Genomic DNA, 54989 nt, shown 5'->3' on the forward strand with positions numbered 1-54989 from the left:
TTCCTCTGACTGGTTAAGGTCTGGTAACCCCAACCTACTCATGAATCACGATGGCCATCTCATCATTGCTCAAGCCTTAGCGCCGAACTCGGCGCCAGCTTCATACACCACTCCGTGGGACACGATCCCAACATTCATCACGGACGCCGCTGGCGAAACCACGTCCGCGCCGCAGGCACCGTGACAACCACAGGTATTTTTCCCAACCCCCATGCGTGATCGGCGCCGATGCAGCAGCCAGCCGAACACTGCAGCGAAAGCGATCGCGGCAGCCCCAGCGACGTACCCGGGATTGATCACATCGTCGAGGCAGTATGCGCCGGCACCGGCGAAGATCGAAGCGGCGATTGGCGCGATCAAGGGGAGGCAGCAAGCCGTGCAGGCGACAGCGGCCGCAACTGCAACACCAGCCCCGGTCGTCGCGACGCCGCGCCATTTGCTAGTCAATGTCATAGGTAATCCTCTCTGGTGATTGAAATACTGCTTGCCTACACCGTAAGACCTAAAGTAACTTCAGGTGCAAGCACTATTTAAAGAAAGACTGATATGCCCGACCTGAATCTCACGATTGGCACGATGTCGACGCAAACGCGCTGCAGCGTGCCAACCATCCGCTACTACGAAAAAATCGGGTTGTTGCCCAGCCCGCAACGTGCGGCGAACGGTCACCGCTACTACCGCGAGGTCGACCTCAAGCGCCTGACTTTCATCAAGCGCTGCAGGGATTTTGGTTTTCCGATCGAGCAAGTGCGCGAACTCACCGATCTGTTCGAGGATGGCGATCGCGCCTGCGTCGAGGTGCGCGAACTGGCGCAGGCGCATCTCGACGAGGTTCGGGCCAGGCTGGCCGAAATGCGCGCGCTGGAAGCGAGCCTGGCGGCCTTCGTCTGCAGTTGCGATACTGCCTGCAGCGGCGGGCTGACCAAGGATTGCGTGATCATCGACGACCTGTCGATGCCTGTGGCTGGCGGCGCCCCCGCTGACGTATCATGCTGCGTCGTCCCAGTTGAAGCCGCTTCGGCATTCACCACCACAGAATTGAAACGCAAATGACTATGGATTCGATCGCGTTAGCGCGCACTTTTGGCTTGTTCTTCGCCACGGCCATTGCCGAGCTGCTGGGCTGCTACCTTCCGCTGTTGTGGCTGACCGGGCGCGGCCCGGCGTGGCTCGCGCTGCCAGCGGCGTTAAGTTTGATGGTGTTCGTTTGGATGTTGACGCTGCACCCGGACGCGAGTGGCCGTGTGTACGCGACCTATGGCGCCGTCTACATTGCGACGGCAATAGGATGGCTGTACTTTGTTGATGGTGTCGTCCCAACTTGGAACGACTACCTCGGCGTCGGCCTGGCACTAGCAGGCGCGGGCGTCATTGCGCTGGGCCACCGGTCGGTGTGATGTCGCCGCTGAGAACAGCGACAATCGGATGATGCCGCATGAGGCAAGCTACGGCCTCGTGTCATTCGTTTTTGTCGTGTGGTAATTAAGAAACCCTCCCCAACTCCGGCGATCGAACGCCTTGCCGCGCACCAGGGCGTTGTATGCACATTGACGGCTGCCGCGCTGTTCGGCGCGAGCGCGCCTTTCAGATATTCATCAAAGGCGCCCGCATCGAGCTCGATGCCTAACATGTTATACCTGTCCCGTGGGCGCTAATCGAGTATGCAATAGCAGTATAGAAATTGCTGTGTCGTTCCGAACGGCGTCTCATGAAATTCGGTGCTGCTCTCGACCAACTTGAAGCGTGTTCCAAATTGGTCGTGCAGTCCCGAGGAGTCGTATCGCACGACATCGAGACCGCTGCATTGCTCGGGACCATCAAGGCCGAACGTGGCGATAATCACGTGACCACCCGGCTTGACAGCTTGCGCCACCCGTTTGACATAGGCGATGCGCTGCGCTTCCTCCGTCAGAAAATGAAAGACCGCGCGATCATGCCATACATCAAAACAAGCGTTGGGCAATGTTGCCTTGGTAATGTCCGCCACCAGCCAATTGACTTGGTCGGACTTTGGGCCGAGACGCTTCTTTGCGACCTCTACGGCGGCTTGTGAAATATCAAGGACACTTACGTGCCGGTATCCCTCCGCAAGCAGATCATCGACCAATGTCGCTTCGCCACCGCCGACATCGATAATTTGAGCGGAGCGATCTGTTGTCGCTCTGGCGATCAATGCAAGGGAGGTTTCGAGATGCTGTCGGTACCAACTGACAGCATCGGAAGCTTTGGTCCGATATACATGGTCCCAATGTTGTTGTTCATTCATGTTCGCCTCAGTTTGTCATGTGTCAGCTCAATGCCAAGTATGCCCCAAACTCTTCGGCAGCAGCGATAGTGATCGTTTTCGCTTTGCGGTCAGTACTCATTGTTGCATTGTATCTAGTCACAGCGTTGATCAAGTCAGGTCGGATTCGGATTTGGAGCAGAATCGCGACCTGCTTGGCGACCGGGGCACCAGGCTCTGGCGTGCCCGGAGTTCTAATTGCCTCCTTCAATCCGTCCGTCGCGCCATGATGGACCTGCGTCGTATCAGCAGATACACGGCCGGCACCACGAACATCGACAGTAGGGGCGCGGTGATCATGCCGCCGACCATCGGCGCCGCGATGCGCTGCATGACCTCAGAGCCGGTGCCCGAACCGATCATGACCGGCACCAGGCCGGCGATGATCACGGCCACCGTCATCGCCTTCGGCCGGACACGTAGCACGGCGCCTTCCCGGATGGCGTCCAGCAGCTCGGCCTCGCCTGGCGTGCCTTGCGCCAGCCGCGCCTCCCACGCGTGCTTCAGGTACAGCAGCATGATCACGCCGAATTCGGCCGACACGCCGGCCAGCGCGATGAAGCCGACGCCGCTCGCGACCGACAGGTTGTGTCCCAGCGCCCACAGCAGCCAGATGCCGCCGGCCAGCGCGAACGGCAGCGTCGCCATGATCAGCGCCGCCTCGTCGACGCGCTTGAAGGTCAGGTACAGCAGCACGAAGATGATCAGCAAGGTCATCGGCACGACCACCTTGAGCTTGGCGGTCGCGCGTTCCAGGTATTCGAACTGCCCGGACCAGGACACCGAGTAGCCTGCCGGCAGCGTGACCTCCTTGGCGACCAGTTGCTGCATCTCGCGCACCGCGGAGCTCAGATCCCGGCCCCGGATGTCGACATACACCCAGCCCGACAGGCGCGCGTTCTCGCTCTTGAGCATGGGCGGCCCGTCGTCGATCCGGATCGTGGCCACGTCGCCAAGGCGGATCTGGGCGCCGCGCTCGGTCAGCATCGGCAGCTCGCGCAATTTCTCGATGGAGTCGCGCACTTCGCGTGGATAGCGCACATTGATCGGAAAGCGCTGCAATCCCTCGACCGTCTCGCCGATGTTGTCGCCGCCGATGGCGCTCGAGACGACGCTCTGCACGCCGGCGATGTTCAGGCCGTAGCGCGCCGCCGCGTCGCGGTCGATATGGATGTCGACGTAGCGGCCGCCGTTGAGCCGCTCGGCCAGCGCGGACGACACGCCAGGCACGCCCTTGACGACCCGCTCGATCTCGCCGGTGATGCGGTCGATCTCCTGCAGGCTCGCGCCGGCCACCTTGACGCCGACCGGGCTCTTGATGCCGGTGGCCAGCATGTCGATGCGGTTGCGGATCGGCGGCACCCAGATGTTGGACAGGCCCGGCACCTTGACGATGCGGTCCAGCTCGGCAACCAGCTTGTCGGTGGTCATGCCGGGCCGCCACTGGTCGCGCGGCTTGAACTGGATGGTCGTCTCGAACATCTCCAGCGGTGCCGGATCGGTGGCCGACTCGGCCCGGCCGGCCTTGCCGAACACGGTCTGCACCTCCGGCACGGTCTTGATCAGACGGTCGGTCTGCTGCAGCAGCTGCGCGACCTTGCCGGCGCCGATGCCGGGCAGGGCGGATGGCATGTACAACAAGTCGCCCTCATCGAGCGGCGGCATGAACTCTCCGCCCAGGCGCGCCATCGGCCAGGCCGTCAGGAGCGCGATCAGTCCGGCCGCGACCAGCGTGGCCTTCGGATGGCGCAGCACGATTTCCAGCAACGGCCGGTACAGCGCGATCAGCCACCGGTTCAGCGGGTTTTTCTGCTCGTCCGGGATGCGCCCGCGAATCAGGTAGCCCATCAGCACGGGGATCAATGTCACCGCCAGGCCGGCGGCCGCCGCCATCGCGTACGTCTTGGTGAAGGCCAGCGGCGCGAACAATCGCCCCTCCTGCGCCTCCAGCGTGAACACCGGAATGAAGGACAGCACGATGATCAGCAGCGAAAAGAACAGCGCCGGACCGACTTCCGCCGCCGCGTCGCCGATCACCGTCCACTGGGCCTCGCCGGCCAGCTTCTGGCCGGGGTGGGCGTGATTCCACGCCTCGATGTGTTTGTGGGCGTTCTCGATCATCACGACGGCCGCGTCGACCATGGCGCCGATGGCGATCGCGATGCCGCCCAGCGACATGATGTTGGCGTTCACGCCCTGGTAGGACATGACGATGTAGGCGATCAGGATGCCCAGCGGCAGGGACACGATGGCCACCAGCGCCGAGCGGATGTGAAACAGGAATACCGCGCACACGAGGGCGACGACGATGAACTCCTCGATCAGCTTGTGCTGGAGATTGTCGACCGCGCGTTTGATCAGGTTGGACCGGTCGTACACGGGGATGATTTCGACGCCGGCCGGCAGGCCTGCCTTGAGCTTGGCGAGTTTGGCTTTGACCGCTTCGATGGTTTCTAGAGCGTTCTTCCCCGAGCGCATGACGATCACGCCGCCGGCGACTTCGCCCTGGCCGTCCAGGTCGGCGATGCCGCGCCGCATCTCCGGCCCCAACTGCACCCGCGCCACGTCGCCCAGGCGTACCGAGACGCCGGCATCGGTCGTCATCAGCGGAATGCTCCGGAAGTCGTCGAGCGTCCGCAAGTAACCCGACGCGCGCACCATGTACTCCGCCTCGCCCAACTCCATGACGGAACCGCCGGTCTCCTGATTGGCCCGCTGCACCGCCTCGATCACCTTGCCATGCGGGATGGCATAGGCGCGCAGCTTGTCGGGGTCCAGCACGATCTGGTACTGGCGCACCATGCCGCCGACGCTGGCCACCTCGGACACGTTCGGCACCGCCTTCAGCTCGAACTTCAGGAACCAGTCCTGGTAGGCGCGCAGCTGTGACAGGTCAAGCTTGCCGCTGCGGTCGACCAGCGCGTATTCATAGATCCAGCCGACGCCGGTCGCGTCCGGGCCGAGCGCCGCCTTGGCCTGGGGCGGCAGGCGCGCTTGCACCTGGTTCAGGTATTCGAGCACGCGCGACCTGGCCCAGTAGGGATCGGTGCCGTCCTCGAACAGGATGTAGACGAAGGAGTCGCCGAAGAAGGAATAGCCGCGCACGGTTTTCGCGCCGGGCACCGACAGCATGGTGGTGGTCAGCGGGTAGGTCACCTGGTTCTCGACGATCTGCGGCGCCTGGCCCGGGTAACTGGTGCGGATGATCACCTGGACATCCGACAGGTCGGGAATCGCGTCGAGCGGCGTGCGCGACAGCGACCAGACGCCCCACGCGGCGATGAACACGGTCGCCAGCAGGACCAGGAACCGGTTGGTGATCGACCAACGTATCAGTTTCGCGATCATTTCCTGACTCCCGTGGGAGCCTGGGGCAGCTTCATGTCGTCCATCGCCTTGCCGCTCGGCGCGTCCGCGACCGGGGACATCGCGACGATCTCGAAGGCGCCGTCCTGGCGCTCCCGGATGTCGAAGGCGACGCGGTCGCCCACACCGACATTGCGCGGCAGGCCCGCTGGCGGCGCCTTGAACCCCATGGTCATCGCGCCCCATCGCAGCGTGGCGATAGGGCCGTGGGAAATGGTGACCTCGCCGTCGCCGATGCGCTCCACCTTGCCTTCGCCGTGGTGGAGCGGGGCGGTGGGAGCGGACGACTGGGCGTTGCCCATCCGGGTCGCCGTCCCCTTCAGACTGGCCTCGGAATCGAGCAGGAACTGGCCCGACAGGACGATCTTCTGCCCGGCGGCAAGGCCCTTGCGGATTTCTGTCATGCCATTGCCTTCGCCTCCGGGCTCCACGTCGACGGGCCGGAACTTTCCACCATCCTGCGCCAGTATCACGACGCTGCGCGCGCCGGTCTGGATCACCGCCTCCGACGGCACCAGCAACACTTCGGCGCCGCGATTGGAGGCGAAGGTGATCGTGGCGAACATGCCGGGCACCAGTTGTCCGCCCGTGTTCGCCAGTTCGATCCGCGCCTTGAGCGTGCGCGTGGCCGCGTTCACCTCCGGCAAGACCGCGCCGACCTTGCCCTTGAAGACGCTTGCCGGCAGCGCTGGGGTTCGCGCCTCGACCGCGTCGCCCGGCCGCACCCTGGCCGCCAGGTTCTCGGGCACGTCCGCGTTTACCCACACCGTGGATAGGCCGTTGATGCGGAACAGCAGCGTCCCCGGTGCCACCGTCATGCCTTCGCGGGCGCCCAGTTCGCCGACCACGCCGCCGACAGGCGCGGAGATGGTAATGCGAGGGTGCATCTTGCCGCTCGATTCGACCAGCCGGATCTGCGCGTCGGACATGCCGGCCAGCCGCATGCGCTGGCGGGCGCCGTCGACCAGCGATGTGGTGTCGCCTCCCTGCATGCGGCGGGCGGCCAGGTAGTCTTCCTGCGCCGCGATCCAGTCGGGGACGTACAGCTCGGCCAGCGGCTGTCCCTGTTTGACCGGGTCGAGCGGCGCGCGCACATACAGGCGCTCGATGTATCCATTGCGGCGGGCCTGGACCACCGCCACATCGCGTTCGTTGTAGGCGACGCTGCCGACCGCGGAGACGCCGGAAGGCAGCCTGCCCGTGGTGACCAGCGCCGTGCGCACGCCCAGGTTCTGCTGCACGCGGGGGCTGATGGAGACGGCACCGTCATCGCCATCTGCACCGGCATAGACCGGCACCAGTTGCATGTCCATGAACGGCGACTTGCCGGGCTTGTCGAACTTTTGGCCCGGCACCATCGGGTCGTGCCAGTAGAGTGGCTTCTTGCCGGTCGCGTCGGCGGACGCCGCCGTTGTACCGGTGTCGGCCGGCATGGTTTTCATGCCCTGTTGCAGGCCGAACCGGTAGGCGGCGTATCCGCCGGCGGCGGCGACGGCGATCGCGATCAGGAGCGCCAGTATTTTCTTGTTCTTCATTGGGATTCCTGTGGATGATTCATGGGGGCATGCTGGACGGCTTCGCCATCTGGAAAGAGGAAGTTCAGTTGCGCCCATAGCCGCGCGGTGTCGAGCTCCAGCTGGAGTGCCTGCATGCGCATTTCCGCCTCGTTGCGCCTGGCCGCCAGCACTTCGACCAGCGTCGCCTTGCCGCCGCGGTAGGCGGCCAGCGTCGCCTGGCTGCGTTCACCGGCCAGCGGCAGCACTTCGCGCTGGTACCGGGAGACTCGCTCCTTTCCACTCTGCCACTCGACGATCAGGGCACGTGTTTCGGCGACGTGCTCGCGCAGCATCTCGTCGCGCTCGGCCTTGGCCTGCTCGACCAGCGCGAGCTTGGCGGCCAGTTCCCGATCCTGCCGGTTCTTCCTGTCCCACTGCAGCGGCACCGAAATCCCGACCGACACCATGTTCGAATAGGCCGAGCCGCGCTGCTGGAACGCGACCTCCACGCTCCAGTCGGTGCGTTGGTTGGCCTGCGCCAGGTTGGCGTCCGCCTGCGCGATCTCCTCCTGCCGGTTCAATACCGCGATCTGCGGGTGGTGGGCGAGGTCGCGGTCGAGCGAGGCGGGATCCAGGCGGATTCTGTCGACGTCGGGCGCTCCGGCCACGGTGCTCTCGCCGCCGGTCCAACGGGCCAGCCTGGTTTGGGCGACGCGCAGCCGGCGGCTTATCTCGCTGCCCCGGTCGTCGAGCGTGAGCAAGGCGGCGCGGGCGGCGAGGATGTCGGCCTGGCCGCCGCGCCCGCCACGGTAGGCCGCCTCGGCCGCTTCGATCTCCTGGCGCGACGTGGCCGCCTGCCGGGCGACGACCTCGGCCATCTGTCCCGTGTAAAACACCTCCAGCCAAGCAAGCGCGGTGTCGCGCTGAATCGCGGCGATGGCAACGTCCTTTTCAGCCTGGGCCTTGTCCGCCTCGCGTTCAAACCGCGCCGAACGCCAGCGCAATTTGTCGGCGCGCGTCAATTCCTGCGACACGCCGACACGGCGCATGGTCATGAAATCATTGCCCAGGCTGAGCCGATCGGAGCCACTGACCGGCAGATTGTCGATGCCGACCTTGAGGACGGGGTCGGGCAGCTGGCCGGCCGCGACCGCCATTTCATGCGACGCAGTCGCCGCCTGATCCCGGGCGCTCAGCTGGCGCGACCGGGCGACTGCTTGTTGTTGGGCCTGACCCAGCGTGAGCGGCTGGGATTGCGCCGGCGCTGCGGGCGCGGCGGCAAGGAAGGCGAGGGCGACACCGATCACCGACCAAGTGCGTGGACGGCCGGTGCGCGCATGAAAATGCACGAATTGCGGGGATGACATGGAACCTCCAGAATGCGATGGACAACATCGCGCTCGCCGGCCTCGGCGACGCGATGACGAACTAGGCGGTCTGGGGGATTAAATGCGGAAACAGCAGTTGCGGATGGCGACAGGCGGGGCGGTCGTGCGCGCCAGGGCGATCGGCCGGTAAGACGGTGTGTGGGAATTCAAGCCAGCATCGATATGCTGCAGCTCCAGTATCAGCGCGCTTGGGACGAATGGCGGCACGTCCGCCGCCGGTGATTTGTCGAGAGGCTGCTTGGCGGGTTCGCCATGCGCGTGCAGATCACAGAGCTGGGGCTGCCCTGGATCCATGCCCTGGCAGTTTTGCATGTCGGCCACGGTGGCCTGGGCCGACACGGCGCCACCCTGGCTTCCCGCCGGCACGCCCGGACACACGTACGACGCCACGGCAAGCTGCACGTACAGCATGCTGAGCAGTGCGATGATGGCCGTCAAAAGGCGCGTGGAACGGGAGGTCTTCATGGGGAAAGCGATGTTGATGGTCCGGTTAGCGTATGTTGGATCAATTGGGGCGTCAAGTGCCTGCGAGCGAGCGTAACACTTGACCTGACATCAGTCGCCCCAAAGTTCGAATCCTTACATCCAATATGGCGGTTGCCACCGTGGGAAGGTCAACCGCTATTTGATAAACCGGCGGGCGCCTGGCGCCGCGCTTTGGTCAAAGGAATAACATTGCCGGCATCGTCGTAATTCACGCTACCCTTGTTCAGCTACCTCGCCGTCATCGGGAAAGCAGCGCGATGTAGGCTTGATAGCCAAAGCTGCGGTTCTTGCGCTGTCCCGTCATCTCGGTCACGATGCCCAGATCGGACAGCGCCTTGACCGCCGCATTGGCGGTGGGGTAGGTTGTGGTTAGCCGCTGTTTGACCTGTTCGACGGTAAAGCGCGGCATCATGGGCAGCGATTCGAACAGGCGGTAGGCGATGGCGCCGGCTTTCGGCGACTCCAGCAGGCGGCGGCGGTCGTTGGCGATGAGAGTGGCCAGGTCGACGATGGTGTGTTCGGCCTGCGCGGCGGCGACCGCGACACCGTCGAGGAAGAAGGCGATCCAGGACTCCCAATCGCCCTCCGTGCGCGTGCCGGACAGCCGGCGGTAGTATTCGACCTGGTGCTGTTTCAGGTAGCCGCTGATGTAGAGCAGCGGTGCCTGCATCAACTGCCAGTGCTCCATCAGCGTGGAAATCAGGAGCCGGCCCATCCTGCCGTTACCGTCGAGGAACGGGTGGATCGTTTCGAATTGGGCGTGAACCAGGGCGACCTTCACCAGCGGTGGTAGATCGCTGTTTTCGGCATGGATAAAGCGTTCCAGATCCGTCAACAACGCTGCCACGCGTTCCGGCGGCGGGGGAACGAAGACAGCGTTGCCAGGGCGCGTGCCGCCGATCCAGTTTTGCGAGCGGCGCAATTCACCTGGCTGCTTGCCAGCGCCGCGCACGCCATCGAGCAGCAGGCGGTGGGCGTCGCAGATGAGGCGCAGGCTCACGGGCAGGCCGCTTTCAGACCGCAGGTTGTCGTGCACAAAGCGGAATGCGCGCAGGTAGTTGGTCACTTCCTCGACGTCGTCCGCATTGCTCACCTCGAGGCCTGCTTCGTTGTCGAACAGGTCGTCGAGCGTCGCCTGCGTGCCCTCGATCTGGGACGTCAGCAGCGCTTCCTTGCGCACTGCGCCATACAGCAGCCAATCCTCGGACGGCACCAGACCGGCCACGCCGTTCAGCCTGGCCAGCGCGAGTTCCGCCGCACGATTGGCCGCGCCATAGGCGTCGGGCTGCAACGGCGGCGTGTCCGGCGGCAGCGGGTGCGGCACAAAAGCCTGAACGCTTTCGCCGAGTGTCGTGGTTGTGATCATGGCGCCAGTCGTACGAGACATTTTTAAAGATTCCTTTAATACGTGCATTCATATTAAAGCATTCTTTAATTCGCGTCCGGGTAAACAAGCGATCCTAGTGATGGAACGCCACGACAGATGTCAATGAAACGTCCCCGGCCGAAACCGGGGGCGTATCGTGCTGCCGCTTCACTCTTCATGGAACGCGCCGTCGGCCCCGTACCAGACCTGGCGATTGCCGGTCAGTTTTACCCTGTCTATCTCAACCTGTTCGAACATGGATTCCGGGACATGGATCCCCAGTTCAATGAGCTTGGTCCTGAAGTCGGCAAGCGTCAGTTCGAACGGGTTGGGTTCGTCCAGGTTCGAGTACAGGAACGGTTCGTCTTCCTCGCTTTCGCCCGCGTCCGTCAACGCTGCCGCGAGGGGATGGGGGCCAAAGTATTCGATCACCATGAAATAGTGCCCGATCGGCCGGTCCCATCCAAGCAGGACCGAGACAGGCTGTCCGGAGTGCATCGTGCGGAAGTGGTGCTGACTCATCATATTCCTCCCTCAATGTAGGTTAAGTGGACGCGCCGCAGGATGGCGTCGATGCCCGCGCGGGGCGAGGCGAAGTCGCTTGCCACGACATGCGCCCCGCGTGCCGCGTCGTCGTGGCCGCAAGTCCATTCGTGTGCCAACGCCGTGTTGTCCGCAATCGACAGCGGCGGGGCATGCTGGTCCAGCCTGTGCGACAGCGCGCCGTCGCGATACGCGCTCATCATCAGATCGGTACGGATGGCTGCAGCCAGATCCGGTTCGCGCTGTTGCACATGCATGGCGAAAATCCAGAGCAGCCGCATGTGCAATGCGCCGAGCGGGTCGCAAGCGTTCATGACGGCCTCCGGTCATTGCTGTCGCACGTCACGATAGCCGGTTTCTTCTGGCTTGCCTGGCGCAGGCGCTTGCATGCCTTGACATGGCCCACCTGGGCACCGCCATGCCTGGCGCAGATATCGCGGGCGGAGCAGAGTTGGCCGGTGGTCAGATCGCAGAAGCCAAAACAGATCAGGTTGGTGCGGATGAAGCGACAACCGTCCCGTGCGGCGAAGCGACGGCCTGGCGGCAACTCCTCCAGACACAGCGCTGGGTCGCCCAGGTCTGCCGCCGGATGGTCTGGCACGGCGGGGGTCTCGTACCCATTGCTCGAAATAGTGCTACGCATGATATTTCCTCCTCGTGCAATCGTTGATCAGGCAAGGTAGGGGCGCGACAGGCAAGCGCGCCCCGGGGACAACAGGGGCCGCTTGCCCCTTTGCTTCAGGCCGATTTGGCGATGTGGTCGGGCGTGACAACCGGTCCGACCTGCGCTGCGCTTGCGCCGGGCGGGCAGGACCGTTTGCTCGCCGAGGAAGCACGTTTCGCTGGTGCCTTGCTCGGTCGCGTGGGAGTGGCGCCGCCATCGCACACATCGAGCGCGACGTCGCCGCTGAACCGCGCCAGAGCGCGTATGCTGCGCATGATCGAAGCCACCGCGCCTGCGGGCATCAGTACCATCAGTACCGCAGACCGCAGGATGACGCGCACGGCGTTCGCGACGCGTTTGGCGCGTGCCTCGCGCTGCCGCTGCCGTCGCATGGACTGCTTGCAACGCAGGTAAAGCCCGGGATATCGCGTGCGGCTGTCGACATCCTTGTCCATGTGGGCAATGAGTTCGGCCGCGAGATCAGGGTCGTTGGCGTTCCGGTAGAACGAGACCCAGACTTTTTCTTCCTCTTCGGCCGCAGGCATGCGCCGGAAATACGGACGTTGTTGCTCCATGATGACCTCCATTGTTAGCGTGAGGCCAAGCGGTCCCGTGGGACTGGCATGGTCCCACAGGGTTACGAAAAATATTAGTCAGCGACCAGTTCCACCTATAGCGGGTCGGCATATGGATCGCTGTCTTCAAACCCACAGTCTGGGCAGTAGACGCTCCAGTGTCGGTTGATACAGCCGCCGTCAAGGGTTTCCCAAAATCGGTATTCGCAGATTGGCGCGCCACATTCCTTGCAGGCGTCGATCAATGTTTCATTGTCGAGCTCCATGCCACCCGGTTCAACGCCAGGGCCGTATACGGTTGTCATCAGTTTTCTCCCAAGGGTTTGTCGTCTTCGTCCTTGAAGCCGCACACCGGACACTGGATACTCCAGTGTTCGAACAGGCTGCCGCGTTGGAGCGATTGCCAAAGCCGGTAGACAGCCTGCTCACAGCTGCACCGGATGCAGTCGGCGATGTACGTCTCGTTCGCCAAGGGTGCAGATGATGCAGGAGTAGATTGCGAATTGCTCTCGTTCATATTGGCTCCCATCGATAAAGTGTCGTTGCCCCATTTCCGCAAAGCCAGTGGAGCCCGGGATGTCCCCATGCGGCTGCTTTCCAAGGTGGGAGCAGAAGCGCGGGCTGTCGGCCGGAGGTATCGTTGGCATTGGCCATGCGGTGGGCCGCCAGGCCGGTTCTGAACGCCGCCAAACTGGGACACGCGTGTCCGTTGATTTCATGTTCGGCCGACGACCTTCCTGTCCCACCGAGCAGCACGCAGCATTCCGCACGTCGAGGGCTTTGATTGATTTCGTTCATGATGTTTTCTCCATCCAGGCTGGGCATGCGCAAAGAACGTTCACTGCGTGACCCATGGGCGTAAAAAAAACAGGCCCGAAGTTCCGAAGAACCTGGGCCTGACCAGTCGCCGGCGATTGAAATGCCGCGACCTCGCCGGAACAACTCCGTTCCGGTGACAGGTGACGTTTGACGCGTCACGGTAGAGATGTCGCCAGAGGCGACTTCGGTCGAGATGCAACCGAGACCAGAGGGCGGGTGACGTCCGCGGCGCCTGACACCTTGGCAGATGTCAGGCCCTGGCTTGTTCGCGATGAGCAAGGACAGGGGCGATGTGAGAGCGATTCCCACGGATAGCAGGATCAGTGTGGCACCTCGGGCACGAAGATTCAAGGCTGCGCGGCGCGATCGGACCAAACATTCAAATTTATTTGTACGAGATAGCTGTGAAGAATCGTCTGGCACTTTCAAAGCGGCGAGGCCTTCCGTTTGCCTCCGAAAGAACATCACTTCCGAGCCGGCGGGGCAGCGGAGCCGTTGTCATTGCTTTGCGGCGGTGGAAGCCGCCGTGAGCAGACCAGTGCCAGAAGGCGATCTCCGCTGATCAGGATGATGCGCCGGTCTTTCAGGTGGTGATGGGCGGCCGAACCCGTGCGGCCACAGTGCACGAAACAGCCCCGATGGTGGCCGCTTCTGGCCAACGCGGCGCCAAACGCGGTGATATGACCGTGGTTGATGTGCGCGCCATACCACTTCGCCTGAAGGGCATGCCAGCCGCCACCCGGTATCCATACGCGGCCGTCGATGCCGCCATCGCCGGAATAGCGCAAGTTGCGGACCACGAATGCGCCCGCCTCCTCAAAGGCACACAGGACAAGCTCCTCGAACACGAGTGGATCGATTTTGCGCAAATAGGCAAACAATCGCGCCTCGGCCGCTACTCCTCGTATCGTCCGAAGCTTCGTCAGCACGCGGCGAGCTTGGCGCACGCGTCGCTGGTGTTCGGGCAGACCGCGTAGCCGAAACCAATTGAATACCCTCGATGCCGCGTGAATCAGATTAATCAGACGCCACATATTACGGCTCTCCGCACGTGCTGATGGCGCAGGGTTCATCGTCGCTACGATGCTCGGTGACGTGCAGGCATGGCGAACCCAGATACGCATTGCTGATCTGCGGCCGGTTGTGTCCAAGTTGACGGGCGACCTCGTGATAGGCCGCGCGCATGGTGTCCGGGTCGACGCACGGATCGTTTCCTCGCACCGGCGGCTGCACGCTGGCGATATCGAAGTACAGGTCTCCCGCGAACTCATGGCGCAGGCCATGCGGCGTGACCCCCAGGGTCTTCTTGGTTAGTCCCGCCGTGCGCACGACGTTGGAGAACAGGTCGAGCGACTGCTTAAGCGTCAAGCCTGGCCGGCCCAAGTCAGAGTGCGGGAAACGGGCGATCTCCTTGGCGCAGGCCAGGGCGTCGCGCTGCGCCTGGGTGCGGATCGCCGCGAAGCGTAGCCTGCCGCCCTTGGTGCCACGCTTGATCCGCAGGAAGCTGACATACCGACTGATCGCCGCGCAACTCGAGGGCAACGCGAAATCAGGCACCTCCGCCACGTGCGGGCGAAACATGACCGCCTCCTTCCTACGGAGGCCGAACGCCATCGCCATGCGCAGTTGCGCCGCGACATATAGGTCGATCTTCGCGACGGCGCGGATCGATGCGTCGACATCAATGCCGTTGCCAGTCCATCCTTTGTCGATCTGCGCGCAGTACGTGCGGCGCACCAGTTGCGGGTGGGACGTGTAGCGTTCGGCGTCCCGGACCAGGCCAGGCTTGCCGATCCAGGATGCGTACACCCGCAGGAAGGAGAGCTGTTGCTGGATGTAGGCGGCGCTGTAAGGGTGGGTACGAAGTTGCAGTTTGGCGGATGCGTCGCCCAGGCATGTCTGCAGCTGCGGATCAGCCGTCCAGTAGCGCATCAAGACATCGATGTGCGCCCCGCTCAGGTTAGCTGGCGCGGGCTGGAAGCCGAGCGCACGCAGGGTGCGAAATGCGCGGAACAAGCCTTTCTTCCGCGCGTCCATGGTGCTATGCGAAACCAGTTTATTCCGCACGGCGTGGCGAGTATTGTGCGCGGCGATCACCGCGTCAAGTTGGATCTTCCAGTCGCTATTGTTTGCCATGATGGCCCTCCCGAACCGCCGGTGCGCGACGGTCTGTCGCATCGATCATGCTGCGCGCGGTGTGCGTCCGTCGAACTAAAGTTTGCTTTTTCATGATGACCTCAATGTCGATCGCCGTGCCGCCGTCCGGAACACGTGCCCGATGGCGAACCCAATCGTCGCGCCGTGCGCTGGTCGCCGGAAGCGCGCGGCATCAGGCTTCACTACGCTACCGATGCAGCCTGGGGCACCGTGATGTGGATAGGGCTATCGCTGCCAACGCGAACGGCAATCGTAAAAATGCTCCAGTGAAGTGCCGACGAAATTTCTTCCGATTGGCAGATCCCCGCTTCGCGAGCGGGCAGTGCGGTCCGTGCCGCAAAGACCCCGGACATGCCGGACCCATACCTGGGATTTGATGTGTGCGACCCTTCCCGCCGTTATCCCCGGCCCTGCCACCAGGCCGCCGTGCGTTCCCAAGACAAGCAGCGTGCTCGAAGCCAATAGGCGACGCGGCACGAAGCCATCGCATGTGCGATGGGCGCGAGGGTGAAGGATGTTTGAATGTAGAACCATGCACGCCGTGAAGACGGCGGGCGCGCGGTCTGGCCGCTGCGCGACAGGGCCCGCCGCAGTCTGGCTGCAACGGGAAAGTTCAGGGTTGAATCCTGAACGAAGTGGGCATCTGCTGCGATCAGACCGCAGCGAGCCGATAGGCGCGGGAACAGGGCGCCACATACGGCACGCATCCCTTGAAGGGTAACGCGTGCCTGACATACCTCGCCGTTGATACGGCGCGTTCGCATAGATTGCGAACCAATTCGGTGGGCAGGTGACGACTGCGACGGCCGGTTGGGGACACGATGTCCCGGGATACGGCACCCAGACAGCGCTTACAGCATAGCCTCAGCGACCGGAAAGATCAAGGTGACAGTTCACGCCTGTTGATGCGGCCGGAACCCGCGTGCAATGCGTGGAAGGGGGCTGCCAGTTTGACGTGTCGAATATTTGTGGTTGATGGCTCGTTTATTTTGTAAACGGCCGAAGGAAGTATTACGCCCTTGACAGCCATGACCTTCGTGATACCTCTGTTTGTAGCGACGTTGATCTTGGCCGTCCCTTCGACGCTACCTGGGATCAGACATCGCGCACTGAGTTGATATGGAGGCGATGCGCAGACGCGTTGGCGTCGACCTTGCACCGACCTCTGTTTTTGAATCGAGCGGAAATGTGGTTGGGCTGCTGTGGACTTGAAGCTGAACGCAAATGGCACCGCTTTTTACACCCGATTTCGTATTTGTCATTGCAGGCTGACGGCGTATCGTGTGTGGAAAAGCTACTCAAGGAGATTGATGTGGAACGAATTGTACGAGCTGTCGACGTGGGGCGTGGCAATGTAAAGTTCATCGCGTCCACGAAGAACGAGGAACTGAAGTGCGAGATGTTTCCGGCCGAGGCCCATCCCACGGAGGTCGCGCACGAACAGGAGGGATGGGGGACCAAAAGGAAGACGGTTGGAATCCCGGTCGGCGAACTGATATACGAGGTCGGACCCGACGCGAACCTGGCCGCCGACGTTTTCAATGCGAACGTCTTGCAGCACGATCGCTATTGTGAAAGCGATGAGTACCTGGCGTTGTTGCTAGGCGCGGTGCACTACATGGACGTACCGTCGATCGATCTCCTTGTCGTCGGCTTGCCTGTGGCGACGTTCAAGTTGCGCAAGGTCGTCACCTCGCTCGAGCGACGTATTGAAGGTGAACATCGGCTTGGTTCCGGCCGCAAGGTCTCCATCGGCAAGGTGAGGGCGGTGCCGCAACCGGTCGGCGCGTTGATGTCGTATGGACTTCAGCACAATCGCCTGGCGGAGGTTCGCAAGGAGCGCAGTCTGATCGTCGATCCTGGGCGCCGGACCTACGACTGGCTGGTGACGCAGGGAATGCAGCAAATCGAAAAGCGAAGCAGTTCCGTCAACCGCGGCATGTTCGATGTGCTGCAAAGTATCGCGGACGGTATCGGGCGTTCAACCAGCTCTCAGTTCCGGGACTATGATGCAATAGACCGTGCGCTGCGCACGCGGAAGAGGCCCGTCGTCTTCCAGCAGGAATATGACATCGAGCAGCATCTGCCACTCGCGCGCAAGATCCCTGAACAGGCGGTTGCCGAAATGATGCGCTACGTCGGCGACGCCGGCGATATCAAAAACATCCTGCTGGTGGGCGGTGGCGCATTCTTCTTCAAGCCTGCCTTGAAGGCCGCGTTCCCGCGTCACACGATCCAGGAGCTTAAAGATCCTGTTTTTGCCAACGTACGTGGATTCCAGCACGCCGGCGCTGACTTGGCCAGGGCCCTCTGGTCAACCGCCGCTGACGGTGGAACGGTGTCCCGGTCAATCTCGACGGAGGCGCCATGAGTAACGGTATGCGTATTAGCCTCGTGCTGGCGCGGGAAGACAACCCACGCCTCTACGACGAACTGGTTCAATTTCCGAAGGGGCCGCGGCGTGTGAACCGACTAAGAATGCTTGCATACGACGGCCTGCTAGCCCAAGGTGCGCCGGTGGTGCGATCTGCGCCACACACGTTTGAGGAAAGCCACCATGCCAGCGTGTCCGGGGTGTCCGAGGACCGGGCCAAGGCGTCATTGGAGTTGTTCTCCGAGCCCTTATCCGAATGAGGTCATCGTGAAAAGAAAAAAATCAACACCGGCGTCGGAGCTTGCCGCGATGGGATATTGCGAGAAGAAGATGCTGTTCGAGCATCGCCTCGGAAGACGAGTATCGCCCACTCGCGCCAAAGCTAGGCGCGATGGCGTCGCCGCGCATGAGGCGTTCCATCTCGAAGCGTCGGTGCTCGCTCCAGGTGTCGGATCTAGCGAGGCCAAGCCCTGGTGCTTCATCGCCACCGAGCTGTTTGGGGAATCTGCGTGGGAGACCATCACGCTTCGCATGTGCCGGGATCGGATCTTGCGCCCCTATCCCGCCGGTCGTGCCTTTATCGGCATGTACTACCGCCACTCCCCAGCGATAGCCCGTTGGCTCTGTGGGCACAGACGCTCGCGCGCTTGTGCGCGCTTACTCCTGCGGCCAGCGGCGGTACTGCTGAAATGGCTATTCGTCCGGTATTCCTCTTTGCCTGGAACTAGGTCATGATTGTCGCTTGTGTGTTCACCTTCGTCGTGTTGATTGTCTTTTGCGCCGTGGTACTACGCATATTCCGTGCGATGCTGCGGGAAGAACAGTGGCTGCCAAAGGAACTTGTGACAGCGAAACTCATGTTTTCGGAGCAGATGTTCTCTGGACCTTCCCACGCACCAGTTGTCGCGCGAGTCGACCGCGCATATTGGGCAGAAGATCAATTGCATTTGGTAGAACTCAAGAGACGAGTCCATGCCAAGATTTACGCGACCGACGTGATCGAGTTGTCCGCACAACGCCTCGCGGTCCACGCGGCAACAGGTATGCATGTCAGCATCGTGGGTGTCGTGGTGGTCGAACACCCGGTCACTGGCCGGCGCACCGCCATGCGCGTAAAACTGCTTGCCGAAGACCGTGTCATCAATCTGATGCGCCGGCGAGATGCGATTCTGGCCGGCGTCGAACGGCCTGAGGAAACGTGCCTGAGGGCGCGCTGCATCGCGTGCGAATACCGCAACGAATGCAAGGGAGAGAGGGGAGCGAAGGTCTATCCGTTGATTCGCTCTACTCCAGATTAGTACGGTCAGCCGCCGACGGGTTTAGGTCCAGCGAGCCGCCGGTTATCAAATATTCGGCAATTTTCGACATGCTACGGAAGGTGTTGCCATGAATGAGATCGAACTGGTTTTGACGATGGATCGGCGCACCGCCAGAGAACTGGCGCAGTTCGCGAAGCGCCTTGGCTTTCAGGCTTGTTACGACTTGACAGAGGCCCATTTGCCCCATGAGGAACGCATCGATAAAGCCTACCTGATGATACACGGCATGGACCTGGTGGCGCGTGCATTGTCCGGTGCAGGGTTTGCGCCGCGTTGATGATGAGACCGGACAACCGTACATGCTGCGGCGTTGGCCGCGCGACTGGACGATATTGCCTTGTTCCGGTCGTGTCGCTTCCATTCAGCTCTCGATCAAAATCCAAAATCCAAGTTGACCGCTGGCGGCACATCGGCTGCTGGTGCGGCCTTCGGTTTCGTCGCGCGCGGCGTCCGGGGCGAAGGCCACGATGTCATCAGCTCGGCCGGGTAGTGACGGAGGAACGTGCGGGCGTAGTCGGGATTCTTGCAGTCCAGCCAGTCGTCCCATTCTGACCGAGGCACGATCACCAGCGATCGTTTCTCATCACCTGGCTTGTGAAAGCGCTTCATCAGAGGGTGGTCATCGGCATTGATGGTCAGTTGGGTGAACGATGTCTCCGGTCCGGCGTCGCCATCCCATTCGCGCCACAGTCCCGCGACGGCAAACATCGCCTTGTCCGCCATGGCGATGCTCCACCATTCCGCCTTGCCGGTTTCGTAGCAGGGCTCGTCGAAGGAGATCACCGGCACCAGGCAAAGCTGTTGCTGTTTCCAGGCGCGGGAGAACGAACGACGTTCGGCCAGGGTTTCGGAGCGTGCGTTCATGGTATCGAACTTCTTGACCCCGTTCGGAATGCGGACCTGGGGCACCATGCCGTAGCTGGCGAGTATTCCTTCACGCGCTCCGTCGGCGCCGCGCCGTACGATAGGCGCGGCATAGTCCTTGAACGTGTTGTCCAGCCAAAACCCGGTATCGTGCAAGTCGATGATGACGCCCATGACGGCTTCGAGCATGTCTGGGTCCGGCGGTCGGAAATTGACGCACATAGTAGGCAACCGGTGACGGGAAATATCAATCATAGCGCTTTTCAAGATCAGATATTATACTGTCTAAACGTACAGTACTATTTTTGGGAAACGAAATGCGCGCATGGGTCGCACGAAGAAGGGTGGAGGGGGCATTGCTTGTCCAGCCCATACAGTTTGGCCACGAATTCAGCCAAGACGCGGCGCCGTACGAATTGCTGGTTGTCGAGGTGACCGATCAGGGCAAGCGTCGGCCCATGAAGGTCGCGCGGCTGGTTCCGGTCGGGGAGCGGCAGGCTGTCGCAGAGTTGCTGTCGCCGAAGTTGGTATGGTTCCGAAACTGGCAGTTTGTGCTCAGCGGAGCGGAGCAGGTCGCGGGTGCGCATGGCATCCGGGCCGTATTGCAGTCCTGGATATGCAAGCTCAGTCCACCAGCTTATGCGATCGGGTTCAAGGTAACCAACACCCACCAAGGTGGTGTGCTTCGGCCACGACGGATCTTGCGCGAGACAGGCAAATCAGGTGGCCAGTTGGCGGTGGCTGAACACTTTGAAACAGTGCTCGGCCGTTACACGCTACGTGCGCAGTTGGACCGTTATCAGGCTTCAGATTGCGGCAATACGGCTCGCCATTTGTTCGACTGCCGGCTTGAGTGGATGGCGGAAGAACGGTTCGAGCTCAGCGGCCTCCGCGTTGTGTCCGCCCATGGCGAGAGACCAGAACAGGTGGAATGCGACGGGTGGCTCTGCGAATTCGATATTGAGTTGCCGGAATTGACCAGGTCGCAGGTGCGTATGCTTGGCCCCTTCCATTAGGGGGTGGCCTGCCCCGGCCGGGCCCCGACGGCGCCCTGACAATGACTCGCAACAGCATCCTTTCGCGCAATTCTGCCATGAGGTCCATACGCTGGCGAAGAGCGCCGACGGCCAAGCGCCGGCCTGCGCCAGCGCGCAGCGCCGGGACGGCAGCTACAGCTACAGCGAAAGTTATCGCGTCAACCTAGCGCAGTTGAAGGGGGCGGCGTTCCGAACTTGCGAAAGAGTATTCGGAAAATGCCTGGGCAAACGCACGGCCCCACAGGCCGCCACTGGAAGCATGGGGACCAAAATTGTATGCCTTCGTGCCCCTTGCCGTTGTCAGGTCGTCGACGGTGCCGACAGCGTCGATCAGCCCAAGTTCTTTGGCTTCGGTGCCGCTCCAGACCTCTCCTGTGGCGTAATCGATGCCTTGCTTGAGCTTGCGGCCTCTCGCTTGCACCAACTCCGCGAGAAAGGCGCCGCCCGCGTGATCGACGAGTTCCTGCGCCTTGCTTTCCGCCTCCGGCGAGACCGGTATGAATGGGTTCAAGAATGCCTTGAGTCTGCCGGAGGCGTAGATCCGCTGACTGACGCCCAGCTTGTCCATCGCCTGGTTGACTTGCCAAGGGGAGATAACGGCGCCGACTGAGCCGACCAGGCTGTATTTTCCTGCCATGATGACGTCGGTGTGCAATGCGATCAAGTAGGCTGCGGAAGCGCCGATGTTGCTGATCGCAGCGACGACCTGCTTGGGGTATCTCTTCTTGAGCGCTGAAATTGCCTGGCTGATCCGTTCCGCCTCGACTGGAGCGCCGCCAGGGCTATCGATTGCCAGGACGACTTGTTTCACATTGGCGCTTTCGAATGCGTCTTTCAGCACAGGAATAATCCGGTCCGCGGAAGCGGCTGATGTCGCGGAGATTTCACCATCAATGTGAACGACGCCAACGACTTCGCCTATCGGGCCAAGCTGCAGGCCAATGGAACTGGCATAAGCTAGCAGAGCGAGGAGAGTAGGCGTGCCAATCAATATTACCCGCCCGGCGATCCGCCATCGACGTTCATGCTTTTCGCGTCGAACTGTGATCGCGAGATGCTGTTCCTGAATCTTGCGCTGTGCTGCAATTTCGTCCACGAGCTTTACCAACAGCGATGCATCTGATTGAACTCGCGCGCCGACTGACGAACGCAGATGTCCAGAATAGTTGCGATTTGTCATAATACCTCCGTGTCATTGCTTTCAGGAATACGGTCTTAGCTAGTTTCGGCATCCTCCGCTGAGGCCAGTTAGCGCACCGAACGTGAGTCCATGCTTGCACTCCTGCCGACGAGCAGCAGGTACCTGGTCGACAGGTACTTGGTCACTCTTTGCGGATGTAGCCACGCCTTTATTGATCATCGCTTCTGTGCTTTCGCTAGTCTCCGCTGCGCGCAGCCAAAGTTCGGCCGTTTTCAATTGAATTATTTGGCATTTGACCCTGAAAGCATGCGGCTGTTCGGCAGTGGGAAAAGGCTCCCGGACGATATTTGCCGCACCACAGAGTCTAGTTGCAACATCCGTAAAATATTGATCCTCAAATCGACTGCCGTCGTCCGAGTGCAAAATAACCGTTTGCCCAAGGTGACACGAGCTGACGATGAAGCGCATTGCAAGCCTTGCGTATATTGCCTCTATGTTGGGAGTTCGCGCCGGAACGAATGTAAGCTGGCCCAGCCGGGAAGTTGTGTACGGCGACAAGTCACATACAGAATCGTCATTCGTTCGTCCGTTCAACGACACGGCAGAAACATTTTGTATAAGTAAAAAAATCGCGCTTATAGCTGCAAAGACGATACGCTTCATGTCGAGCTCCGTAAGTTGAAACTGGGTGTGGCAAGGGGTATCATGAGAGGCAAATACGGGGGAGGCATGGAGCGTACGCGTGCACGTAGAGTGTTGATGGCTATGACCGTAGGGGGAATAGCTGGTGTTGCCTTTGTCTTCAACGATGATTGGTTCACGCAGTTCATCGGTGCTGTACTTGGTTGTGTTTGCATGTTCGTTGCCTATGCCGTATTTGATTTTTGCGCTGCCTGGTATGAACGCAGTACACCATCTAGTCTCCGTCGATATCAGGTATATCGGAATGAGTACGATCAGGACACCTTTCGAATTGAGCGGATTTTCATGGATGACGGTAAGCCTTGGTAGTGCGCGTTACTTTGGTTTTTTTTCAGGTCGGAGTTTTTTAGCCAATGCCCTTATACCGTCGCCGACCGTGTCGGAAATGGGATCTCTTGAGTTTTCCATACTGCTGTACACCTTTCCAATGAGGGAATGCCCTTTTGCCGGATGAGGTTGGCCGTCCTTTCCGATTTCGATCCCGTTCTCTTTCTCGAACCCAAGAATCTTTTGGTTTACTTCGCTATCGATGTTGATACCTGACCTCTCAATGCCGCTCTTATCACCACGAAGTTTCCTTTCGACTGAATTCTGCTTCTCCACATGCTCAGTTCCAAGTTGTGTTTTCTTTGATGGCGTGGCTATCGGATCCGTATGCAAGTGTGATTGGATTGTTTTGCCCACATCGATATCGGAAGGGGTACTTCCAACTTCTGTTGCGTATGCTTGATACCGCGAGCGCACGTTTTCAAACGTCTTCGGCAAGTTTTCTGGAGCAACGCGTATTGGCGGCAGGGCCTCGTTACCTAGATAGCTTTCCAAACGACGAAGCATGGCTCCGCTTCCTAATTTCTGCGTCCGCAGAAGGTCCGCAAAGAACGTCGTGTGATTCGGATCTTTGGCCAAGTCCAGTGAGATGCTTTCGCCTCTAGAAAACATTGATGCGATCCGTTCCGAGTACGCTTCCTCCGAACGCAAATTTGCCTCTGCCCGAGCCATTCTTGTAGCCGTGGCTGTGATCCTTTTACTATGTTCCTCCCCCTCACGGGTTTCCGAGAATACGTTCGAAAGATCGCGTGAGTCTTTGGATATCGACTCGGCGAAGTCCTTGAACTTGCTGCTGTCTTCGCTTGAGAGGTAGGTTTTAATTTTCTGATTTAGCTGGTCCAGTCCCGCAGATGTACCTGTTTGCGTTTTAAGCGCCCCCAGTGCTCCAATTGGCGTGCTTGTATCAGCCTTCAACGAGCCGCCGAGCGCGACCTCTGTGACCTGTCGTACCGATGCCCCCGTCTGTTGGCTCACGTTTGCTGCAATCTGCTTCAACTCGCTGGCGCGTTGCCCGGTTGTACTACGTTCTGATTTAGCCGTCCCCTCAGACTGTGTATCTCCTGTTCCTCGTGCTCGTGCAGAAGAGATCACGTCTGCTACCGCTGAGGCGTATTCGTGTGACGAAGAGAGTACTTCCGCTTTTGCAGCGGCAACCGACCGCTGCGCCTCCGTCACTTCACTCTTCGTCAGGCCGACGACGATTTGTCGTGATGCCGGCCCTTCATTCATCAACGCTTTGATGGCTGTGAGACCGGAACTTGCATTTGTGGTTAGGGTGTTTCCGGTAGAATCGTCCTGGCGGGCGCGGAAATACGGCGAAGAACGGGACGGCGTGAGTATCATTTGATCCATCGTGACATTGCCCATGCCGGTGTTCCCGACGGCGGCCGCGTTCGTGTCAGCTGTCAGCGTCGATTGCAACGTCGACCAACCGGACAGCACTGCGGTGCCGAAGTTTTCCATGCGTTTCATGGCGAACCAGGCGATGAACGGTATGCTCGCGGTGAGATAGCCGACAACCGCTTCCGAAGAGATAGCGTTCGAGTAAATCGAATTGGAGGTACTCAGCGACAGTGCCTTGAGTCCGCCACCGACGTCTGCCGCTGCTGCCAGTTCCTTGGCTGCGTAAATAGTCGCCAGATAATTCAGGATGGCATAAAGTACAGGCCAGAGTTGGATGAAAATCAGGACGGCGGAGTAGTTTTTTATCGACATCATGGTCTCTTTTCCACTCGTAAGCAGGACAAGCAATACCCAAACGGGAAAGAGCGCGTAGACGAGCGCTTCGATGACGTTTCGTATAACCGGAAGTCCTTCCTCGGCGACTTTTCCCGAATTGATCCAAGATGCATTGGTTTGCGCGACCGCTTGTGCCCGGCCCACCGCGAGCATCATGGCGGGGGCATCGTTGATCTTCTGGCCGATCAGCATGCTGGTGTCGTTGATCGCATTGATCATCGCGTTTTGTCTGACGATATCGGCGGCGGTTGCGGCAGCGTCGGCAATCTGGGTCTTGATATATGTCTGCTCGATTTGACCAACCAGTACCGACGCCACCACAGACGGTGGCAGGGTTGGATTCAACTCGAGGGCAAGGCTGTCGTGGATACGCTTGACTTGTGTCGGCATGAGCTTGTCCAATGCTGTATATATTGCCGGACACGGCATGACTTGCGTCTCTCCCGACGCGTCGGTGATTGTGCTAAAGCGTGCAGGGTTGGGGGTTGCCATCAGCGGCCACACATTACCGGAATTGGCGAAGTCAGCCGGGGCAACGGTTCCGTCGGCGAGATCGTACATGGTGCAGTTTGCAATGAAGTTAATCAGGTCGGTACGGAATCGCGGCTCCGTGAAGACAACACGGCTCGTTTTCCGGATCAACCGGTTTCCGAACATAAGGCCGTTTTTTTGGTAGGCGAGTTCAGGCGGAAGCCCTGCCGGGCCGGGAATGGCCTGGAAGGCTGTCTCGAACAGGCTGGCGGTCACGTGGCCGACAGTGCTCGCGGGTGAGGCCAGTACCGCCAATCCCAACGGTACATTGTCGACGAAGCGTTCTGCGCCACCGCCAGTCTTGTCGATGATTCCGACTTGTACACGTGGGACAAAAAGGATCGACAGCACCAGGGTAACCGACGCCAGCCATTGCCAGCCAATCAGCTTTTGCGGGGCGAAAGCATAGGCCGTAAAAGCTGTGACGAAACCGTAGAATGCGACCATCGCGATAGCGCCCTTGAAATCCTGCGCGCCGGCGATCGCCGCAATCGCGTTAAACACCCCCGCCAATGTATCGGCGTCCTGGTATGCATAGATTTCCCACATCGTCGCCTCCGATGCCTTCGGCTAGCGAAGCCAGGCAGTCTTACGTCCCAGCATGTCAAGGACGTGCTGGGGCATGCCTGTACGCAGTTGACGTTCCATTTGCTCAATCTGCGTCGAAATCGCTGTCATGGACGCCACTTTTTGGTAGTAGAGCGACTTTTCTCGGGACAACTGTGCTAGCAAGCTTGTGGTTCGGTCGCGTAGGTCACGCGCCTTCGATTCTTGCTTTTGGTCGAGTAAGAAATCCTTGTCGAGCGCGTTCAATCCTACGCGCAGGTTCTTGTCCAAGAAGACGTAGGCGTAGTCGGCGGCGATCACTTCGCGGTAGCGGCCGATCAGGTCCTCCGCCAGATTCTTTGAGTTGCTGATGGAGGCGACCGACAACATGCGGTAGACCGGTTCGGTGGTCTGATTGACGAAGCCCACTTCTGCGGAGTCGTTCGCGATCGGACTTCTGCTCAGGATCTTGTCGGAGATCGAGCGCATCAGTGTTTCGACGCGGGTGGTGAATGGCGTGTGTTTGTAGCCGTCGTCTACCGTGACGGCATCGCAAGTGTCGTAGTTGTTGCATTTGAGGACTTGCTGCGTGACCTGGCCTCCGCCAGCGTCGGCCTGTCCATACAGCAGATTGGAAATTGAGGTCAGCGTGGGCGGTATCGGATCCGGGTCCCTGCCGTTGGCAAAGATGACGGTGCCGACCATACTCATGATCAGTTCACGCTCGTTGTCATCAAGTTTGGTGCCGGCCAGCTTGAGCGCCTGCCACGTGAGGTTTCCGGTGAAGGGGACCTTGTTCTTGATGCCCGGATCATCGGACTTCCTGCCCGAGTCCAGGATGGACGGCTTGTCTGTCTTGCAGCGCTGCTCGGCATCGGCGTAATCCGATGCGATGCCCAAGCTGACAGCGATGTCCTGGCACGCTTTGTTGGTGCTCAGGTTGGTCGCTTCTGCGGCATTTCGCACGAGGGCGGTCGCGATTGAACAGGAGTTCTTGTTCTGTCCGTTCACCATCTCCGCCAGTTGATGGAAGCGGGAACTGATGCTGCCCAGCAGTGGCGACACCGTGTCGAGCGCCAACTGGAACGCGATACCGGGCAGGGCGGAGGTAATGTTCTTGAGCATGTCCTTGAGCTGGGCCGAGGAAATGTGCGAAAAGGCGCCGCCGAAGGCGTCGATGCCTGCGCAGCCGCCATGCGCTTCGGGCAGGTCAATGGCGATCAACTGATAGGTCTTATTGGGTGCGCGCAGCATGAGATTGCCCCCGCTGTAAGTATTGAACACCTGGCCTCGGAATGCCCCGGGCTTGGTGTAGTTACCTATCATCGAGAGGTCCTTGAACATCTTTTGGGTTTCCGCGTTCAAGTCCCCTGCGCGCAATGGCGAACAGAGCGCCAGTGCGGCAAGGGTCCAAGTGATGGGGATCGGTCTGGGCGACATGTTGGCCTCCTATTTGTTAGCGGCGGTAAGCGCCGAGACAGGCTGCGGCGTGGCGGTGGTGATGACGCGTTCGATCAGCTCGTTTTCCGACATGACGCCGAAGCCAAGCGGAACGATCCGGCCGCTCGATGGATGGGCCAGAAACAGCGCGGGTACCTGCTGGACCTTGAGCGCTAGCGCGATGCCGTTGTCGCCACGCGGGGAAGGGAATTCCGGCAGCGTGCCGCCGTCGGTGCTGATGGCGGACACCTGCAAACCATACCGCTGTTCGAATGCCTTCAGGACCGGGGCGAAGGCATGGCAATATGGGCAGTCGCCACGGAAGAAGAACAGCACGATGTGTTCACGCGCCAGGACAGCGAGCTGTGTGCGCCGTTCCGCCATCTGCTGACGTTCATAGATGTCTACCGCAAAGGTCGCCGAAGGCCTGGCCTGCGCGCTGGGATCGAGCTCCGGCGACATCCATGCCACGCGTTTCGCGACATCCGAGAAACGCGACGCGTCGCTCAGGATGCGCGCCTCAAGTTGCAGATAGGCGTGGACGTTATCGACCGTCGGCGCCATGATGGCGACGATGCGGGCTTCTTCCACGGCCTTCTGCAGCGCCTTGTAGCGGATGATCTCCGGCTGCTCGTCTTTGATGCCGGTGGCCGTTCGCGACGGAGATGGCGCCGGCACGGGCGCGTCGTCATAGAAATGCCAGCCCCGGCGTGGATCGTCCGCCGGAAAATGGGTAAGCTGCTGGCCACTGGCAGGAACAAGACAGACCAGGAGCACGGGCAGGGCAAGGATGCGCTTCATCATTCGGCCTCCGCACGGGAAGATGGAGGACGGCCATCGCGACAATAGTCGATGCCGAAATCGATGCGACGCGGACCGCCGCCCGGCGCGCCCGGCGAGCGCACGTCGTCCTGTGAAAATGCCACATTCAGCCGCCGACAGCCTTCCTGCCGATAGCGCTTCAACGTCGTGACGTCGATGCGCAGGGGAGCGGTTGTGCCGAAGCCGCGTTTGAGCGCCTCGGCCATTTCACCTGTCAGCATGCCGTGGGCGCTACCGTCCGGCGCGTCGATGGCTTCTATCATCAATTCGCGTGGATTGACGACGGCTTTGCGCGGCACGGTGGAATCGTCGGTGGCCTGGAGCAGGGCAGCGAACGCAATGATCAGCATTTTCCGCCTCCGAAATAGCAAGCACCTGCACGCACGCTGTTCGAGGCGCGCAGCGCGGCGAGGTCCGGCAGCGCGGGCACGATAGAGGCGTAGAACTCGGTCAGGTCCATCCTCGAGAAGTCGAGCGCCTGAAGTTGGGCCACGGTGAAGCCTTGGCATTGCGGCCGCTCTGCTCCGCCCCAGCCGATGCCCAGTTGCGCACGGCCCTGTTCATTGACCACGCGCGCCAGCTCCGAATTGAAACAGCATTTGGAGGTGGTGTGCTCGATGCAGGTCACGCATTTCCCAAGGATGCGGATGCAGTTGGAGCACCAGGTGCCTATCGGATGGCACAGCTTTGCGCCTTCCTTCATGGCTAGCTTGCCTTCCTCCGGGCTGCACGACATCATCGACAGGACGACGTAGATGATCACCGCGATCGCGAGTGTGTAGGGATCGACCGCGATGGCGATGCTGTCGCCGCTAAAGAGCGTCACCGAACCGGCCGGCAGCGCCGTGCCGTTGACGGCGACCGTGACGCCATAACTGGTGAAGCTGCCGGAGAAGCCGGCGCTGGTGTACAGGGCACCGAGTCCCTGCTTGATGAAGCTTCTGTTGTCGGCGTTCATGAGGACGTCATATACAAGGCGCGAGCCGGCGCCGAACAGCGACTGGTTGGTAAAGCCCGCGCCGGCACCGTCGGCATAGCAGCAGTTCTTTAAGGTCCGATTCCTGCAGCGGTTGTCCTCGCCGGAAAAGACCCGTATGGTTGCTGGATCGAGATAGACGCCGGCCTCGCGCGCCGCTTCCATGTACGTCATGGCTTGCGCGAAGTCCGGATCGTTCTTGTTCGTGGTGTCGAAGCAGCGCTCGCCGAGACAGAAGACGCCGGGACTGCACACGCCGGCCGTTGAGCATCCGCTGTAGAAGTCCGCCAGGTTGCTGGCGACGCCAAACGGATTGCGAGCGATCGCCGCCGCCGACGCGACCAGTGGATCAGAGGCCGCTATCGTCGGGCGTGGACCATTCGCCACCGCATTGGCCGCGACTTGTGCTTGGCAGACGGGGTCGTTCGGCAGCAGAGCGCACTGCAGGCGCAGTGTTTCGGCCAAGGCCTTTAGGTCGGAGCGGCCGTAGTACGCCGCCTGGGGCGGCTTGTCGGTATAGCCGGGCACCGCCGCGCTGGCGTTGGTTGCGTTCACTTGGCCGTGCGCATAGGCGTTTGCAGCCCGGGCGGCGGCTAGGTCATCGACTTGTCCGGCCGCCGTGGCACATTGGCCCGACACCAGGGCGGCCACACTGACGAGGACGATCAGGCGGCGCATGTCATTTCTCCAGCAGGCGCAGGATGGAGCGGGCAGCTGGGCGCCACACCGGTTGCGCGTTGGCGATTTGCTCCAGCGCGTAGTCCAGCGAGACGTCCCCGCTTGCCTTGGCGTAGCCGGCGGCAGGACAGGCGCCAATGAGGCAGGGCTGCTCGTCGCCATCGCTTGCCCTTAGTATGAAGGTCGGCACGACATTGACCGCGTAGCGCGAGAAGAGGCGGGGATCGATCTGCAGCGGCGCCCCTGGCTGGCCGAATGTCTGGTGGATGGCCTGCGCCGTCGCCGGCAGGGAGCCATCCTTCAGCCCGTTCAATACCAGCACGCCGCCACAGCGCTTGGCCTGGTCCGCGAGCCGGGTGAGGGACGCACGCGGCATCGAGAAACTCACCATGATCAACAGGCGGCTGGAGGGCTGATTGCCGGTGCCGCGCGCCTTGATCCGGGCCTCGTAGCCACCGGCGATGGCGGCGATATCGGCCGGGCTGCTGGTGGCGGGAATGGGCAGTCTGTCCAGCCTGGGCGTTCCGGCCGTCGCGGTTTGTGCGCACGCACAGCGCAGGCCGCATTGCGCGCAGAGCGCGGCAAGTCCCAATACAAGCAGGTTGCGCGCCCGGCGCGCGCGGCGTTTAGTAACCCACACAGCAGTTCCTTTTCCGAAAGAGCATGAAGGCGAAATCCTCGCCTTGGACGGGATATTCCTTGCCGGCGCCCCAAAGCGTCGTCGTCCGGCCAAACGGTTGGCAGCATTTGCCGGCCGTCTTGTCTGTGCTGGGTATGGGGTAGGTCAACTGTGTCTTATAGGCGGTCTTGTCCATCACCGGGAGGAAATACGGACCGCACAGCCCCTTCTTCCCATGCCAGCCCCACGCCAGCAACTCCCGGTGCATCTTCGCGGTGAGGCGCTGGGCCATCAATTCGGCGGTGCGCACGCCACCCATGTGCACGCGGGTATTGCCGTCCAGTGGCAGTAGTGCTCCCTGGCACCCGGCACACCAGAACAATTCCGGCCTTGGGAATCCAATGGTCGCCGCCACGCAATCGGCCGCGCATGCGGCCAGGGCCACCGGATTGGCGAATAGGACCGCTTCCGGGTTCAGGATCAGCGTCAGCTCGTCGTCGTTCCAGAGGGGATCGACCTCCGTCAGGTAGGCCAGGTCAAAGCTGCCGCGTTCGAGGCAAGGGAAGTCAGCGACTACCTTGAGCCAGTACATCACCGGGTTGACGTAAAAGTGCGCCTGGTAAAAGCCACTGGCGTCTCCGCTTGCTTCCGGCGTGCGCGCCGCCTCCGGCGCGCCGATGCCCGGATCGAGGTCCAATCCCCCGAGCGACACCAGGCAAAAGGGTTTGCGCACCACCTCGACGTGGCGTGCCGGTTCCCAGAAACCGATGGACAGGCCGATCACCGGATTGACGCCGCAACTGCAGACCGGGTCCGACGGGTTGTCCGTGTCTTCCTGCCCGCCCAGATTGGCCGTAGTGACCGCACCGAGAGAAATCGGCAGGATGCAACTCCAGCAGATGTCCGTGACCGGATTGGCGAACTTGCCGACGCAGGTCGTTGGCAACTTGGCTGGATCTGCCGCCGCAGGCATCGCGATGAGCGCGTACCAGGCCAGTAATGCCGCCATCGTTTTCATGGTGACACCTCCATTTCATCGATGCGAAGTCGCAGGCCTTCCTGCGTCACCAGCGCCGGAACTTGCCGGATGCCCAGGCGGCGTGTCAGCAGTCCCTGCTGATCGTAATAGATCGGCATGCGCCATTGGCGCATCAGGTCGAGGTAGGACCCGCCGGTTAGAATCAGCTTCAAGCGCCAACCATGCTCGCGCAGCATGCGTTGCGCCTGGCCGCGCTGCCGCGCGTCGCGGGCATCAAAAAATAACAGTGCGCGGGACAGGGTGATGACGTCCAGCGGATTTTTGCGGGTTCCCGCCGCGAACATCAAGCGGCCTGTCCCATCGAAGACGTTCTCCGCCAGCACCATCGACGGGTCGAAGTAGAAGCTGCGCGCCTTGGAGCAGGCGGTCAGGCCTGCCACCGGAGCAGGCGAGGCGACGGTCGCACGCGCCGTCGCCGCCGCCTGTTCCATCAGTCGCGTCATCTCGCCGGATTCGGCGCGCGCGAGCAGGCGTTGTTCAATCATCGCCAGCAGGTTCTGTTCCTGGACGGGATACGTCGGACCCAGGTTGCCGATGTCGGCGCCCAGACACAATGCCGGCGCGGCGGCAAGCAGCCAGCACATGGCGGCGCGGAAGTGGCTGCGCGCTGCCGCTGGGGAAAACATGGTCATAGGTGTCGGGACAGGCATGACGCACCTCACAGTATCGGGGTCACGCGGCCCACGATCTGGCGCCGTGCCACTAGGCCGCTGATCGCGTAACGCGAGTCGAAGCTGTCGGGACTCTGGCCCGCGACATAGAAGTAGCCGGGCGGGATCACCGTCGGGGCGATCGGCTGCAGCGGCAGGCGTGTGACGGTATGGGTCTTCGCATAGCCGACGTCCCTGCCATTGATATACACGTGGCGCTCCGACACCGTGACGACATCGCCCGCAACGCCCGTGACCTGTTTGAACAGTGGCTGGCGGCGCAGGCCGGGGAAGTACCGCACCGCGTCTCCTTCAAAGGCATAGACGATGTAGTCTCCGCGGTGCGGATCCTTCGCGCCGTAATCGATGACGACCACCTTGTAGGGAAGGCTAGGTGTTACGTTGAAGAGTATGGGCAGCCATGGGGTCGGATCGACCAGGACCCGCACGAGCGCGGAGATCCAGATGGCCGCCAGGACCAGATAGACATACCATGTCTGGCGCAGGTGCGCGAAGTAGGGCGCCATCATAATTGCATTCTCCTTTTGAGTTCTGGTGTCAGGTCCACCATGTGGGGAGGCGTACCAATGACGGCGCTGCGCTCGACGACGAGGCAGCCGCAGTCGATGGCGACCTGCTCCAGCGCGCGGGGGAACTCGCGCGCGAACGCCCGCGCCTGGGAGGCCAACCGGTCGCGCTGCTCGGCCGACATGTCCCTGGCCATCTGGCTTGCCAGACGCTCTTCTTCGAGGCGAAAGACGGCGACCGAATCGACCACCCCCACCGTGCGGTAAGGACGCGCGATTATCCAGTCGTAGGCGGCCAGACTCGCGATGCAGACGATGGCCGCCAGGAGGGCGTTGAGCGCGAGTGGTTTCATGCCTGTAGTCCCCGTTGTTCGAGCACCCGCGCAATCGCCTCGTCGATGGACAACCCTTGTTCGCGCAGTGCGTCGATCGGTTTGTTGTCTTCCAGTTTGTTCGAGTAGAGCAGGTGCGTGGCGGGGTCGAGCACCAACCGCATGATGCCTTCGCCGACCGGCGACGACACGTACATCTCCGAATAGACGCCGTCTTGCTTGTGGAGCGAGTTGAGCAAGCGCTTCTTGGCTTCGTCAATGAAGAGACGTTTCTTTTCGGCGAGCAGGTTGATCGATTCGGGCTTTTGCCGGAGCAGGAATATCCAGTCGGCGCACTTGAACGCGGCCTCCATCTGGATCGAGCTATAGTAGTCGTCGCCATCCTGGGTCCCCGTCACCAGTCCGCCCCCATACTTGCGGGCGCGGCGCGAAGCTTCCTCCAGCACCGCAGCGAGGATCGGGTCGTCCTGGCCGGTGTCGGCCAGTTGCTGTTTTAGTTCATCCACAATCAGGAGTTTCTTGGAGTGGCGCGTCAGGTACATCTGGCCCGTGATCTGGTACAGCAGCAGGATGGTCGCAACGACCTGCAGGTCGGGTTTGCGCTTGAGCCATTCGGTTTCGATGACCACCAGCGGGTTGGCCAGGTCAATATTGTTGCGTCCTTCGAAGAAGCGCTCGTATTGCCCACCACGCGCGAAGGGGTTCAGCATCACGGCCAGATCCCGCAGCCGCTGGTCGTGTTTGAGCCCCAGTTCGGAAATGGTGCCAGAGACGAGCCTGTCGCGGATGGCGGTGATCGTCATGTCCTGGCCGTATTGCGACCAGAGCGACAGGATGGTCTTGGAAATGGCCTTGTACTGGACCTCGTCCAGAGGGCGGGTACGCGAGCACATCTTGGCGATTGCCGGCACCAGCATGTCCATGTCCTCTTGAATGTCGAGTACGCGTGTAAAGGGGTTGAGGTTGGGCGCCGAATCCGGCCCAAAATCGATGAAACAACCATTCGATTTCTTGCAGAGCTTTTCGAAGGAGCGTCCCAGGTCGAGGACGTCCACGTTGGCGCCGATGGAAAGGTACGCAGCCGCCATCTCCTGCAGCAGGGTGGACTTTCCGGAACCCGAGGTGCCTGCAATAGCGGCATTGAAATTGCCCTGCTCATTGTCGTAGAGGTCGAGCGTCACCAGTTGCCCGCGGCGGCCGGTGCCGATCAGCACGGGAGTGGGTGTCCCGCGCCATTCCGCTATCAGGGGGGCGAGATGGATGGCGTTGGGCAGAAGCTTGCGTGACACGCGCCGCATTCTTTTGAGGTCGCCATGAAAAGCCGGGGAGAGCGTCATGGGCAGGCTGGCCAGCAACGCCTGGCGGTGCATATAGACGTCGCCGTTGAGCGTGAAGCCACGGGCGCGCCAGATCGCCTTGGCTGTTTCGCTGGCCGAGGTCATGTGTTGTGGGCGGGCGAACAGCGCAAGCTGATGGTACATGGAGACCAGCGTGCCACCCTCGTCGCTGGCGTCGGCGGCCGCGCTCCAGTCCTGCCGCTTGCGCTCGGCGTCGGGCATGATCTTGGCGAGCTTGCTTTCGGCATTCTGGGTCGCGCGCACATGGTTGCCCGTGATCGCGGTGCGCACGGTATTAGCGTCGAGGACATGCACACCCAGCGTGATCAGGAACGGACAATCGAACTGCAGGGCGGGCTGCATCAGATCGCCGATCAGCGATCCCATGCGCCACAACGGAAAGCTCTTGGGATAGGACTTTACCGAGAAAAAACAGGCGTCCATGGTTTCGCCGCCACCCGGCTTGGAAAAGCGCAGCCGGTCGGGAAGCGGGTCTTGCACGGTGTCGAAGTCCACAATCTGGTCCCGGATCTCGCGGCCCTCGTCGTGGCATTGTAGTTCGGCGCGGCGCTGGAAAATCCGGTCCGGGTTGGTAAGCGTGGCGCACCAGTTGATCAAGTCGTCGGCGTTGCAGACTCGGTTGGGCATAGACGCGGCCTTGAGCGTTGCCGACATCGCGTCGCGCACGAAAAGCAGGTCGTCGCACAGTGCGCGGTCGTCAGGCGTACCGGCCGCGTTGACGCTGATGAGCAGACGGAAGTCTCGCACGCCGCAGTGGTAGCCGCTGGTGAGCGATTGCTGGGCGCCTTTCTGCATGTGGGCGAAGCGATGGCGGACCAGGCGCCGGTGCAGGTTCTCATTGCGCACCGGCCGCCCGGCCTCGCGTGATTTCGCGAACTGGTCCGCATCCTCCGGCCGCAGGTTGGCGTACTCCAGCAACTGTTCGCTGACGTGCGGCGATGCAAAGAGATGGAACTGGATGCCAGTACCCGGCTTGCAGTTGGCGTACAGGCTGCCCAGCACCTCGACCATTGACTGGTCCGCGCCGGATTGTGGCAACGCCTCGAGCGCAAAGCCCAGCCGTTTTCCCTTTAACCTGAACAGCTCTTCGTTCTCCATGAACGCAAGATAGGGCAGCCACGTCGCGAATCGATCTGGGGCGGCATCATCCGCCGGAGGGAGCCCCACGCAGGCACGTAGCGCCTGTGCGGCCTGGGGTATGGTGTGCAATGGCCTGTGCAGGAAATCGAACATGGTCCTCAACCTTCGCTATTTGTCTGATGGATCGACCGGCCGGTTAACTAGCGCCGGGGAGGGGGCTACGGCAGGGATGGCCGGGCTTTCCTGGACCGTTGGATCGCCATTCGGCTGTTTTGGAGATTGCGGCTCGGCCAACCGGGCAAACGCATTGCGCTCTTGCCGCTGCACATGGGCCACACGCCATTCACCCTCGCTGACCACCAGGTAGACATAGGACTGGTCGACCAGGTCCTTGTCGTCGTCCTGCCAGGCCTTGATCCAGACGCGCATCTCCCGGCCGGGAGCGCGCAATGCTGTCGGGGCGTAGCCCGTGTTCGGCGGCTCCGCCGTGCGAAGCGCGGCGGCTGCCGGACTGCCAGTCCCGGCCCTGGGCCTGCCGACAGGCGGCGGGACGGGGCGCTGCGCGGGCAGGTTGTCGGCCAGCGAGTTGTAGTACGTCGCCGATAGCGATTCGCAATGCACGCCCACCGGCGCTTTGCACGCGAACTGACTGCTTCCCCCGAGGCCGGACATGTCGCCACAGCCGGCAAGCAGCGCGAAAAAAATGGCGGATGGGCAGCGCGTGTTCATGTTCTATTCCTTTCCGGTTGCGGTTGCGGTGGCGATGGCGTGTGCACTGAAATGCGGCGCAATGTCGTCCGCCGTCGCGTAGCCTTCCAGTCGTTCTCCCGATGGAAAGATCAGGGTGGGTGTCCCCACGATGCCAAGGCGCGTCGCCAGCGCCCTGTTGCGCGCGATCGGATTCGCACATGGCGATGTGCCGCCGGCTGACAACTGCCCGCGCAACGCGGCCTGCCATGCGAGCTGGCGATCCGACGCGCACCACACTGCCTGCGGCAACGCTTCGCCCAAGAAGGGCAGCATGAAGTTGTAGACCGTGGTGTCGGGCAGCTTGGCCAGTTCGGCGTCGAGGCGCTGGCAATAGGGGCAGGCCGGATCGGTGAATACCACCAGTATCTTCTCGCCCGTGCCGCTGGTGGATTTGATGGCGTCGGCCAGCGGCAACGTGGCCGTGTCGGTAGTTTTCGGGACGCCGGAGTGCGGGGCGGGGATGCTGGGCGTCGCGTGGCGGGACTCCGTCAAGTCCTTGCCGGCGCTGGCGTCATACAGGTGGCCGAACAGGAAGTAGCGTGGCCGCGATGCGGAGACGTAGGCGACGTTGCTGCCCATCCGGACCTCGTAGAGGCCAGGTATCTCCGAGCGCCGCACGGCGTCGAACGTGGTGTTCGGGTAAACGCGTTTCAGCGTGGATAGCAACGCGTCCTGCTGTGCGCCGTGGCAGACGGGCAGTACGAGAGCGAGCGCCAACATTGGCGGCACAACGCTAGTCTTCATCATGATATCCCTCATCCTTGTCCGGCGTATCGACACGTCCGCCCGCCACGGGCATGCTGCTGCCCTTGGTGATGGCGACCTCCACCATCCTCCCTGCATCGACCTCGACGACCGGAAATGTCTGTTCGGCGAGCCGGATGTAGTAGTTGGCCAGGTTGTCCAGCGCCCGGCCGACGCCACCGGCCACGCCGCGCCGGACTTGCTCGCCGGTGCCGCCGGAACTGGTGGCAAGGGTACCGAAGGGCGAGTTGGTAAAGGTCGTCCCGCCTTGTGCGAAACCCTGTCCGATGCCGCTGACGATGCCAGCGCGCAGCGCGTTGGCCAGCAACTGGCCCTGTTTGGTGACCAGACGGCCACGCAGGCCCAGCTTGCCGTCTTCCCCGTATAGATTCCCCTGGATCGGCATTTCAAGCGTGGTGCCGTCGTGCCGCACGCATGAGAGTGTGGCCGTGCGCGCGTAGACGCGCTCCGAGCTGATGTCGCCCCAGCCCGCCGCCACGACAAAGCAATCCTTGACTTCGGCCCGGTAGCGGTTCGGCAGCACGGCGTTGTCGGTTAAGCGCACCAGGATCGGTAGAGGATTGCTTTGCGCCTGCCCCCCGGTCGGTGCGTCGATTCCACCCAGCAGCAGGCCGGAGGTGAAGCTGACCGGCAGGTAGCTGGTCGCGGCGGCTTCCTTATCGTCGCGCGGGATGGCGGCAGGTGGCTCGGGCGGCGCTGCGCGCGGAGCGGGTTTGCCGTTGCCGGGGGCCAAGCTGATCCGCACGATCGGAGCCTCGGCGCCGGCGCCCGGCCCACGCATGTCTTCTCCGGCCGCCGCCGCGGAGGCGGAAGGCATCGCCATGGGCGAGGCGGGTGGGTAGCCGCCGGACTGGCTGGACGCCGCCACGACCGGCCCCGTCGGCTGGGGCGGTGTCGAAATTAATGCCGGTTGGGGCGCCGGCTGAGCGGCACCGGCGGCGCCACGTTGTTCCAGCTCGGCGAGGCGGCGCATCAATGCGTCTTCGGTGGCCCGGCGTTCCGTCTCCTTGCGCTGCTGAGATTCGACGTCCGCCTTCAGTTGCGCGACCTCCCTGCCGGCTGTGCCGAGCCATGCCTCGCGCGGATCGATCTCTCCCGGCACCTGGATGCCGAGGTTGATCGGCGCCGACTTGCCGGCCTTGCTCGCCCGTTCGGCGACAGGCTGGGTCTGGCCCAGCGAGAACACGAACCAGAGGGCGCCACTGCCTGCGACCAGCACAGCGCCCAAGTTCAGGTACTGTCGGCGACGGTGCGGCATGGTGTCGTACGCCAGACGCAGGCGGGACAGCGCGCTCATGGCTGTCCTCCGCGACGAATGACATACACCCAGGTGGCGTCGCCCGGGCGCAAATTGAGCTGATCGATGGCGACGGCAACCACGCCTTCACCGTCGCGGTCGAATTCCTGCTCCGTTAGCGTCATGGGAACGCCGCTGGTATTGGTCAAATGGTAGCGTTCGCCAACGAAGCCTCGGCCTCGATAGGTGCGCACCAGCGTCAGCGAAGCCTCCTGCCATAGGCGCAGGGGGACGTCGACATCCTCGGCCAGTAGGTCGTCTGGCGTACGGCTTGCCAGCATGGCTTTCAGCATCGTCTTGATGCCTTTCACGTGCCCGGCCTGCCTCGGCCGCGCATCGCCCTTGTGGCCGTCGATCCTCGGCGCCGATGGGTCGAACAGGACGATGGTCTCGGAAGGCCGGTCGTCCTTGTGTAATACCAGCGTATAGGTGGCACGGCCGGTCGAGATGAACAGGTTGATCGGTTTTTTTCCCTGGCCGAGAGGACTCAGGTATATCTCGCCCTTGGAAAGGTCGCAAGTGATCGATGCCTCGGCGGTCGGACTGAGTGGCTGTATCGCAGGCTGGGGCGCCGGCATCGGGCCGTCGGGGCCCATGCAGCCGGTGGATGATTGGATCTTGCCCACCACTCCCGTGATCATGCCATCCTCGACGCGTATGCGCGTCGCCTCCCGCTCCGACACGATGGCTTCGACGGTCAGACCGTCGCGCACCTCCTTGCGCTGAGGCTGCGCGGCGCGGCAATCGATGCTAGCGGCCGCCAGCAGCAGCAACCCCGCCTGCCAAGCTTGCTTGTCCATTTTGTTTGATCTCCGTAAAACTAGCCAAATGTGTCTTGCCGCCCGTGTGGACGAAGGCGGCCTCGTATGTTTTGGTTACCGGCGGCGTGTCATGGCCATTGATTTGCGTATGCAGCAGGCCGACCATCCTGACGGTCTGCTTTTCCTCATCGGGCGTCAGTTGCTGGAGCAGGAAGTAGGTGCTCGCGTTCAGGCGTTTAAGACGGTCAGCCTCCAGTTCCTGTCGCTCCTTCAGCGCGCCCACGGTGTCGGCGGCGACGAAGCCGAGCAACGCGCTTTTTTTCCACTCAATGGACGTCGGTGCCACATCCAGGATCAGCCAGGCGACGTAGCCGCCCATTTGTTCAAGGTAGGCGCTACCGCACTGGTCGCCCTGGCACCAGAACGTGGCGTTGACACTGGGGGGCGTCACGATGATTCGTTCGGTGCCGATGATTCTGTACAGGCATGTCGCCAGCACCAGCAGTGCGACGGCGAGCGTGCCGATGATTATCGACCGGCCGAGGATGGCGCGCCGCAGATCCGTGAGTGTTGCCTCGTAGTCGTCGTTTAGCATGATGCCGCTCCATTTAACCGACCATCCGCTGTATGCGGGGCGGCGGGGTCTCGCGCAGAAACGTCAACGGGAAGGCCGGCAGCATCCAGTGCATCCAATGCAGCGCGAAGGCTTCGTGCTTGTCCGCCTTCAGCTTGCTTAGTCTGCGGCTCAGATAGATGCCGCAGGCCAGACAAAGGCAAAAGGCCAGCCGGGTGCCGGCGATCCAGCCGAGATAGGAAAAAAACAATACGGGAGCAGCCACGTCGATGTCCCACAGCCCGATCTTCCACTGGTCGTCGAGGCGGCGCGGAATATAGGTGTCGTCGAAGTTCATGGCTGTCCCTTTCTCGTAGCGCTAGATGACCACGCCCATGATCGCGCCGCCGACCAGCAGGCCAACGGCGCCGAATATCATGACGCCGATAAAGAAGAGAATTGGCCCCATATTGCGCAGCGCGGCAAGGGAAATAAAGGCGACACAGAACGAGATGAAGCCGATGATGCCCTTGAGGCCAGGTGTTAGGGAAGACAATTGGGTCAGGGCGGACAGCAACGGCCCGGTGATGCCCGAGAATTTCTCCAGGTCGATGGCAAGCGTCGGGCCGACGACGACTACCGACAAAACGGCCAGGATGATGCCTGCGGCGGGATGCCGGCGGGATGCGGGCCTGGCCCGAGCTGGCTGGCCGGGTGTGACGACATTCAATGTGCTCATGAAAAACTCCTGTTGGGACGACAATGACGAAAGACGGGAGAGCGGAGACGCTGTGCTGGGTTGCGCCCGAGGAGGACCCCGTGCGCGTTCGAGATCACGCAGCGCGACGCGCGTGGCACGCGAGCTGTGGCGAAAGTGCGCCTGCGCACAGGGCAGCGCTGCGTTGGAGAGGGGAAGGAGTGCGGCCGTCATGGTGCCCCCGTGCGGTGTGCACCAACCAATGCGATATCCACACGCCGGTTCAGGCGCCGGCCGTCGGCGTCGGCATTGGTCGCTACATAGCAGCACAATGGCCTGGCATCGACGTCGACCGGCACACCCGATAGTCCCAGTTGCGTCCGCAAGTAGCGCGCAACCGCCGTCGCCCGGTCACGCGCCACGCGATCATTTTGTGCTGGCGTGCCGGTCGAATCGGTGCGGGCTGCTATTTTCAGGCTGCGCACGGACAGGCCGGCCACGAGGGCATCGATGGCGCGGCGCGACGCGGCGTCGAGGAGCGACCGGCCCGCTTCGAAGTAGACACTGAGTGCCGTGACCGGGGCAGCACCATGTGGTTGGATCGTATTGTCGGCGTGATCTCTGCGCGCAATGGCAGCGTCGGCGTTATCCTGCTTTGCCGTGTCCAAGGAGGCCGCATGCTTGGGCGTGGCCTGTGGACATGCCGGCGGCAGGCAAAGGCCGAAATGTGCGGTTTCGCCAAAGCCGAGCTGCGTTACCGTATAGCGTTCCTGCGCGGTGCGGTGCGCGGGAGCGGACGGTGCATCCTGGCGTGTCGCAGTTGTGCACGCCGTCGTGGCGATCAAACACAGCGACGCGAATATGGGAAGAAAATGGGACTGGCTCATTGCAGGCTCACGAACTGGGTTATTGGTTCGAAAGGGACGCCGTCCGGGCGCAGTCGGCTGCCGCGTCCCTGTTCGCTGACGCGGCGACGGCCGCGCATCGCCCGGTACACGCGCCAGGCGTAGGCAGTACGCGCAGCCTGGCATGCCGGTCCCTTCAGGCGCGTGCACGACGCGTTGTACGCGCCGACGGCTTCCCACGTCACCCCATAGCGGTCAAACTTCTCCCTCAGGATGCGCGCCCCGGCGCGCAAGTTAGTGCATGGGTCCAGCAGATCGGCTTCGGACAGGCCGAGCCGCAGCAGTACCCCAGGAGCGGTATTGACGCCCACCAGACCGACGTCACGGGTGCCAGTGACACGTTCGTGTGCCACGTTGACGGCATGTGACTGCATCGATGATTCGGTCCATGCGATGGCCTGGAGCAGTTCAATCGTCGTGCCGCTCTCGAGCGCGGCCTGCTGCCAGCAGGCATCCGAGGCCAGCGTGGCCGGCGATGACACGATCAGAAAGAGGGCGAACAGTAGGCGCATGGCGTTCTACCTTAACTTGCGGCACAGGTGCCGTCGACCCGCCGTGGCGGGGTGTGGGTGAGTCGGGTGGGCCATCGCATGAACGGTACGTTCTGGTCGGCGCCGGCCGGCGGCATGCCTTTTACGTGATCGGGCCAGCACGCCGCGCGGTGTTCTGTCGCGCATGGGCGAACACCAAGCGTTTGGCATTCTCGTGCGCCAAGGCCAGGTGCACGCAGGCGGTCGTAAAATGGTCGAGATTAAAGTGTGGGTTCGGGTGGCGATTGCGCGATGAACGCTGCAATGCAAGCAACAGCTCATATTGTGGGCGCCAGATGGCAGCCGCGTGGCGCGGCGTATTCAGGTCCTGCAGCAACAGGCACGTGTGGATGTGGCGGAAAACCTTGTCGGCCGCCCCCTCATCGGAGAAGACGAGCGTTACGCAGGCGCTGATCAGGTCGGGAGTCCGGAATCTTGGTGCTTGATTGGCCGCATCGTGGTACAGGCGCTCGATGCGGTCGAATTCATTCATCCACACCAGCGTCGTCACGGTGGGGCTGAATGCTTGCGCAGGCTGACCTGCGCCGGAGCGGACGGTCTGTGCGGCTCCGAATTGCGGCGGTTGGCGATTGGTATCCATGTTGGTCGGGTGATTCGCGGTTTAGTCATGGGATTCATGTTATTCGTCGGCGCTGCGAAACGCGGCCCGAAATACCCTGTCAAAACCGGCCTCATTTCCGATTAGCGCCGAAACCGTCAGTTGCCGCTATGGTGGAAATTGGCCACCGCCACGTGGAGACAATAGATGGCCAGAAGCATCGCGGTGGCGGGAAGTTGCGGCGGCATGGGCACTGGCAAGGTGCAGGTGGCCAGCAGCGCACCGGACGCTAGCATCGCGCCGGCTATGCCGAAGGCGTAGCGCTCGGGATCATGACGGCGGAATTCATGCGTGCGGATGATGCGGCGCATCGCGGCGTCCAGCAGCGCGGGGATGAGTAGCAGAGCCAAGCCCGGCGCGAGGTAAAGCATCGTGGCGAGGCGGTAGCAGGCCAGGGTGGTCATCGCTTCCACGGATCGCATATAAGGCATGCCATAGAAACGGCTCGCGATGTCCTGCATCTGGCCGGCGAGACGGCGCTCTGCCGGTCCGGTTGGGCCAGGCGCAGAGACGGACGGCGTGGAAGCGGGACGTTCCATGGCCGCCGCGGCGAGGGCTGAACTGAGGGCCGTGGTTGCGTAGGAGGCGCCCCATAGCGCGCTACAGGCGGCGTGATCGCTGCGTGCCGCCTGATAAAACTGCGTCGCGGAGTGTTCTGCCGGTAGCCAGAGAACCAGGCATGCCAGGCTGGCCGCCAACAGGATGGCGAGATAGCGAATCATGCCGCACGCTCGCCGGGGACAGTGCCTTGTTCCGCGTCGAGCAGCGCCAGACGGCCTTTCATCAGGCGTCCGCCGGACACGGAAGCGAAATACTGCAGATTAGGCAGTTTCCCCAGTATGTCCGAGGGGATGCGCTCCTCGAGCGTCTCGGAAATCTGGGCGGAGGTGGTCGCTGTGAAATCACCGACATGGGCGTCGGCGGCGTCGGTATGGCCGATCCGCAGGCTATGGATGCCGGTCTTGCCGAAGGTCTCGACAATGAAGTCCTGGGTCAGTCGGTCCTTGGTGCGAAACGCGAAGACATTGTTCAGGTTCCCGAGCGCCATGCGCGCCGCGTTTTCGCTCCCGAGACGCTGCGCCAGGTCGGCCAGCGTCTGCAGGGCGACGGTGGTAAAGATGCCGCCCTCGGCGCCCTTGTTAAGGATCTCGATCAGCGGGGTATTGATGACATTGGATACTTCGTCGACGAACAGGGCAACCCGGCGGTATTGGCCCAGGTTGTACAGCATGCCGGCCCGCGCAGCCAGGTCGGCCAAGGCCAGGGCGCCGATGGCCGACGCCACTGCGGAATCGGGCAGGGAGTCCAGGCACATGTAGAGCACATGACCGGCGCGCTCGATTTTCTCGAAATTCATGATCGGGCGCTGGTCGTCCGCATCCAGCGGATCGGGCGACAGCGTGCGCCCGAGGTCCCCGGACGTCAGCATCGACAAGATCGGCAACAGGTTGGCGGTAATTTTTTGATAGTGTTCGCGGTTGTGCCGGAACACCCGCAGCTGGGAATCGATCACCTTCTCTCGCCGGGCTACTGGGACGTGGCGCTCGTAGAATTCAACCAATCCCAGCAATTCGAGCGTGGCCACCTGCGATGGAGCTCTGTAATGGCCTTTGGACGCCTTCTCAAGTAGTTGCTTGAAATCCGCCATCTGGCGCCAGTTCGGCCCGTGCAAGTGGACCATCAGGCGGCGCAGTGTCTCCTCCAGCACCGGTTCGATGCCGCCCTCGATATAGCGGGTGAGCTTGAGCAGGTTGGGTCTTTCCTCCAGGTCCACCAGGCCTTGCACCACCACGTTGATGGCGTCCCAGCCAAAGGCGGAAAAGGCGCCCGCCGTGTCGGGCGGTAGGATCGCCTGGATGCGCGACGCGATCTCGGTTGGCTTTTGCCAGTTAAAAGTGAAATCGATGCGTACGCCCGCTTCCGGGAATGCAGGATGGAACCAGAGAAAAGTGTCGTCGCCTCGATAATCCTTGCAGGCGCGTTCAACGATCCGCCGCAGGCGCTTCGAATTCTTTGGATCGAGAATGATCACCACGTCGCCACGCTTGACCGCCTGCGTGATCAACCAGCTCAACATTACGCCTTTGCCCGCTTGCGTGGTGCCGGCCACCAAGGTGCCGCCCTCCAGGTTCTGCAGCGGCCGGTACATAGGCCGTTCAATCGGTTCCACGCCGTGGATATAGGGCATGCCGATCTCATCGTCCGGCTGATGATTCAGTTCGTAGCCCAACAACCGAACGAGCGCCGGAGCGACCCGATATTGCCGGTAGTCGACCTTGCACAGTTCGTACAGGCGCTGAGAGTGTTCCGGACGCCATTCGAAGCCGTAGCCGATGAAGACCCGATCCGGTGCGGCGGTTAACGTGTCAAATTTGCGCAGTTTGATGCGCGCCATGGCGCGCCCAGAGAGCGCCGCTCGGCGCTCGAGGATGGCCAAGCTCTGGGAAAAGCGCCAGGTCGCCAACATCGCCATCGCCGCTGTGGACACGGCGCCCAGCGCAGACGGTATGTGCGCCGGCGTTGCGGCCAACACCGCGCATGCGCTGGTGAGCCAACCGCCACATGCATAGAGCTCGTATGCGGTACGCCATGGCGTCTCATAGGTACGGGCGAGCATGGCGAACTACCGGGGCCGATCGGCCGACGGGAGGCCGCTGACGTGCTGGCGTTTCAGTAGCAGCCCCAGCACGGCGACGCCGTCGATCTTGGTCGTCCGGATAGCGCTTCCTGATGTGCCGATGACCAGCATGCCCACATCGCGCAGGCGCCGGACCACCATCTTGGTGTCGAGGCCGGCGGACGTGAACACTTGCAGCGGTACCAGAACGCCCTCCCTGAGCAGTTGGGCGCAGACGGCGCTTGGTTGCTCGGAAAGACCGGCGATTGCACGCCGCAATGCGTCTGCGACATCGGCCGGCAGGCGCACGCAATTGACCAACGATGGCGCGTTCGTTGATTGGACATCCTGCGTGTCCGGAGGCGTTGCGCAGGGTTGGGCCGGCAGCTGTTCGGCGAGGCGCAAATCCAGCTGCGAGGGAGCAGTCGTCGACTCCTGCGGCGCAGGCGGGGAGGGGGGCGTAGATCTTGGCTCCGGTTTATTTGTGGGATGGGGCAGGACGCACAGCGGTGGCAACGGGGCGCAAGTGGCCAGTTGGGCACCGAGCACGAGTTCCGGGACGGCGAGTTTGACGCCGCTCACCGCCGCTCTTGTACCGGGCGGCTGGAGCGACCATAGCGGTCCTGCCGGACCGTGCGTGATCATGCCGGCATGTTCCAGCGCCGAGAGCGCGCTATCCGCCTCTGGCGGCAGGCCCTGGAGGCGTTCGTGGTCCGCATGCGCGACGAGGTCCTGATAGCCGCCCGGCCAGATTACGAAGGTGCCGTCCTGCCCATGCCATACCCGTGACTTCTCGGAATTGGGGATCCAGCTGGCGATGGTGTGCACCAGATCATGCATGATATCAATCAAGAGCCGGCCGAGATGGTCCCCCTGCAATGTATAGCCCTGGACTGACGCCATGCGTCGCAGATCCTTCGCGATCGCGAGCGCGGCTGCGCGCCGCACCAGCGCGGCCATGGTCGCGGGCGGGGTGGAGAGCGGCAAGCGCGCCAGCGCCGCCAGCATGGTGGGCATGATTACGTCGTTGCGTTCTGCCAGGTATTCCATCGTCGACGGCGGGATAATGTGAGGTAAGGCATACAGGTTCTGTAGCCCGTCCATGGCTGAAGGCGTGCGCCAGATTAGATGGAACTGATCGCCGGGGCGGCGTTGCAGCCACGTCGACAGTGGCTGCAAATAGCTGGGCCAGCAATCGCCATTCTGTGCCGTCACCGTGATGGCGTTGAGCGCCGGCTGCAGCGCTGTACAGAGACCGGCGATGAAGGTGGCGTGGCGCCATCGCGGCTCAAGGTGGCGCCGCCGTGTGATGGATCCCCTTCCTTCGAAGATCTGCGCATCGGTCGCCTGCAGCGCAAAGAAGGCGGTATCCAGTCCGAGCCGGAACAGGCCGCCGGAATAGTTGTAGTAATTGCTGGCCGTCGCTGGCAGGGCATTGACGAAGTCCGCATAACGCTCGACGACGGCCATGATATCCCGTTCAAACTGCTGCGGCTCCCGTCCGTAACACAGCCGGATGCGTCTGATGATCTCCTCGCCCGCTTCCAGCAGCTCTGCCCGCGACTGTGGGTGGAACGGGGCACCTTCCTTGCCGCTTGGCGGTGTCGCCATGCCAGCCGATGCGCGCCCAGGGGCGCTCATCGGTTGGCCCTGGCCACCGTCCTTGAACACCCTGCGCATGAATGAGAAATGCATCGTGGTCTCCGGGATGTCTCGTCGATTGTGCCTGTCAAATCTCCAGCCGCACACCCGATATCGCGGTCGTGGATTCGCTTCCTTACGCGCCAGCGAGTATGCGGGGAAGTCCGCTGGCGCGCGACGACGGCCCGGGCCTGCGCCGCTTGGGAAAGCCCGCCCGGACCCGTGGGTCCTTTTCGTAACGCGCCAGTAACCGGCAAAAAACACATCCACGATTGAGCAGTTTCTCGTCGCCCATGCTCGACAGATTGTATGAGTCGCACCGGGGACACGCGTACAGTGCGATGCTGGCGGTCCGATGCGTCCAGATGCCCTTCAGGTGACAGGCCACATCGAATGCCCGGTCGAATGACACCCGTGGCTGGACGGCACAACTGCCCGCATAGAGCCTGTAGGCGCCAACCAGCGCGTCGCCGGGAGCGATGTCCTGGGCCAGGACGCGCTGGAGGATGGCGGCGAACACCGAGAGCTCGGCGCGGTCGAGGCAGTTGGTCTTCGCCATCAGCCAATCCGGCGAGGCCGGCAACCGCCCGGCGTGAAATGCGCTCTCGCCGGGCAGATAAAATTTACACAGTTCTGCGTGCGACATGCCGGTGATGTGGGAGGTGGTTCGCATTCTGGCGCCGAGTTGGAAGCAAGCATGCGCCAGGGTCAGCGTGTGGATATGCCGCTCGATGTAGGCGCGGGCCATGGCTGTACTCCTACTGTGCGGCCCGATATGCGCGCCGCTCCACCAATGTCCGGGCCGCCTTGTCCTGTGGTGCGCTGCTGACCGCGGAGAGAACGATCGTCAGACCCGGCGGCGCTTCGAGCAGTTGCTCCAGATTGGCCCGTGGCGCGAACAAACATTCATTGCGCATGTTGGCGGCCAGTGACTCCAGGTCGCCCAAGGAAACGACGGCGAGCTTGTCGGCCTGTTGACGGGAAAGATGAAACTGGTATGCCGCAGCGATGGGGTCGCGCTGCACATTAGCATGTATCGCCATCAGCAAATTGAAATTTACATACTGCACGTCGGAAAAGTGTACGAGTTTGTCCATGTCATGCTCCTGAAATTCCTGCCGGTCACGCCGGGTAAGTGGGCTGCGTGGTGGAACTGGTGTGGCGGGTAACGCATCTAGCGCGTATGCTTTAATCGTGGTGCTCACGTCGTTTTGTGCGTTAAGTTAGCCTATGTCATGGCGTCAGAACCCGTCAACAGCAATTGCTAACAGCTTTGCGAATTGTTGAATTTATTTGTATTGCGGCTTGCTGTGGATCCTGCACGCAAGGGGCGAAAATGCTGCAATTGCGGTGACCACGGATTAGCACTTGTTGTGTGATCGGATCGGCGGAGGACAGGAGATGGGGCAAGACCTGATGGGACGAGAGGCCAGTAGCGCGACCATCGTTGACGATGGCGAACCTGACCTCAAGCCGGGACTGCGGGAGCGCTTGCTCGCCGAACTCGATAGCAGCGGCATCGCTGCCGGAGGGCGTGTGCGCTTCCTCAGCGCGGAGACCGGCCGCGCGCCGCAATCCGTGATGCGCTGGCTGTCGCAGAAGTCGCCCGGCCTTCCGGATCTGCGCTCGCTGGCGATTCTCTGTTTGAGGCTGGAAATCGACGCCAACTGGATGCTGGGTCTAGTTCGCGCGCGGCGCCCGTTTCCACGCGAGCGTGTCAAGCCGGCGTTGCGCCGCTGGTTGCCCAGTGCGCCGTCGGCGAACTGGATGGGCCAACTTGATTTTCACATGGACAGGCTGGCGCAAGGGTACGACGTCTACCTGATGCAAGGCGACGACATGGCACCGTTGATCGGCGACGGCATGCCTTTTCTGGTGGATTCGAATGTCTCGCAATTCATGGGAAACGGTATTTATTTCCTGACGCTGCAGGGCATCTCGATGGTCCGCCTGCTTGAAATGAGGACGGATCAAACGTTCTCGCTCCGTTGTGCCAACGAGCGCTATCGGGAGAGCATCTTGGATACTGCTGCAGCGGCCGGACCTGCACTGCAGATCCTCGGCAAGGTTTGCATGGCGTTCGATCTCAAACGCTTCTAGCAGGGCGCGCCCTATCGCGCACAGAAACTCTGTGCGCGATAGGGTTGGCGCTATGCCGGTTCTGCGATCTCCCTCCATTCAAGCGTGCTCAGCGCCAGCAATTTTCCGCCGATGCCCTCCAGTTCCGTTGCGCGGTCGTAGTCCTGAACGTGCTGCGAATACCCTGTCACGGCGTTCACCAGGCCGTATCCGGACAAATCGCTGCCTTCGATCAGACCGCGCAGCACCCCGGACCGTTCATCCTCGGACAACGCAAACCGGTTGGTCAGCACCTCCACGGACTTGACGGGGTCTCCTGTGAGCTTGATGCCCAGCGTCCGTTGAAGTTTCTCCGTGATCAGCCGGAACGTCACCTCGGACACTGCCGCCTCTACCATGTCGCGGACTTTCAGCAGGATCGCCTTGTCGTCGGCTTGCAGGGTGTCTTCTTTATACAGTTCAACGGCTTCATCCTGGATCTGCAGCGTGCGCCCGAGGTGTTTCTTGCGCAGAACAAGCTCGTTGGCGATCAAGCCGTTGCTGCAAACCAGCCGGAACAGCAAGGGCTCCACGGTCAGGTGGCCCCATCCGACTTCCGAATTGCTGACCACAACACCGGCGCACACCACGTCGCCGGGTGCGATTTCGCGGCGCACCTGGCGGCTGACATACTTGAGATACATGCGCGATTCGGTGAGTTCGGCTGACACCAACTCCGCGCCGGGCAGACGCTCAAGAATGGGCAGCACGAATTCCGCGACATCGTAGTTGTCCAGGCGCCGGTAGCGGTCGGAAAGGAATGCGCGCACGCGGCCGTCAAGCGTTCGAATCAAACGGTTCTCCGCGCCGTTCACCTGCAGCCAGGTGTTGACATTGCTGTCGAACAGACCGGGCTGCTCCTTGCGCATCCGTTCGAAGTAGCCGAACGGAATCTTCAGTTTCTCGGCTATCTGGTGGAGGGCAATCTCGCGCACCCGGTAGGAGCGGCGTTCGCCATCGATCGCAAGCGTTAAAGCGCATGCGCCGCTTTCTGCCGTTTCGCACAGTAGCAGCTTTGACGGTGCGAGCAAGTCTTGTTTGGCGTGCATCTGGCGGCGTAGTTCGATCGCCAGGTCACGCAGGTTGCGTCCTGATTTCATCACATTCTCCTAGTGTCAATCAACAGGGAAATGCCGGTCCGGGCTTGCATGGTCGGGACCGGCGGTCGGACGTCAGTCGCCTGTGAACCGGCGGCTGGCGTGATACAAAATGGATTCATGCCACCCGGATCAGGTGGTCGGAGCGGGCAAACCAGACATCGGCCCAGTCGCTGCCGGCCTTGTTCGGCACGAACACCTTGACGTCCATGCCGCGTCTGCGCGAAGCGCGGGCCAGCGCGAAGGCGGCCAGCTGGCCGGCGAAATCGCCGTCGGCATCGTTGTCGGCGTAGATGCGCAGGGCGCGCACGCACGGAGGGATCCAGAGCCGTTGCAGATTGCCGGCTGAAATGCCGGACCACACCGCCTCCCGTTCGCCGCGCTTGAAAATGGCCAAGGCGTTTTCCAACCCTTCGCACACGTTCAGCGTCTCGGCCGCCGGCGCCAACCGGATGGCGGCGCCATTGATGCCTCCCGACAGCGTTTTCTTCGGATCAGGCACTGGAGCCTTCGCACCATGGTCAAGGTATGTGCGATGGAGGGAAACCAGTTCTCCCGCCAGGTCATCGATCCTCGCCAGCAGCGCCGGATAGGCGCATACGCGACGCGAGCGTCCATCGCCGGTCGGCTCGTAGTAGCCCAGCGCGGGATGACACCTGAGCGTCTCCGGATAGGTCTCCAGGTCAAGCTTGCGCCCGGCCAGATAGCGATGCGCGTTGTCGTGGGGCGCAATCGGCATTGCCTCCGACCAGATGCGACTCGCCAGTGCGCGCATCCGGTCCAGTTGCGGCGCCCGTTGATCAAGGCGTCGCGGCGGTAGCGTGCCGAGGCAACGCTCGATATGGCGCAGGGCAGCGCCGGCGCTCCAACCAGTCACCGCCCGCAGCAGCTTGAAGCCGCCGCCGGCACCGCAATGGCGACAGATGTAGTTTCCCTCTCCGAATTTGTCGGTGTACTGGAATCGGTCGGTGCCGCCGCAACCGTTGATAGGGCAGGGCTGGTTCCGGCGGTTCAGGATCTTGCTGTCGATACCGGACTGGCGCAAAATCTCGCTCCATCGGCCGTGGGCGCGTTCCCGCATGTCGCGGAAGCGACGTTCGTATTCGTCTCGGTCCATGGCGGTTCTCCACGGGCCGTTACGCGAACAGGTCGCCCTCGGCGCGGTTGCGCCGGATCTGCTCATTGAGCCACTGGGGATTTCGCTCCAAGCGCAGCGCGATCCACTCCGGTTGCTCGACGATGGCTTCACGCACCCACATCGGATAGGCAGCAAGCGACTCGAGAAGCCAGCGCTTCAGGCGGCACCGAATCCAGTCCCGCACTTCGTCCGCGTCGGCCACCCCGACAAAGCAGGACAGCGGCGATAGCGGGCTGAGTCCCACAACGCGCACGCAACTGACAAACGAAAATGGCTGACCGTCCCTTTCCGTGTCGGTAAACAGCCAGCGCAGCACTTCGATTTTTTCTTCCAGCGGCGTTTTTACATCGCGCAACAGCTTGATCCGTTCCAGCAGGCGCCAATGCAGCCGGACTATCTCCTCTTCCGACCAGTCGCACGCCAACTGGGTTGATCCCAATTTTCCGAGCAGGTCAGCCGCATGTGCGGCGCATCGATCGCCGTCGAGCGGCATCAGCCAATTGCGATCGGCCGTTTCTTTCTCAAATTCTTCATGCCATGAGCTACTTGTTTCCATGATGATCTCCCACGAATGGCGGAACGACAGCCCGCTTGGGCCGTGTCCCAAGCAGGGTTGAAGTGGAACCGCGAAGGCGGGGTTGAATTGGCTGGCTTGGTGTCCGGGCGTGCCGGGAAGACGGATTGCCAGCTACCGTCGTGAAAATGCTTCTTGCGGCGCGTGGAAAGCGCGTCGCAGGAAAATTCTCACGTATGGAGGACAGGGAAGCGACGCGTTGGCGTCGCTGCGCGGATGTTGAGGATCAAGGGCTTGCCGATTTCGTGCAGGGCGAGCTGCTGCTAGTATCAAATTAGACGCGCAAACGCGGATTGTCAATGCCCGTTTTGTCAGGCCGGCATGCCTTGGCTCGCTATGCTTCCCGATCATTTTCCCACTGGCATGGCCTAAGACAGGTTGAGTCGCGCTGATGGGAAATGGGGCGGCGTGGCACCCTCCATTTCAGGTCGCCTTGGCGGTCGATCCGCAGGAAGATATGGGGGGAGTGCCGACCATGCGAGAGGATGACATGACTGACCACAGCAACGCCCCGGAGAGCGGCCTCTCCACCACTCATGACGACAACGGCGAAACCAACGTCAGGCTGCTCGCACGCGAGGTCAAGGCGGACTTCCGGCGCGTCGAGTCGGCAAGTCGAAAAATCCGTACAACGCTGCACAGCCCGGAAGCCAAGCGGCTCTTTCTACGGTTCTTCAATTCATCCGCGCTGAACATGCATTTCATCGTGGTGATCGCGCCGATCAATTTGCCGGCCGGCGAAGTGGAGCTGGTGGTGGCCAAGCTCGAGGAGCTGATCGAGAAGAGCGGAAACGTCCTCGACGAGGCGCTGGTTCACGCCGAGCAACTGTGCCAACGCAATGGCATCGTCGATCTCGCCACATACGATATCGCGCCCCTGGTCGTCGACGCCCGCGTGCACTCCAAGCTCGGGCGCCACTATCTTGAATTGATCGGCAAGGTCGATCAGCTGATGCAGATCCTGGAAACGCTGGTGATCGACGAGGTGATGCCCAGCGGGGAAATGACCGCCCGCAAGGCCAGGGCGAAGCGCACTGTGCGCGCCATCGGCAGCAGCATCCGCCAGGCACGATTTGGCCTGCACAGGCGTATCAACGCCATGTCACGCAAGACAGAAAGTATGGTTGACATGGCCGACGGCCTTGACGACGGGGCGCCGGAGCAGGTGCAGGACCTGACGCCATCGCAGGCAGGCCGGTCGTCACTGTCTGTCGTCGAACCCGATGTGCCTCGAGTCGCTGAAGGCGTGGTTGTAGTAGGGGCTTAGAAACGGTGGTGTTCGCGCCCGGTGGCATTGGCGTAAAAATCCAGCCGATGGCGAGCGATCCGTGTTTGGTAGTCGCACAAGCAAGAATGAGATTGTAGTGAGCAGCAGCTGGCCCTGCGGTTTCTGGCAAGCCTTCGATTCCGGCGCCGCATGGGGCGGCACCTGGCGCATGTAGGTTCTCCTTGTGTTTGTGCTTTCACGTCGCGGTCGTATGTGCCGTGAGCTGAAAGCGCATTCCCACGGTAGCTGGCATACCGGCGATTTAGTTCTCAAGCCAGCACTCTTCCTCTTGGGCCACATAGGCCCTGTTTCCGCGCACTGCGTTCATCAAGTTGACCATATGCCTTGTTGGCCTTGGCCCGCTATGGAGGATGCACGCGCATGCCGCTCTTGCCCAGCGCAGCGAGCGGTAGCCACCATTCTTTTAGGAGATCCCAATGACTACCAATTTCCCTATTCCGGCGGACCCGGATGAGTTTTTCATGTCGATGGCGGTGTTTTCCGCCTTTATCGACAAGGGCATGCGTGCATGTCCCGACTTCCCCGCGCTCGTGGCCGACGGCCCGCACGAGCGCAGACTGGTTGACGATGTGGCCAAGCTTGTACTCCTGGCGGTACGCCTGGAAAGAGCAATCCTCGCCGTCGATGGCTTGCTTGGCCGGCCGCGCGGCTCCGTCGAACAGAATGTCTGCGAGCCGTTTGGCGCGTGGTACGTCGGCCATTGTTTGGCAAACGGCGGCGTTTCCGCGTACGAGGTCTGTCGCAGCCATTTGGCCGAGGCGCTTATCGACTACTTCACCGAAGGTCAAGCGCCGCTCGACGTGTGGTCGACCATTCGTGCCATCAAGGCGGAAGAACCAACGCTGATGTTGTGCCATGAGGTCGTGGCGAATTCGATCAACTGGGAATGGGCGCCCCGCTTTGTTGTTGCCAACAACACGAACAATACGGCGGAGCATCCTCTGCATCCGCGTTCGGCCTGGCGGCCGAAAACTGGGCCGGTACATGTCAGCGAATACTGGCCCTGGGTGGAGCACTGCGTGCGTGAGGCCTACGTGCGTTCGCGCTACCAAGCCCTTACCGCCGCGCCCGACGTCTTCATGCAACTGGTCATGGCGAAACTGGTGTTTGTCGAAGGATGCCGACTGCGTGACCTTCAGGTACGGCACGACCTCGCAGGGCAGGAAGTCATCGAATCTCTGCCGGCCAGGACGGCTTTCTCGGCGGGTCTGTTTGAGGCACTTCCCGCATTGCGCCAGGCCGTGCTTGCGCTGGCCCCGGGTTTCGATCCGGGTGCCTGGATCGGGCGGCCGGTATCTGATTTCATGTCCGAATATGTCGTGGCGGCCGATCCGGATTCAACTGCGGTCGTCACGGGCAAGACGGGACAGTCCGGCGAAGGGCGTTCGGTGGCCATCACGCTAGCGGCGTTGTGGAACGGGGTGCCGGAATCGTCGGGTGTTTGGCGGCTCGAGGATGGCGCCGTGCTCAAACTGGTCGGTGCAAGCGCCGCCGACGTGATGCCTGATACGGGCGGGGAATTCGCAACGGCGTGAAGCACTTGAATGGCGACTGGTGTTCGTTATTGTTGGTCAGACAGGCTGCCGAGTATCGCTGCGCAGCCTGTCCGATTCACGGATGGCGCAGCCATCCTGTAGGTCCGTCTTTTTCCGCCTCGGACCGGCGGCAATCACTCTTTCGTAAGGAGGCTGCAATGGACGTTCAATCACCGGTTCAAGAACTCAGCATCATGCGCCTGTCCGAAGTCACGGCGGTCTGCGGCAAGTCGCGCGCGGCGATCTACAAGGCGATCCGCAAGGGGGAGTTCCCGAAGCAGGTTAAGCTCTCGGCGCGAACGTCGGGATGGATACGCTGCGAAATCGAAGCCTGGCTCAGGGCACGGATGGCGGCAAGATAGGCGGGGAGAGAGATCGAGCCATTGCCAGGTTGGGTGTGAACGTGCTTCTGTTTGCAATTGCGCGTTGTTACTATTTCTGGAAACTGCGTCCTCCCCCGGGTATTTGGTCCGTTTGCAAGTTGGCATAGCCAATGAGAGCCCGGGAAGTTGACATGCTGCGCATCATGCGGACGCATCGACACCAAGGCGTTGGGCGTGGTCGTCAGTGATACCTAGCTCCGTAGATCATAGGCCGACCAAATCCCGGGGCAAGATGCCTCCGTGCGACTGAGCCCGTTCCGTAAACGGGATTGATCGGCTCTGTTGCACGAATGCCATTTCTCGATCGGATTTCGCCAGATTCCGCTACACCCGGTACTGGAAGAGAACGGCGTGTTGTTGTTTATCGCCTCCCAACAGTCGCACGGACGCAAACTTGAACTTGTTCCGTCAAGGAAATGCTATATTGTCTAGAGGAAAAAAACGCCTTTGATTGGCTTGTGCAATGCAAGTTTGT

Annotated in this window: 59 protein-coding genes; 13 read left to right on the forward strand and 46 right to left on the reverse strand. The window is 61.8% G+C overall.

The annotated features are described in order from the left end of the window. Window positions 1-69 precede the first annotated feature (69 nt). On the reverse strand, window positions 70-453 hold the full coding sequence (locus GTP90_RS18670; protein WP_161084976.1) for a hypothetical protein: 384 nt from the start codon (window positions 451-453) through the stop codon (window positions 70-72). A gap of 93 nt (window positions 454-546) precedes the next feature. Between GTP90_RS18670 and GTP90_RS18675 the strand changes: the two genes are divergently transcribed. Together GTP90_RS18675 and GTP90_RS18680 are read left to right on the forward strand one after the other, a co-directional pair. Continuing rightward, complete coding sequence (locus GTP90_RS18675; RefSeq protein WP_161084977.1) at window positions 547-1053, forward strand: MerR family transcriptional regulator; 507 nt, start codon at window positions 547-549, stop codon at window positions 1051-1053. Then, window positions 1050-1397, forward strand: a complete 348-nt coding sequence (locus GTP90_RS18680; protein ID WP_371875079.1) for a YnfA family protein — start codon at window positions 1050-1052, stop codon at window positions 1395-1397. The genes GTP90_RS18675 and GTP90_RS18680 overlap by 4 nt, the downstream gene beginning before the upstream one ends. Before the next feature lie 254 nt (window positions 1398-1651). Here the strand turns inward: GTP90_RS18680 and GTP90_RS18685 are convergent, their stop codons facing one another. From GTP90_RS18685 to GTP90_RS18745, 13 genes are all read right to left on the reverse strand, one after another. After that, entirely contained in the window at window positions 1652-2266 is a 615-nt protein-coding gene (locus tag GTP90_RS18685) for a class I SAM-dependent methyltransferase (protein WP_161084978.1), read from the reverse strand. A gap of 225 nt (window positions 2267-2491) precedes the next feature. Beyond that, a complete protein-coding gene (locus GTP90_RS18690) occupies window positions 2492-5632 on the reverse strand; it encodes an efflux RND transporter permease subunit (RefSeq protein ID WP_161084979.1) in 3141 nt (1046 codons plus the stop codon). Further along, window positions 5629-7185, reverse strand: coding sequence for an efflux RND transporter periplasmic adaptor subunit (locus GTP90_RS18695; RefSeq protein WP_161084980.1), 1557 nt, complete (start codon window positions 7183-7185; stop codon window positions 5629-5631). The genes GTP90_RS18690 and GTP90_RS18695 overlap by 4 nt, the downstream gene beginning before the upstream one ends. Further along, the gene (locus GTP90_RS18700; protein ID WP_161084981.1) at window positions 7182-8513 is read right to left on the reverse strand and encodes a TolC family protein; all 1332 of its coding nucleotides are present in this window, start codon (window positions 8511-8513) and stop codon (window positions 7182-7184) included. Before GTP90_RS18700 ends, GTP90_RS18695 begins: the two co-directional genes overlap by 4 nt. Before the next feature lie 78 nt (window positions 8514-8591). Continuing rightward, on the reverse strand, window positions 8592-8999 hold the full coding sequence (locus GTP90_RS18705) for a hypothetical protein (RefSeq protein WP_161084982.1): 408 nt from the start codon (window positions 8997-8999) through the stop codon (window positions 8592-8594). A gap of 259 nt (window positions 9000-9258) precedes the next feature. Next, window positions 9259-10386, reverse strand: a complete 1128-nt coding sequence (locus GTP90_RS18710) for a Fic family protein (protein ID WP_254451935.1) — start codon at window positions 10384-10386, stop codon at window positions 9259-9261. 168 nt (window positions 10387-10554) lie between these two features. After that, window positions 10555-10911 (reverse strand): hypothetical protein, encoded by a 357-nt coding sequence (locus GTP90_RS18715; RefSeq protein WP_254451936.1) that lies wholly within the window; start codon window positions 10909-10911, stop codon window positions 10555-10557. Beyond that, window positions 10908-11243, reverse strand: a complete 336-nt coding sequence (locus GTP90_RS18720; RefSeq protein ID WP_161084984.1) for a hypothetical protein — start codon at window positions 11241-11243, stop codon at window positions 10908-10910. Before GTP90_RS18720 ends, GTP90_RS18715 begins: the two co-directional genes overlap by 4 nt. Continuing rightward, the gene (locus GTP90_RS18725; protein WP_161084985.1) at window positions 11240-11572 is read right to left on the reverse strand and encodes a hypothetical protein; all 333 of its coding nucleotides are present in this window, start codon (window positions 11570-11572) and stop codon (window positions 11240-11242) included. Before GTP90_RS18725 ends, GTP90_RS18720 begins: the two co-directional genes overlap by 4 nt. A gap of 95 nt (window positions 11573-11667) precedes the next feature. Next, window positions 11668-12168 carry a hypothetical protein gene (locus tag GTP90_RS18730; RefSeq protein WP_161084986.1) on the reverse strand — a complete coding sequence of 167 codons (501 nt, stop codon included), beginning with the start codon at window positions 12166-12168 and terminating at the stop codon, window positions 11668-11670. Window positions 12169-12472: 304 nt separating this feature from the next. Then, window positions 12473-12685, reverse strand: coding sequence for a hypothetical protein (locus tag GTP90_RS18735; protein WP_161084987.1), 213 nt, complete (start codon window positions 12683-12685; stop codon window positions 12473-12475). 766 nt (window positions 12686-13451) lie between these two features. After that, complete coding sequence (locus GTP90_RS18740) at window positions 13452-14021, reverse strand: restriction endonuclease (RefSeq protein ID WP_161084988.1); 570 nt, start codon at window positions 14019-14021, stop codon at window positions 13452-13454. A gap of 1 nt (window position 14022) precedes the next feature. Continuing rightward, entirely contained in the window at window positions 14023-15123 is a 1101-nt protein-coding gene (locus GTP90_RS18745) for an integrase domain-containing protein (RefSeq protein WP_161084989.1), read from the reverse strand. Window positions 15124-16429: 1306 nt separating this feature from the next. On the opposite strand from GTP90_RS18745, the gene GTP90_RS18750 reads away from it, so the two are divergent. The 5 genes from GTP90_RS18750 to GTP90_RS18760 all read left to right on the forward strand — a co-directional run bounded on the left by GTP90_RS18750 (window position 16430) and on the right by GTP90_RS18760 (window position 19114). Continuing rightward, a complete protein-coding gene (locus tag GTP90_RS18750) occupies window positions 16430-17515 on the forward strand; it encodes a PRTRC system protein D (RefSeq protein ID WP_371875080.1) in 1086 nt (361 codons plus the stop codon). Next, window positions 17512-17778: a hypothetical protein gene (locus GTP90_RS36450; RefSeq protein WP_175048148.1), complete on the forward strand. Its 267-nt coding sequence runs from the start codon at window positions 17512-17514 to the stop codon at window positions 17776-17778. The genes GTP90_RS18750 and GTP90_RS36450 overlap by 4 nt, the downstream gene beginning before the upstream one ends. A gap of 70 nt (window positions 17779-17848) precedes the next feature. Further along, window positions 17849-18253 carry a CFI-box-CTERM domain-containing protein gene (locus GTP90_RS37610; RefSeq protein WP_371875081.1) on the forward strand — a complete coding sequence of 135 codons (405 nt, stop codon included), beginning with the start codon at window positions 17849-17851 and terminating at the stop codon, window positions 18251-18253. Then, a complete protein-coding gene (locus GTP90_RS18755) occupies window positions 18250-18816 on the forward strand; it encodes a hypothetical protein (protein ID WP_161084990.1) in 567 nt (188 codons plus the stop codon). Before GTP90_RS37610 ends, GTP90_RS18755 begins: the two co-directional genes overlap by 4 nt. Before the next feature lie 88 nt (window positions 18817-18904). Continuing rightward, a complete protein-coding gene (locus GTP90_RS18760) occupies window positions 18905-19114 on the forward strand; it encodes a DUF7706 family protein (protein WP_161084991.1) in 210 nt (69 codons plus the stop codon). A gap of 95 nt (window positions 19115-19209) precedes the next feature. Here the strand turns inward: GTP90_RS18760 and GTP90_RS18765 are convergent, their stop codons facing one another. Beyond that, on the reverse strand, window positions 19210-19890 hold the full coding sequence (locus tag GTP90_RS18765) for an SOS response-associated peptidase (RefSeq protein ID WP_254451937.1): 681 nt from the start codon (window positions 19888-19890) through the stop codon (window positions 19210-19212). Window positions 19891-20018: 128 nt separating this feature from the next. On the opposite strand from GTP90_RS18765, the gene GTP90_RS18770 reads away from it, so the two are divergent. Next, the gene (locus GTP90_RS18770; RefSeq protein WP_161084992.1) at window positions 20019-20717 is read left to right on the forward strand and encodes a hypothetical protein; all 699 of its coding nucleotides are present in this window, start codon (window positions 20019-20021) and stop codon (window positions 20715-20717) included. Window positions 20718-20901: 184 nt separating this feature from the next. On the opposite strand, the gene GTP90_RS18780 is transcribed toward GTP90_RS18770, so the two are convergent. Then, a complete protein-coding gene (locus tag GTP90_RS18780; RefSeq protein ID WP_161084993.1) occupies window positions 20902-21918 on the reverse strand; it encodes a S49 family peptidase in 1017 nt (338 codons plus the stop codon). Between the two features lie 39 nt (window positions 21919-21957). Further along, window positions 21958-22542, reverse strand: coding sequence for a hypothetical protein (locus tag GTP90_RS18785; RefSeq protein WP_161084994.1), 585 nt, complete (start codon window positions 22540-22542; stop codon window positions 21958-21960). A gap of 96 nt (window positions 22543-22638) precedes the next feature. On the opposite strand from GTP90_RS18785, the gene GTP90_RS18790 reads away from it, so the two are divergent. Continuing rightward, a complete protein-coding gene (locus tag GTP90_RS18790) occupies window positions 22639-22890 on the forward strand; it encodes a hypothetical protein (protein WP_161084995.1) in 252 nt (83 codons plus the stop codon). 6 nt (window positions 22891-22896) lie between these two features. On the opposite strand, the gene GTP90_RS18795 is transcribed toward GTP90_RS18790, so the two are convergent. The 26 genes from GTP90_RS18795 to GTP90_RS18920 all read right to left on the reverse strand — a co-directional run bounded on the left by GTP90_RS18795 (window position 22897) and on the right by GTP90_RS18920 (window position 47478). After that, window positions 22897-25728, reverse strand: coding sequence for a conjugal transfer protein TraG N-terminal domain-containing protein (locus tag GTP90_RS18795; RefSeq protein WP_161084996.1), 2832 nt, complete (start codon window positions 25726-25728; stop codon window positions 22897-22899). Window positions 25729-25749: 21 nt separating this feature from the next. Further along, window positions 25750-27165 carry a conjugal transfer protein TraH gene (locus GTP90_RS18800; RefSeq protein WP_161084997.1) on the reverse strand — a complete coding sequence of 472 codons (1416 nt, stop codon included), beginning with the start codon at window positions 27163-27165 and terminating at the stop codon, window positions 25750-25752. Between the two features lie 9 nt (window positions 27166-27174). Beyond that, on the reverse strand, window positions 27175-27969 hold the full coding sequence (locus tag GTP90_RS18805; protein WP_161084998.1) for a conjugal transfer protein TraF: 795 nt from the start codon (window positions 27967-27969) through the stop codon (window positions 27175-27177). Beyond that, entirely contained in the window at window positions 27966-28337 is a 372-nt protein-coding gene (locus GTP90_RS18810; RefSeq protein ID WP_161084999.1) for a hypothetical protein, read from the reverse strand. The genes GTP90_RS18805 and GTP90_RS18810 overlap by 4 nt, the downstream gene beginning before the upstream one ends. Further along, entirely contained in the window at window positions 28331-29641 is a 1311-nt protein-coding gene (traN, locus tag GTP90_RS18815) for a conjugal transfer protein TraN (protein WP_161085000.1), read from the reverse strand. The genes GTP90_RS18810 and traN overlap by 7 nt, the downstream gene beginning before the upstream one ends. Window position 29642: 1 nt before the next feature. Next, window positions 29643-30281, reverse strand: coding sequence for a type-F conjugative transfer system pilin assembly protein TrbC (trbC, locus tag GTP90_RS37615; RefSeq protein WP_161085001.1), 639 nt, complete (start codon window positions 30279-30281; stop codon window positions 29643-29645). Continuing rightward, window positions 30268-31278 (reverse strand): conjugal transfer pilus assembly protein TraU, encoded by a 1011-nt coding sequence (traU, locus tag GTP90_RS18825; protein WP_161085002.1) that lies wholly within the window; start codon window positions 31276-31278, stop codon window positions 30268-30270. Before traU ends, trbC begins: the two co-directional genes overlap by 14 nt. Beyond that, window positions 31275-31931 carry a type-F conjugative transfer system protein TraW gene (traW, locus tag GTP90_RS18830; protein ID WP_254451938.1) on the reverse strand — a complete coding sequence of 219 codons (657 nt, stop codon included), beginning with the start codon at window positions 31929-31931 and terminating at the stop codon, window positions 31275-31277. The genes traU and traW overlap by 4 nt, the downstream gene beginning before the upstream one ends. 26 nt (window positions 31932-31957) lie before the next feature. Next, window positions 31958-32479, reverse strand: coding sequence for a conjugative transfer signal peptidase TraF (gene traF, locus GTP90_RS18835; protein ID WP_161085003.1), 522 nt, complete (start codon window positions 32477-32479; stop codon window positions 31958-31960). Further along, window positions 32476-32829 carry a hypothetical protein gene (locus GTP90_RS18840; protein WP_161085004.1) on the reverse strand — a complete coding sequence of 118 codons (354 nt, stop codon included), beginning with the start codon at window positions 32827-32829 and terminating at the stop codon, window positions 32476-32478. The genes traF and GTP90_RS18840 overlap by 4 nt, the downstream gene beginning before the upstream one ends. Further along, window positions 32826-35399 (reverse strand): type IV secretion system protein TraC, encoded by a 2574-nt coding sequence (gene traC / locus GTP90_RS18845; RefSeq protein ID WP_161085005.1) that lies wholly within the window; start codon window positions 35397-35399, stop codon window positions 32826-32828. The genes GTP90_RS18840 and traC overlap by 4 nt, the downstream gene beginning before the upstream one ends. Window positions 35400-35414: 15 nt before the next feature. Beyond that, window positions 35415-35975, reverse strand: coding sequence for a TraV family lipoprotein (locus GTP90_RS18850; protein ID WP_161085006.1), 561 nt, complete (start codon window positions 35973-35975; stop codon window positions 35415-35417). 3 nt (window positions 35976-35978) lie between these two features. Next, a complete protein-coding gene (locus tag GTP90_RS18855) occupies window positions 35979-36743 on the reverse strand; it encodes a DsbC family protein (protein ID WP_161085007.1) in 765 nt (254 codons plus the stop codon). Beyond that, window positions 36730-38058, reverse strand: a complete 1329-nt coding sequence (locus GTP90_RS18860) for a TraB/TrbI/VirB10 family type IV secretion system protein (protein ID WP_161085008.1) — start codon at window positions 38056-38058, stop codon at window positions 36730-36732. The genes GTP90_RS18855 and GTP90_RS18860 overlap by 14 nt, the downstream gene beginning before the upstream one ends. Beyond that, entirely contained in the window at window positions 38055-38858 is an 804-nt protein-coding gene (locus GTP90_RS18865; RefSeq protein ID WP_161085009.1) for a type-F conjugative transfer system secretin TraK, read from the reverse strand. Before GTP90_RS18865 ends, GTP90_RS18860 begins: the two co-directional genes overlap by 4 nt. Further along, the gene (traE, locus tag GTP90_RS18870) at window positions 38809-39414 is read right to left on the reverse strand and encodes a type IV conjugative transfer system protein TraE (RefSeq protein WP_161085010.1); all 606 of its coding nucleotides are present in this window, start codon (window positions 39412-39414) and stop codon (window positions 38809-38811) included. Before traE ends, GTP90_RS18865 begins: the two co-directional genes overlap by 50 nt. 13 nt (window positions 39415-39427) lie before the next feature. Further along, on the reverse strand, window positions 39428-39730 hold the full coding sequence (gene traL, locus GTP90_RS18875; protein WP_161085011.1) for a type IV conjugative transfer system protein TraL: 303 nt from the start codon (window positions 39728-39730) through the stop codon (window positions 39428-39430). Between the two features lie 21 nt (window positions 39731-39751). Next, on the reverse strand, window positions 39752-40111 hold the full coding sequence (locus tag GTP90_RS18880) for a hypothetical protein (RefSeq protein WP_161085012.1): 360 nt from the start codon (window positions 40109-40111) through the stop codon (window positions 39752-39754). A gap of 188 nt (window positions 40112-40299) precedes the next feature. Then, entirely contained in the window at window positions 40300-40956 is a 657-nt protein-coding gene (locus GTP90_RS18885; RefSeq protein WP_161085013.1) for an OmpA family protein, read from the reverse strand. Then, window positions 40953-41486 carry a lytic transglycosylase domain-containing protein gene (locus GTP90_RS18890; RefSeq protein ID WP_161085014.1) on the reverse strand — a complete coding sequence of 178 codons (534 nt, stop codon included), beginning with the start codon at window positions 41484-41486 and terminating at the stop codon, window positions 40953-40955. The genes GTP90_RS18885 and GTP90_RS18890 overlap by 4 nt, the downstream gene beginning before the upstream one ends. Window positions 41487-41607: 121 nt before the next feature. Further along, window positions 41608-42105, reverse strand: a complete 498-nt coding sequence (locus GTP90_RS18895) for a hypothetical protein (protein ID WP_161085015.1) — start codon at window positions 42103-42105, stop codon at window positions 41608-41610. A 116-nt stretch (window positions 42106-42221) separates the two neighbouring features. Continuing rightward, window positions 42222-42845, reverse strand: a complete 624-nt coding sequence (locus tag GTP90_RS18900) for an IncC plasmid conjugative DNA transfer DtrJ family protein (protein WP_161085016.1) — start codon at window positions 42843-42845, stop codon at window positions 42222-42224. Further along, on the reverse strand, window positions 42842-44740 hold the full coding sequence (gene traD / locus GTP90_RS18905) for a conjugative transfer system coupling protein TraD (RefSeq protein ID WP_161085017.1): 1899 nt from the start codon (window positions 44738-44740) through the stop codon (window positions 42842-42844). Before traD ends, GTP90_RS18900 begins: the two co-directional genes overlap by 4 nt. Window positions 44741-44746: 6 nt before the next feature. Next, on the reverse strand, window positions 44747-46435 hold the full coding sequence (mobH, locus tag GTP90_RS18910) for a MobH family relaxase (protein WP_161085018.1): 1689 nt from the start codon (window positions 46433-46435) through the stop codon (window positions 44747-44749). 82 nt (window positions 46436-46517) lie between these two features. Continuing rightward, window positions 46518-47129 (reverse strand): FlhC family transcriptional regulator, encoded by a 612-nt coding sequence (locus GTP90_RS18915; protein ID WP_161085019.1) that lies wholly within the window; start codon window positions 47127-47129, stop codon window positions 46518-46520. A gap of 10 nt (window positions 47130-47139) precedes the next feature. Continuing rightward, window positions 47140-47478, reverse strand: coding sequence for a hypothetical protein (locus GTP90_RS18920; RefSeq protein ID WP_161085020.1), 339 nt, complete (start codon window positions 47476-47478; stop codon window positions 47140-47142). Window positions 47479-47782: 304 nt separating this feature from the next. Between GTP90_RS18920 and GTP90_RS18925 the strand changes: the two genes are divergently transcribed. Continuing rightward, window positions 47783-48481 (forward strand): S24 family peptidase, encoded by a 699-nt coding sequence (locus tag GTP90_RS18925; RefSeq protein ID WP_161085021.1) that lies wholly within the window; start codon window positions 47783-47785, stop codon window positions 48479-48481. A 50-nt stretch (window positions 48482-48531) separates the two neighbouring features. On the opposite strand, the gene GTP90_RS18930 is transcribed toward GTP90_RS18925, so the two are convergent. The 3 genes from GTP90_RS18930 to GTP90_RS18940 all read right to left on the reverse strand — a co-directional run bounded on the left by GTP90_RS18930 (window position 48532) and on the right by GTP90_RS18940 (window position 51290). Beyond that, a complete protein-coding gene (locus GTP90_RS18930) occupies window positions 48532-49599 on the reverse strand; it encodes a DUF932 domain-containing protein (protein ID WP_161085022.1) in 1068 nt (355 codons plus the stop codon). Between the two features lie 115 nt (window positions 49600-49714). Then, complete coding sequence (locus GTP90_RS18935) at window positions 49715-50713, reverse strand: DUF7146 domain-containing protein (RefSeq protein WP_161085023.1); 999 nt, start codon at window positions 50711-50713, stop codon at window positions 49715-49717. A gap of 19 nt (window positions 50714-50732) precedes the next feature. Next, window positions 50733-51290, reverse strand: coding sequence for a hypothetical protein (locus GTP90_RS18940; protein WP_161085024.1), 558 nt, complete (start codon window positions 51288-51290; stop codon window positions 50733-50735). A 508-nt stretch (window positions 51291-51798) separates the two neighbouring features. Here GTP90_RS18940 and GTP90_RS18945 point away from each other — a divergent pair. The 3 genes from GTP90_RS18945 to GTP90_RS18955 all read left to right on the forward strand — a co-directional run bounded on the left by GTP90_RS18945 (window position 51799) and on the right by GTP90_RS18955 (window position 54493). Further along, a complete protein-coding gene (locus GTP90_RS18945) occupies window positions 51799-52575 on the forward strand; it encodes an AcaB family transcriptional regulator (RefSeq protein WP_161085025.1) in 777 nt (258 codons plus the stop codon). Between the two features lie 437 nt (window positions 52576-53012). Continuing rightward, the gene (locus GTP90_RS18950) at window positions 53013-54131 is read left to right on the forward strand and encodes a hypothetical protein (protein WP_161085026.1); all 1119 of its coding nucleotides are present in this window, start codon (window positions 53013-53015) and stop codon (window positions 54129-54131) included. A gap of 158 nt (window positions 54132-54289) precedes the next feature. After that, a complete protein-coding gene (locus GTP90_RS18955) occupies window positions 54290-54493 on the forward strand; it encodes a helix-turn-helix transcriptional regulator (RefSeq protein WP_161085027.1) in 204 nt (67 codons plus the stop codon). Window positions 54494-54989: the final 496 nt, after the last annotated feature.

The organism is Duganella vulcania, from assembly GCF_009857655.1.
In the GTDB taxonomy this organism is placed as follows: domain Bacteria; phylum Pseudomonadota; class Gammaproteobacteria; order Burkholderiales; family Burkholderiaceae_D; genus Rugamonas; species Rugamonas vulcania.

Excerpts from the sequence above, each read along its gene's own strand:
- GTP90_RS18670 (WP_161084976.1), bottom strand. The coding sequence starts at position 453 with ATGACATTGACTAGCAAATGGCGCGGCGTCGCGACGACCGGGGCTGGT.
- GTP90_RS18675 (WP_161084977.1), top strand. The coding sequence starts at position 547 with ATGCCCGACCTGAATCTCACGATTGGCACGATGTCGACGCAAACGCGC.
- GTP90_RS18680 (WP_371875079.1), top strand. The coding sequence starts at position 1,050 with ATGACTATGGATTCGATCGCGTTAGCGCGCACTTTTGGCTTGTTCTTC.
- GTP90_RS18685 (WP_161084978.1), bottom strand. The coding sequence starts at position 2,266 with ATGAATGAACAACAACATTGGGACCATGTATATCGGACCAAAGCTTCC.
- GTP90_RS18690 (WP_161084979.1), bottom strand. The coding sequence starts at position 5,632 with ATGATCGCGAAACTGATACGTTGGTCGATCACCAACCGGTTCCTGGTC.
- GTP90_RS18695 (WP_161084980.1), bottom strand. The coding sequence starts at position 7,185 with ATGAAGAACAAGAAAATACTGGCGCTCCTGATCGCGATCGCCGTCGCC.
- GTP90_RS18700 (WP_161084981.1), bottom strand. The coding sequence starts at position 8,513 with ATGTCATCCCCGCAATTCGTGCATTTTCATGCGCGCACCGGCCGTCCA.
- GTP90_RS18705 (WP_161084982.1), bottom strand. The coding sequence starts at position 8,999 with ATGAAGACCTCCCGTTCCACGCGCCTTTTGACGGCCATCATCGCACTG.
- GTP90_RS18710 (WP_254451935.1), bottom strand. The coding sequence starts at position 10,386 with ATGATCACAACCACGACACTCGGCGAAAGCGTTCAGGCTTTTGTGCCG.
- GTP90_RS18715 (WP_254451936.1), bottom strand. The coding sequence starts at position 10,911 with ATGATGAGTCAGCACCACTTCCGCACGATGCACTCCGGACAGCCTGTC.
- GTP90_RS18720 (WP_161084984.1), bottom strand. The coding sequence starts at position 11,243 with ATGAACGCTTGCGACCCGCTCGGCGCATTGCACATGCGGCTGCTCTGG.
- GTP90_RS18725 (WP_161084985.1), bottom strand. The coding sequence starts at position 11,572 with ATGCGTAGCACTATTTCGAGCAATGGGTACGAGACCCCCGCCGTGCCA.
- GTP90_RS18730 (WP_161084986.1), bottom strand. The coding sequence starts at position 12,168 with ATGGAGCAACAACGTCCGTATTTCCGGCGCATGCCTGCGGCCGAAGAG.
- GTP90_RS18735 (WP_161084987.1), bottom strand. The coding sequence starts at position 12,685 with ATGAACGAGAGCAATTCGCAATCTACTCCTGCATCATCTGCACCCTTG.
- GTP90_RS18740 (WP_161084988.1), bottom strand. The coding sequence starts at position 14,021 with ATGTGGCGTCTGATTAATCTGATTCACGCGGCATCGAGGGTATTCAAT.
- GTP90_RS18745 (WP_161084989.1), bottom strand. The coding sequence starts at position 15,123 with ATGGCAAACAATAGCGACTGGAAGATCCAACTTGACGCGGTGATCGCC.
- GTP90_RS36450 (WP_175048148.1), top strand. The coding sequence starts at position 17,512 with ATGAGTAACGGTATGCGTATTAGCCTCGTGCTGGCGCGGGAAGACAAC.
- GTP90_RS37610 (WP_371875081.1), top strand. The coding sequence starts at position 17,849 with ATGCTGTTCGAGCATCGCCTCGGAAGACGAGTATCGCCCACTCGCGCC.
- GTP90_RS18755 (WP_161084990.1), top strand. The coding sequence starts at position 18,250 with ATGATTGTCGCTTGTGTGTTCACCTTCGTCGTGTTGATTGTCTTTTGC.
- GTP90_RS18760 (WP_161084991.1), top strand. The coding sequence starts at position 18,905 with ATGAATGAGATCGAACTGGTTTTGACGATGGATCGGCGCACCGCCAGA.
- GTP90_RS18765 (WP_254451937.1), bottom strand. The coding sequence starts at position 19,890 with ATGCTCGAAGCCGTCATGGGCGTCATCATCGACTTGCACGATACCGGG.
- GTP90_RS18770 (WP_161084992.1), top strand. The coding sequence starts at position 20,019 with ATGCGCGCATGGGTCGCACGAAGAAGGGTGGAGGGGGCATTGCTTGTC.
- GTP90_RS18780 (WP_161084993.1), bottom strand. The coding sequence starts at position 21,918 with ATGACAAATCGCAACTATTCTGGACATCTGCGTTCGTCAGTCGGCGCG.
- GTP90_RS18785 (WP_161084994.1), bottom strand. The coding sequence starts at position 22,542 with ATGAAGCGTATCGTCTTTGCAGCTATAAGCGCGATTTTTTTACTTATA.
- GTP90_RS18790 (WP_161084995.1), top strand. The coding sequence starts at position 22,639 with ATGGCTATGACCGTAGGGGGAATAGCTGGTGTTGCCTTTGTCTTCAAC.
- GTP90_RS18795 (WP_161084996.1), bottom strand. The coding sequence starts at position 25,728 with ATGTGGGAAATCTATGCATACCAGGACGCCGATACATTGGCGGGGGTG.
- GTP90_RS18800 (WP_161084997.1), bottom strand. The coding sequence starts at position 27,165 with ATGTCGCCCAGACCGATCCCCATCACTTGGACCCTTGCCGCACTGGCG.
- GTP90_RS18805 (WP_161084998.1), bottom strand. The coding sequence starts at position 27,969 with ATGATGAAGCGCATCCTTGCCCTGCCCGTGCTCCTGGTCTGTCTTGTT.
- GTP90_RS18810 (WP_161084999.1), bottom strand. The coding sequence starts at position 28,337 with ATGCTGATCATTGCGTTCGCTGCCCTGCTCCAGGCCACCGACGATTCC.
- traN (WP_161085000.1), bottom strand. The coding sequence starts at position 29,641 with ATGCGCCGCCTGATCGTCCTCGTCAGTGTGGCCGCCCTGGTGTCGGGC.
- traU (WP_161085002.1), bottom strand. The coding sequence starts at position 31,278 with ATGAAAACGATGGCGGCATTACTGGCCTGGTACGCGCTCATCGCGATG.
- traW (WP_254451938.1), bottom strand. The coding sequence starts at position 31,931 with ATGACCATGTTTTCCCCAGCGGCAGCGCGCAGCCACTTCCGCGCCGCC.
- traF (WP_161085003.1), bottom strand. The coding sequence starts at position 32,479 with ATGATGGCGCCCTACTTCGCGCACCTGCGCCAGACATGGTATGTCTAT.
- GTP90_RS18840 (WP_161085004.1), bottom strand. The coding sequence starts at position 32,829 with ATGAAACCACTCGCGCTCAACGCCCTCCTGGCGGCCATCGTCTGCATC.
- traC (WP_161085005.1), bottom strand. The coding sequence starts at position 35,399 with ATGTTCGATTTCCTGCACAGGCCATTGCACACCATACCCCAGGCCGCA.
- GTP90_RS18850 (WP_161085006.1), bottom strand. The coding sequence starts at position 35,975 with ATGAACACGCGCTGCCCATCCGCCATTTTTTTCGCGCTGCTTGCCGGC.
- GTP90_RS18855 (WP_161085007.1), bottom strand. The coding sequence starts at position 36,743 with ATGATGAAGACTAGCGTTGTGCCGCCAATGTTGGCGCTCGCTCTCGTA.
- GTP90_RS18860 (WP_161085008.1), bottom strand. The coding sequence starts at position 38,058 with ATGAGCGCGCTGTCCCGCCTGCGTCTGGCGTACGACACCATGCCGCAC.
- GTP90_RS18865 (WP_161085009.1), bottom strand. The coding sequence starts at position 38,858 with ATGGACAAGCAAGCTTGGCAGGCGGGGTTGCTGCTGCTGGCGGCCGCT.
- traE (WP_161085010.1), bottom strand. The coding sequence starts at position 39,414 with ATGCTAAACGACGACTACGAGGCAACACTCACGGATCTGCGGCGCGCC.
- traL (WP_161085011.1), bottom strand. The coding sequence starts at position 39,730 with ATGAACTTCGACGACACCTATATTCCGCGCCGCCTCGACGACCAGTGG.
- GTP90_RS18880 (WP_161085012.1), bottom strand. The coding sequence starts at position 40,111 with ATGAGCACATTGAATGTCGTCACACCCGGCCAGCCAGCTCGGGCCAGG.
- GTP90_RS18885 (WP_161085013.1), bottom strand. The coding sequence starts at position 40,956 with ATGAGCCAGTCCCATTTTCTTCCCATATTCGCGTCGCTGTGTTTGATC.
- GTP90_RS18890 (WP_161085014.1), bottom strand. The coding sequence starts at position 41,486 with ATGCGCCTACTGTTCGCCCTCTTTCTGATCGTGTCATCGCCGGCCACG.
- GTP90_RS18895 (WP_161085015.1), bottom strand. The coding sequence starts at position 42,105 with ATGGATACCAATCGCCAACCGCCGCAATTCGGAGCCGCACAGACCGTC.
- GTP90_RS18900 (WP_161085016.1), bottom strand. The coding sequence starts at position 42,845 with ATGATTCGCTATCTCGCCATCCTGTTGGCGGCCAGCCTGGCATGCCTG.
- traD (WP_161085017.1), bottom strand. The coding sequence starts at position 44,740 with ATGCTCGCCCGTACCTATGAGACGCCATGGCGTACCGCATACGAGCTC.
- mobH (WP_161085018.1), bottom strand. The coding sequence starts at position 46,435 with ATGCATTTCTCATTCATGCGCAGGGTGTTCAAGGACGGTGGCCAGGGC.
- GTP90_RS18915 (WP_161085019.1), bottom strand. The coding sequence starts at position 47,129 with ATGGCCCGCGCCTACATCGAGCGGCATATCCACACGCTGACCCTGGCG.
- GTP90_RS18920 (WP_161085020.1), bottom strand. The coding sequence starts at position 47,478 with ATGGACAAACTCGTACACTTTTCCGACGTGCAGTATGTAAATTTCAAT.
- GTP90_RS18925 (WP_161085021.1), top strand. The coding sequence starts at position 47,783 with ATGGGGCAAGACCTGATGGGACGAGAGGCCAGTAGCGCGACCATCGTT.
- GTP90_RS18930 (WP_161085022.1), bottom strand. The coding sequence starts at position 49,599 with ATGAAATCAGGACGCAACCTGCGTGACCTGGCGATCGAACTACGCCGC.
- GTP90_RS18935 (WP_161085023.1), bottom strand. The coding sequence starts at position 50,713 with ATGGACCGAGACGAATACGAACGTCGCTTCCGCGACATGCGGGAACGC.
- GTP90_RS18940 (WP_161085024.1), bottom strand. The coding sequence starts at position 51,290 with ATGGAAACAAGTAGCTCATGGCATGAAGAATTTGAGAAAGAAACGGCC.
- GTP90_RS18945 (WP_161085025.1), top strand. The coding sequence starts at position 51,799 with ATGACTGACCACAGCAACGCCCCGGAGAGCGGCCTCTCCACCACTCAT.
- GTP90_RS18950 (WP_161085026.1), top strand. The coding sequence starts at position 53,013 with ATGACTACCAATTTCCCTATTCCGGCGGACCCGGATGAGTTTTTCATG.
- GTP90_RS18955 (WP_161085027.1), top strand. The coding sequence starts at position 54,290 with ATGGACGTTCAATCACCGGTTCAAGAACTCAGCATCATGCGCCTGTCC.